Below are 57,671 nucleotides of genomic sequence, written 5' to 3'. Positions count from 1 at the left end.
GCTTTTTGTTTCGCGGATACGTTGTTGGCTACAACTTTTGCCTGATTATGGGGAGCGTTCAATAACGAATCGCTGGTATAAGGCACTCTGGCAGAAGGCACATGAAGCGAAGCCTCTTTCAAATGTGCGTCTTGGTCGTCGAAAAAGATATGGGCGCCAAAAGCTTTCAGGATTTTATCCTTAGAAATGCCACCCAAAAAATAAGCCTCATCTACATAAACGCCCCATTTGCGCAGGGTTTTGATTACCCGCATGTGCGATGGCGCATTACGTGCAGTTACAATAGCAATGCGCAGGGGAGAAAGCTCGATGCGGGTGGGCAGTTCCTCCTGGATTTTCGAAAGCTTGATCAATAGCTTGGCAAAAGGGCCTTCTTTGAGCGGGTCGTCTTCGTGTTCGGCCTCGTATTTATGAAAAGCGTCCATGCCTTCGGTTTTGTAACGATGTTCAGATTCTTCCGAAAACAGCACTGCATCGGCATCAAAGGCAATTTTGACACGGTTATCGTCAGAGTTAAAGGAATGTGGGGGCGCATAAATGTAAGCGGCGGCACATTCTTTCGAATCAATTACATATTGTACATCTTTGATATCCTTGCTAAGGAACAGGTCGATGTCGAAACCATCGATATACGGCGATAAAGGTTCGCCGCCACTAAAGGCCATGCGCGTAATATCCAGCTGATGGGCTTTGACCGAGTTCATGACCCTTACACCCGTTTCCGGACTGTTCCTCGACATGACCACCACTTCAACGATGCGTTTTTTGGCGCTTTCGTTCAGGTGTAGCAGCCTTTGCACTAAATGAAAGGCCGTGCCGGGCTCTAAAAGATCGTTTTCGTGTTCCAATTGGTATTGGCGGTAGCCTACAATGCCTTCTTTCTCGAATATTTCATTCTCTTCTTCAAGGTTGAACAACGAACGGCTCGAAACACCAATTACTAAAACGTCTGATAAATCTACTGGCATGGAAATGTGATGGATTAAGGTAAGGGCAATCTTTGCCTAGCCCAAAGATAAGGTTTTGTCTAATGTAATAGTTGCCGGTTTGCAGTTTTTGGTTTGTATTCGATAATTGAAGCCATGCGATGCGGTAGCTAACAATTTGACAATGGAAACAATTTCAGCTGTTGCCCACTTTACAACAATCGAACAATTGAGCAATAAAACAATCCAGCAATACCAACAATTTGTCAATAATAACCCATCAAGAAACTTGTGCAAGTGTTGATAATTAGCTGACACGTTTGCCCGTTAAAATTTCTTATTTTTGATGTCCACCATTTCCCCAGCTATGTACCTTATTTTTGATACCGAAACAACGGGTTTGCCACGTAATTACAATGCTCCGATTACCGATACCGATAATTGGCCGCGCTGTATACAGATTGCCTGGCAATTGCATGATGAAATGGGTCGCTTGATAGAGCATCAGGATTATTTGGTGAAGCCCGAAGGCTTTAACATTCCCTACGATGCCGAGCGGATCCACGGTATTTCTACAGAGCTGGCAACCGAACAGGGTATCGCTTTGACCGAGGTGCTAGAGAAATTCAACATCGCGCTAAGCAAGGCCAAGTTTGTGGTGGGCCAGAATATCGGCTTCGATATCAACATCATGGGCTGCGAGTTTTACCGCTTTGGGGTAGACAGTCCGATGGCTTCTTTGCCGGTGCTCGACACCTGTACCGAAGTTACCGCCGACCTATTGAAAATTCCGGGCGGAAGAGGTGGCAAGTTCAAGTTGCCAACCCTAACCGAACTGCACCAATACCTTTTCGGAGTGCCGTTTGCCGAGGCGCACAATGCTACTGCCGACGTGGAAGCCACCACCCGATGCTTTTTGGAGCTGATTAGGAAAGGCGTTTTTACCAAGGAAGAACTACTGGTTGATACCGATTATTACCTGCGTTTTAAGGAACTCAATCCAGGTATGGTTGAAACGGCCGGGTTAAAGCACATTAACCTCAAGGCGGCTTCAGACGAAATCAGGAAAAAGCAACAGACCAGTGGCGGTACGACCAAGGTTTCGGAAGAAGCCAAAGAAAAACTGGCCAATGCCACTTTTGTGCACCTGCATAACCATACGCAGTTTTCGGTGTTGCAAAGTACCATCAGCATTCCCGATTTGGTTAAAACAACAGCCGCGCAAAACATGCCAGCCGTAGCCTTAACCGATCATGCCAACATGATGGGCGCCTTTCACTTTGTAAACCAGGTACTGAACCACAACAAAGGCGCCGAAGCTAAAATTGCCGAAGCTTTAGAAAAAGGCGAAACCCCAACGGTAAGTATCATCAAGCCTATTGTAGGGGTCGAGTTTTTTGTATGCGATAACCATACCGACAAAACCCGCAAAGACGACGGCTACCAAGTGGTATTGTTGGCCAAGAACAAAAAAGGCTACCATAACCTGGCCAAAATGTCGTCAATTGCTTATACCAAAGGCTTCTATTATGTGCCAAGGATTGATAAGCAAGTGATACAGCAGTATAAAGACGATATTATGGTGCTGTCGGGAAACCTTTACGGAGAAGTGCCGAGCAAGCTCCTCAACTTGGGCGAAAAACAGGCCGAAGAAGCATTGATTTGGTGGAAAGAGCAGTTTGGCGACGATTTTTATATCGAGCTGATGCGCCACAACCAGGAAAACGAAGACCGCGTAAACGTAAACCTGATCGAGCTGGCCAAAAAACACAACGTCAAGCTCATCGCCACCAACAATACCTATTACATCAGTAAAAAAGATGCCAACGCCCACGATATTTTGCTTTGTGTAAAAGACGGCGAAAAACAGGCTACCCCAATTGGCCGTGGCCGTGGCTTTAGGTACGGCATGCCTAACCAGGAATATTATTTCAAATCGGCCGACGAAATGAAGGCCCTTTTTGCCGATATTCCCGAAGCCATCATCAATATCCAGGAAATTGTAGACAAAATCGAAATCTACAAGCTGGCCCGCGAGGTGCTTTTGCCTAAGTTCGACATTCCCGAAGAGTTTATGGTGGCCGAAGACGAACAGGACGGAGGCAAGCGTGGCGAGAACAAATACCTGAGTTATTTAACCTACCGCGGGGCAGAACGCCGCTACGAAGAAATAACGGATTCGATCCGCGAACGTTTGGATTTTGAGTTGCAGACCATTGAAAAAACCGGTTATCCAGGCTATTTCCTCATTGTACAGGATTTTATTGCCGAAGCCAGAAACCGCGATGTATCGGTAGGACCTGGCCGTGGATCGGCTGCGGGTTCGGCTGTAGCCTATTGTTTGGGCATTACCAATATCGATCCCATCAAATATGATCTCCTTTTTGAGCGTTTCCTAAACCCAGACCGTGTTTCCATGCCCGATATCGATATCGATTTCGACGACGAGGGCCGTGGACGCGTAATGGATTACGTAATCAACAAGTACGGCTCAAGCCAGGTGGCCCAAATCATCACCTATGGTACTATGGCGGCCAAATCATCTATCCGCGATACCGCCAGGGTGCTCGATTTGCCGTTATTTGAAGCCGATAAGATTGCCAAGCTCATTCCCAACATGAAGCTGGCCAAAATATTTAACCTCGAAGAAAAAGCCTTGAAATCGGCCTTAAGGCCTGACGAATTTGAAAAGGTAAACGAGCTGAAAACCATGGCTACGGCCAAGAACCTAAGCGCCGAAACCATCGAACAGGCTATTGTTTTAGAAGGCTCGTTGCGCAACACGGGCATCCACGCCTGTGGGGTAATCATTACCCCCGACGATATTACCAATTTCGTTCCGGTAGCGACGGCCAAAGATTCAGACCTCTACGTAACGCAGTTCGACAACTCGGTGGTAGAGAGTGCCGGTTTGCTCAAAATGGACTTTTTGGGGCTAAAAACCTTAACCCTCATCAAAGATACCGTTAAACTGGTTAAGAAAAGACATGGCATTACCCTCGATCCGGATGCATTTCCAATCGACGACCTGAAAACTTACGAGCTCTTCCAGCGTGGCGAAACGGTCGGCATTTTCCAGTACGAGAGTCCGGGTATGCAGAAATACATGAAAGAGCTGAAACCAACGGTTTTTGGCGACTTGATTGCGATGAACGCCCTGTACCGTCCGGGACCGATTGCCTACATTCCGAGCTTTGTGCGTCGTAAAAATGGCGACGAGGAAATCAAATACGATTTAGAGGCCTGCGAAGACCTGCTGAAAGAAACCTACGGTATTACCGTTTACCAAGAGCAGGTAATGCTTTTGTCGCAGAAACTGGCCGATTTTACCAAAGGCGAGGCCGACGTACTGCGTAAGGCCATGGGTAAGAAACAGCGCGACGTTTTGGATAAGATGAAGCCTAAGTTTATCAGTCAGGCGGCCGCCAAAGGCCATGATGCTCAGACTTTGGAAAAAATATGGAAAGACTGGGAAGCTTTTGCCGAATACGCCTTCAATAAATCGCACTCTACCTGCTACGCCTGGATTGCCTACCAAACGGCTTATTTAAAGGCCAATTATCCAGCCGAATACATGGCGGCGGTACTGTCCAACAACATGAGCGATATTAAGCAGGTGGCTTTCTTTATGGAAGAATGCCGGCAGATGGGCGTTACCGTTTTGGGGCCTGATGTAAACGAGTCGGAGCTTAAGTTCTCGGTAAATGCCAAGGGCGAGGTTCGTTTTGGGATGAATGCCGTAAAGGGAGTGGGCGAGAAAGCCGTAGAAAGCATTATCGAAGAAAGAGAAGCCAACGGGCCTTTTGTAAGTGTTTACGATTTTGCCAAACGTTCCAACACGCGTATCGTTAACAAAAAAGCCTACGAGAGTTTTGCCTATAGCGGTGCTTTCGATGCCTTTGGCCACCATAGGGCGCAGTATTTTTATGTGGGTGCCAACGATAAGTTGAACGGCATCGAGAAGCTGATTAAATATGCCAACGATTTTCAGAATAACCAGAACTCGTCGCAATCGTCGTTATTTGGCGGTTCAAAAGCCGATTTGATCCTCGAACCTACCTTTCCGGTTTCGCCAGAATGGGGGCTGATTGACCGATTGAAATACGAAAAAGATGCCATCGGGATTTTCTTGTCGGGACATCCTTTAGACGACTACCGCTTCGAGCTGAAGAACTTCTGCCAACATGCCGTAAAACACCTGAGTATAGTGAACAAAATACGCAGTGGCGACAGCAATGAGGAACTTTTGGCAGAGTTTGAAACCATCAAGAACCGCGATTTGGTAGTAGGTGGTTTGGTGGTAAGCGCCGCGCAACGGATTACCAAAACCGGAAAGCCTTTTGGAGTTTTCGTTTTCGAAGATTACGACGACAGTTGCGAGATTGCGCTCTTTGGCGACGACTTTATGAAGTTTAAGCAGTACCTAACCGAAGGCTATTTCTTGCAGATCAGAGGTAGGGTAGGCGAACGCTTCAAAAAAGAAGGCGATTGGGAATTTAAGGTTACGGCTATCGATTTATTGGCCGAATTGCGCGATAAACTGACCAAAAGCATCACTATTCAGGTTCCGATTGAAGAAATTAGCGAGGATTTTATGCAAAAGATCAATATGATTTTGCAGGAAAACCAGGAAAATAGCGAACGTCATAATTGCAAGTTGAATTTTGAGGTTTATGATCGGGAAGAAAACCTCAAGCTGGATCTGCCTTCCAAATCGTTGAGGATAAATCCCAATAATGTGTTTTTGGAACAGTTAAATAATTTAAATGTTGTAAATTACAGGCTCAATTAAGCGTAGGTGATAAGGCTAAATCTTTATAAAGAAAATGTCAAATTGACAGCACGCTATTGATGGCATCACAATTGATAATATATTTGTATATAAATTAAATTTTAAGTTATGGCTTTAGAAATAACAGATGCAAACTTCGAGGAAGTTGTATTAAAATCAGATAAACCAGTTTTGGTAGATTTTTGGGCTGAATGGTGCGGTCCATGTCGTATGGTAGGTCCAGTTGTAGACGAGATCTCTAAAGAATACGAAGGAAAAGCATTAGTAGGCAAAGTTAACGTAGATAACAACCCTCAAATTTCAACTCAATTTGGTATCCGCAACATCCCAGCTTTGTTGTATTTCAAAAATGGTGAAGTTGTTGACAAACAAGTGGGTGCAGTTCCAAAATCAATTTTGGCTGGCAAACTAGATAAACAATTGTAAGATTGAGGCCATTGCAAATGGCCATTCCATATAAGCAAATCCCCGAAATCGTCAAGATTTCGGGGATTTGTGTTTTAAAAGCTATCATATTTACCTAGCGTAATTTTCATAGTCACATAGGATTGTGAACCATCTGGTTAACCCCTGCAAATGCCATCCGTGGGTAGGTTTATCGGCATCCTTGCTTCTCTTTGGTTTGAACGCCTGCTGCAAAATCCTCTGCAGTTTGAAAAACCGGAGCTTATAAACGCTACCTAAACGAATGACATGCTGTTAACAGTTTGTTTGATTAATCAGTTAAAAAGACAGTGCAACATCGGTAAAGTTGCATGCAACAGGCATTGAACTGGTGTTTGTCGAAATGATTTTTTTAAACTATTGATAAACAAATAGATGTGTTTGCTGGCCAAATGGTAGTAACACCTTTGTGATAAAGCTTTTCAAAACTTATTATCGTTTTATTGTGTTTTTGATTACAGATATTTTTTCGTTTTTTTAAGCAAACAAAACAAATCTCATGAACCATCCCAATCGTAAAATGCGCTACCTGTTGTTGGCAGGTGTTTTAATCAATGGTGTAGGAAGCACCTCGCTTTTGGCACAAAATTCTGTAGAAACGCAAAAAACTTCGGCCGATTATAAGCCTGCTTTTGCCGGACAAACCCGTATCAATGCCGTCAAAACCACAACCCCGCTAAGTATTGCCGTAATCAACAGCAAGCTCGAAAACCCTTGGGGTATTTCAGTAATGCCCGATGGCCGGTTTTTGATTTCGCAAAAATATGGGAACATGGTTATTTTGCAGGCCAACGGAACCCTTTCAAAAACCATTACGGGTTTGCCCAAGGTAGATGCATCTGGCCAAGGCGGCTTGTTAGACGTAACCCTGGCTCCCGATTTCGCAAAAAGCAGAATGGTTTACTGGGCCTATGCAGAACCGCAAGAAAAAGGTGTTTTATTGGCTATTGCCAAAGGCAAACTGTCGGCCAACGAAACAGCCATAGAAAACCAGACGATCATTTACAGGGCTACACCGGCTTATGGCGGTAAACTGCAATACGGATCGAGAATTGTATTTGATAAGAACGGAAATCTTTTCGTAAGTACAGGCGAGCGCTCTGGAAACGACATCAGGATTCAGGCACAATACCTTAATTCTTCGCTGGGCAAAATCCTGCACCTTACACCGGCTGGAAAACCCGTGCCCAACGGGCCTTTTGCCAAACAGGCCGATGCGCGCCCAGAAATTTATGCCTATGGTTTGCGCAACCCTGATGGTTTGGCCATCAATCCGCAAACCGGAGAGCTTTGGGAGGCAGAATTTGGTCCCAAAGGTGGCGATGAAGTCAATATTATCAAACCCGGCAAAAATTATGGCTGGCCCATTATTACCTATGGAACCGAATACAGTGGCAAAAAAGTAGGCGATGGCATCCAGCAAAAAGAGGGGATGGAACAACCCATTTATTACTGGAACCCAAGTATTTCGCCAGGTAGCATTGCTTTTTACAACAGCAGCAAAATTGCCGAGTGGAAAGGCAATTTGTTTGTAGGCGCTTTAAGTGGTTCGCACATTATCCGTTTGGTGATTAAAAACAACAAAATTGTAGGCGAAGAAAGACTATTGGCTGATAAGGGCGAACGTTTCAGGGATTTGGTAGAAGGCAGGGACGGTGCACTCTATGCCATCACCGATGGGGGTAATCTCTATAAAATTGCCAAGAAATAAGCTTGACTTTAACAAAGCAAAGGCCCTAACTCCATCGAGTTAGGGCCTTTATATTTTTTGAGCAATGCTCTTTGGAGAGGCTTATCAAATCAATAAGGGTTAATACTTGCCAAACTTATAAGTCAGCCCCACACCAAGGGTTTCTTTGAGTTGCAATTTGCCAATCTGGTTGTCGTCGTAGAAAAGATCGGCGGTAATTTGGGTAGAGATGAACTTGTTTATTTTCATATCCAAAATGGCAGAATAAGCCAAAACCATGTTCTGCGGTTTTTTCAGGTAATTGCTAAAAATGCCAAAACGATTGTCGAGCAAGATATTTTCCATCAACTTTGTTTTATACCTGCCACCTACGTAAGCGCCAAATTGGTAAACAAAGTTCTCGCCCGGTTTGGCACCAAAAGCATCAGTTAAAATGCCGTCGTGGTCGGGATCAAAAACAGCCTTGTCGCCAATAAAGGTTAAGCGGGAAGTTAGCGGATGGATGCTGAGCTGAAAATTATCATTCGGAATATAGTCGACCCCCAGACCAATGGTTACGTAGCCCGGCGCCATGAAATTGGAAATATAGCCTTGTGCTGGCTTGCTGTAATCGTAACCTTTGCTAAACTGGGTTTTCAAGTTCAGCGCGGCAGCCGCGTACCAATTGCTTTGTTTAATCTGATGGCCGTATTTAGAGGTAAGGTCAATTACGTCTTCTACCTTGGTTACATCGCTTCCCTGTTCAGATCTTAGGCCATAGCCCATTAAAATGCGGTTTTCCCAAAGCGTACTGCCTTTCTTCAGGTTAAATTCGTAATCGCCACGCGCAGTTAGGGCAACCGAATTGATGCCCCCTGCAACCCAATTAGAAAAGGCCGCCTGGTTCAGTAAGAGTACATTGGTGCCACGAACCGTCCAGCCTTCCTTTTTCTTGGCCGTATCGAGCTTGTTCAGTATTTTGTTGCTTTCGGTGTTTACTTTGCCGCCTTGTACAGTTTGTGCATGGCCATAAAGACCCGTAAAGGCTAATGTTGCTAATAAAAAGTAGAATTTTTTCATAACGGAGATTTAGTTATAGACTAAAAATAATAAAAAATCTTTTGTTAGCTTTACCTTATGGCAACAATTAATCCGTACGAAAACCTGCAGCTTCATACCAATCTCGAGCTTTTGGCCCGTCAGGTGGTAGAAGGTTTCATTACTGGACTGCATAAAAGTCCCTTTCACGGATTTTCGGTCGAGTTTGCCGAACACCGCTTGTACAACAATGGCGATACGGTAAAAAACATCGACTGGAAGCTGTTTGCCAAAACCGATAAGCTGTTTAGCAAGCGCTACGAAGAAGAAACCAACCTGCGTTGCCAGTTTGTAATCGATACTTCTTCGTCAATGTATTTTCCCGACGAAAGCTACAACAAGCTCACTTTTGCCGTGCAGAGCACAGCCGTATTGATACAGTTGCTGAAACAGCAGCGCGATGCGTTTGGCCTGAGCTTGTTTACAGATCAACTTGGCTTAAATACCCAAGCCAAATCGACCAATACGCATCAAAAATACTTGTTTGCCCAACTGGAGCAGGTGTTAAAAGCGCCTAGAATGAATATCACCACCAATTTGGCTATGGCCTTGCACCAGGTGGCCGACTTGATCCATAAACGTTCTTTGGTTATTGTTTTTAGCGATATGCTGCAAACCGTGCACGACGAAGAAAAGGTAGCGGCCTTGTTTTCGGCCCTGCAGCACCTCAAGTTCAATAAGCATGAGGTTGTGCTTTTTAACGTAACCGATAAAAACAAAGAGGTGGCCTTTGATTTTGCCAACAGGCCTTACGAGTTTGTGGATATGGAAACGGGAGCCACCCTAAGGGCACATGCTTCGCGCGTAAGGGATGCTTATTTGGAGCAGATGGGCAGTTATCGGCAACAGTTGGCCCTGAAATGTGCCCAGTATAAGATTGATATGGTTGATGCAGACATCAAAGCCGGATTTGACCAAGTACTGGAAGCTTACCTGATCAAGCGCCAAAAAATGGGGTAATTTCCCTCCGCTGTTGTTGGTGTTCTTCACCAACAAACAATAATTTAAGTTCTCCTTGGTTTTCTTCGTTGCTTCTTGTGCGGTGTTCTTTACCAACAAGCTAAAAAGTTTATTGCTCTTGTTTGGTGCCCCTCGTTGCACTTGTTGGTGTTCTTCACCAGCAAGCTAAATAGAAACAATAATTTTTGAATTTCAATTTGCCGGGATGCACCACCTCGGCCTTAAATAGAATTGCTGGAAACAAAAAAACCTTCATGTATTTTGCAATACATAAAGGTTCAGATAAGGGTAACCGGAAAACTAAAAAACTATTGATGAGTTTTTAGATAACAAAACGGAAATCGCTTCTGGTGTTTTGTTATTCAAAGATGCTTTTCGATTATGAAGATTTTATGAAGAATACTTCAGCTTTTGCAAAACTGCCATTTGAAGCTAGGCAATAGGAAATTCGATGGTAAAAACCGATCCTTTGCCCTTTTCTGATTGGATATTGATTTCGAGCTGATGAAATTTGGCAATACTGTTTACAATGGCCAACCCGAGTCCAAAACCTTCCTCAGTGTCGTCGTTTTCCCTTTCAAAGCGTTTAAAGGCATTGTCTATTATTTTTTTGTCCATGCCAATTCCGGTATCGGCAATGCTCAGCAGGTACCGGTGGGCCTCCAAGTGGTCTTTAATGGTAATATGGCCACCGGTTACGTTGTATTTGATGGCATTATTGATGATGTTGACCAGCAAGGTATGAAACAGAGCCTGATTGCCTACCAACTTAAAGTCTTCGGTTACCTCGTTGGTGTAGCCTAGCTTTTTGTCCTGTATGCGGTCTTCCAGGTCTTCATAAATCTCTTCCAGCTCGTCTTTAACATGAATCTGGTCGGTTTTAAGGTATTGGTCGTTTTCTACCTTCGAAATGAGCAAGAGGCTGTTGATGATTGCCTTTAGGCGATTAAGGGTTTTGAGCGAAGCGAATAACTTGTTTTCGTGCTCTTCTGGCAGGTTTTCGGCGGCCAGGATGTTTTCCAGCCTTCCCGAAAGGATAGAAATAGGGGTTAGCAGTTCGTGCGATACATTGGCGATAAACTGTTTTTCGAGCGAAAACAGGGTCGATATTTTGCGCATCAGCGAATTGATGCTGTTGTCTAGGATCTTAAAATCGGTGGTATGCGTCGGAACGTTCTGGTAATTGTAAGAAGTGGGATCGTTTACCTTGTTCAGCTTTTGGTCTATGATCTGATAAAAAGGCTTCAAAATGAACTTGGTAAAGGCAAAATCGGTAATCAGCGTAACCAACAAGGCAATAACCAGTACAATGAGCATGTAAAACCTGATGGTTGTTTTTACGGCCTGCATGGCCGTCATGGTTTCGCCAAGCTCGAGTTTATAGCGCTTGTTGTCGTATTCGAACTGTTCGTTTAAAATGCGGTAAATTTCTATATCGCCTTCAATTTCGCGGCGCTCGGTGGTAAATGAAATGGTGGTGTCGAGCTTTGCGGTTTTGGGAACGGTGCTGAGCACCACGAACTCGTCTTTTAAGATGTTGTAATCGGTAAACGAATGCTGGATGTTTAACAAGCTGTCGATTTCGTTGCTGCTGAGGTTGGCAATTACCTTGAGCCTTTTTTTGGTTAAGCGGCCATCTAAATGGTGCGAAGAAATGGTTTCGAGCGAAAGCAAAATAATCAAGCCCAATACCAGGATTACGGCAATCTTGGTGATGGCATTGTAAAGGGCAAATTTTGCTTGCAGGTTCATCAGATTATGGGTTCATTAGTTCATCAGTTCACTGGTTCATTAGTTCATTGGTTCATTGGGCTGATTGGTCATTGGAGGATTGATAGACAGCTTAAAAGTAAACCGTATGCAATTATCCAATTCCATTTCCCTTTTTGTTTTATCTCAACAATTAATGCGGTACCCGATGCTCCTCACGGTTTCGAACCAGTCGGCTTTGGTGCATTGGCTCAGTTTTTTGCGCAGGTTTTTCACGTGTACATCTACAAAGTTCGAATCGGAGTTCACTTCCAAAATGTCGCCCCAAACATGCTCGGTAAGGCTCATGCGCGATACCACGCGGTTTTTGTTCAGTACGAGGTAGTTGAAAATCTCAAACTCTTTTTTGGTTAAAGGTACTCTTTCGTTTTGGTAGGAAACCGTACGGTTCTGGATGTCGAGCACAAAATCGTGGATGTTGAATTCGTTTTTTTCGAGCTTGTGCTTCCTGCGGATAATGGCGTGCATCCTGGCCAAGAGTTCGTTCAGCGAAAATGGCTTGGCCAAATAATCGTCGGCACCCCCATCAAGTCCTTTGATACGGTCGTCAACCGCGCTTCTTGCGGTTAAGATAATCACGGCATCGTCGCGGTCTTTGAGGTTTTTGAGCTGTTTAAGCACTTCAAAGCCGTCCCCATCGGGTAACCCCAAATCGAGCAGCACAAAATCGTATTGGTTTACAAAAATTTTCTCTTCTGCCGACGATTTTTTCCAGGCATGTTCTACAATGTAACCCTCGCGACTTAAAAACTCGTCCATTTCGAGAGCCAGGCCTTTTTCGTCTTCAACAATGAGTACGTTCATTTCGGTTAATAGTTTTCGGTTAACAGTCGCAGTTTGACAATTCTAGCAATTTAACAATTGATCAAATAGAAACCCTAGTTCACAACCAAGTTAATGTTTTTTAAGATAATTGCGCAAGCTTCAGCTATTTCGGCTTCGCTGATGACGAGTGGCGGGGCAATGCGCATGGAATTGCTGCAGTGAAGAAACCAGTCGGTAACCACGCCATCGGCAATGCATCCATCGATAATGGCTTTGTTGGTTTCGTAGCTGTCGAACTCTACGGCTAGCATCAGGCCTTTGCCCCTGATTTCCTTAATGGCCGGATGTTGCAACAGTTTTTTGAAAAGCTGACCCTTGGCTTCAACACCAGCCACCAGGTTTTCTTCTACAATGGTGTTTAAGGTGGCCAGGCCTGCGGCGCAGCTTACGGGATGTCCGCCAAAAGTTGTAATATGGCCCAAAATAGGATTGTTGGTAAACACCGACATGATGGCTTCTGAGGCTATAAAAGCACCAATTGGCATGCCTCCACCAATGCCTTTGGCCAATAATAAAATATCGGGCATTACGTCAAAATGCTCAAAGCCAAACAGTTTGCCGGTACGGCCAAAACCACATTGGATTTCGTCGAACACCAACAAAGTACCCGTTTGTGTACATTTTTCGCGGAGGGCTTTTAAATAGCTTGCTTCAGGTACCCTAATGCCGGCTTCGCCTTGTATGGTTTCTATAAAAACCGCGGCAGTTTGCTGGTCTATTTTTTCGAGGTCGGGTAACGAGTTGAACTCGATAAACTCGATGGCAGGAAGCAAGGGCCGGTAAGCCTGTTTAAATTCTTCGTTGCCCATTAAGCTCAATGCGCCCTGGGTACTGCCGTGGTAGCTGTTTTTGCAGGCGATGAGCTTGTTGCGTCCGGTAAATCTTTTAGCCAGCTTCATGGCGCCCTCTACGGCCTCGGCGCCCGAATTTACAAAATAGGTACAGCTCAGGTGAGGTGGAAGTGCCTTGGCCAGTGCTTCGGCAAAATTTACCTGCGGACTTTGCACATACTCTCCATAAACCATCAGGTGCATATAGGTTTCGGCTTGCTGCTGAATGGCCTTTACCACATTGGGATGGCAGTGGCCTACATTGCTCACACCAATGCCGGCAATAAGATCCATGTATTTTTTACCTGTGGCATCGTACATGTAAAGTCCATTGGCCTTTACAAACTCAAGCAGCAGGGGAGTGGGCGAAGTTTGGGCGTTATGTTTTAAAAAAAGCTCGCGTTGTGTTAACATGCGACAAAAATACGCAAAAAAGCTTTTCCAGTTTCCGAATAATATTTACTAAAAATTTAGTTACAAAGAGTTCTTTGTTACGGGTAATCAGTATTTTTACGGAAACTTAGTAGAGTAGCCGAAGTAGAGACCGGCGTTCTGAGTTCATTTAAGTTAAAAAAGAAATCCCATGGACCGGTGACCCATGGGATTCTTTTTAAATCGTTGAATTTTTATTGTTTAGGCTGCCCTCTGTAATTGTTCAGCAGTTCTTTTTTAAAGGCTTCCTGCGCCCTGTAAAACTTGCCTACGAGTTTGATCGGCAAGTTGGATTTGAACTTGTTGTAGTACTTGCGTTCGATGTTGAGGTCTCTTTGCCTAAAATCGAAATCGTTTAAAATCAGGCTTTGGATTTCGGTATCAGACAAATCGTCGATTTCCTTGATTTTCCTGAAGCTGATCATTTGTTGCATGCGCTCCTTTCTCAGCGTACTTTGCTCTCTGGTGTAATCGTTGTAGATTGGCCAGAAAATCTTGGCCTCGTCGGCCGAAAGATCGAGCTTGGTTGTTAGCCAGGTTACTTTGTAGGCTTCCATTTTCTCGTCCATTCTCGGGCCCTGTGCCAGGGCCAGTGTTGGAAAGAGCAATAAAGCGATAATTAAATTCCTCATCATTAATTTTTATAAGTTATTCGACAAATCACTCGATGAAAAATGATTTAGGATATAGTTTTCCATTTCTGTATCTGAAGCAGAAGCGTTGGCGGTTTGGCCTTCCTGTAAATGTTCGATGATCACGCTTTCGTCGATGTCATAAAGCATTTGTTCGTTGGCCAATTCGGCTTTACGGGTTTGTTTAAGCGTGTTTTGCTGGTTCAAATACAATCCAGATGCGGTTAACACAATAAAACAGGCCGCCGAAACGTATTTCATCAAATCAGACTGCCAAAGCCTGATTGTCTTCGGTTTCGGCCTGCTGGCTGCCGTTTGGCTTAAAATATTGGCCTGCAGCTTTTCAAAATAACCTTCTGGGGTTTTAAAGCCATCTGTTGCCGTCAGTGTTCGAAGCTGGTCTGTCGCAATACGGTCTTCGATCTGCAATGCCAAATCCTCAAAATAATTTTGCGGAACGGTAAAGCCCTGATCTTCTTTTTGCATCAAACCATCAACAAAAACCGATTGATTGATATGCAATTGCAAGTGGTCAAAATAATTATCCGGCACACGATATGGCGTAGTTCTTGGCAAGCTGGCTAAAAATGCCGCTTCCTTTTCCCATTCCATATTTTCATTATCTTTCATCTTCTTTTTCGGTTATGAAGCCCTCATGAGTAGCGGGTGATTTTTAATCGAAACTCATGCTGGTTCCATTATTTTTATTCATCACGTATTATTGATGGTTTTTATAGCAAAAGGTTTAATGCCTTAATCTTCATTTAATAAAATACTTTCTATTTTTTTGACGGCGATGTGAAAAGAAGCCTTTAAAGCGCCAACACTGGTACCCAAAACCTCCGATATTTCGTCGTATTTCATATCGTCGAAATACTTCATGTTAAAAATAATGCGCTGTTTCTCTGGTAGTTTCAGTACAGCTTCCTGTAGCTTGCGCTGGATTTTGTCGCCATCGAAATAAGTGGAAGAAGCCAGGCTTTCGGCCAGTTCGTTGCCCACATCGTCGAGCGAAACATTGTTTTTGAGCTTTTTCTTGTTCAGAAAGGTGATGCACTCGTTGGTGGCAATGCGGTAAATCCAGGTGTACAGCTGCGAATCGCTCCTGAAATTGCCCAGGTTTTTCCAAACTTTTACAAAGGATTCCTGCACCAGGTCATCGGCATCATCATGGTCTATGACCAGTCTGCGGATGTGCCAATATATTTTTTGCTGGTATTTTTGAAGGAGCAGGTTGAATGCCTCGTTGCGTGTTCTTTCAACACCAAACTTTTGCAGTATTTCCGAGTCTTCAACTTGTTTCATTCAGTTAGGTAGTTGATGGTTTGGCTTTTAAACGCTTTTAACGGGCTTAATATACAACAAAGGCACAAAGTTCACAAAGCTTATTTTCTTTATGCACCTTGTGCCTTCGCCAGGTTTTGATCGCTAGGCTTTTCTTTTGATCACTTTTTGAGCAGCGGCTACGATATCAGCTGGATCCAATTTGTATTTGGTCATGAGCTGGTCTGGCGTAGCACTCTCGCCAAAGCTGTCGTTTACGGCAACAAATTCTTGTGGCGTAGGCAGCTCGGTAGTAAGCAGGCGGGCCACGCTCTCGCCCAAGCCTCCGTATTTGTTATGTTCTTCGCAGGTTACCACGCAACCTGTTTTCTTGACCGATTTAAGGATGGCTTCTTCGTCTAGAGGCTTAATGGTGTGGATGTTGATGATTTCGGCATCGATGCCCAATTCGGCCAGTTTCTCGCCGGCTTCTATGGCTCTCCAAACCATGTGGCCAGTGGCGATGATGGTTACATCGGTTCCTTCGTTGACCATCCAGGCCTTGCCGATTTCGAATTTTTGGTCGGCAGGGGTGAATACGGGAATAACCGGACGACCAAAACGCAGGTAAACCGGTCCTTCATGCTCCATAATGGCTAAGGTAGCGGCCTTGGTTTGGTTGTAGTCGCAAGGGTTGATTACGGTCATGCCCGGCAACATCTTCATCAGGCCGATATCTTCCAGAATTTGGTGGGTTGCACCGTCTTCGCCCAAGGTTAAGCCAGCGTGCGAAGCACATATTTTTACGTTTTTACCCGAATAGGCAATAGATTGGCGAATTTGGTCGTAAACCCTGCCGGTAGAGAAGTTAGCAAAAGTACCCGTGAAAGGAATTTTGCCACCAATGGTCATGCCGGCGGCGATGCCCATCATATTGGCTTCGGCGATACCTACTTGTACAAATCGCTCAGGAAAATCGTTGGCGAAATCGTCCATTTTCAAAGAGCCTTTCAAATCGGCGCAAAGAGCAACTACGTTTTCGTTGCGTTTGCCGGCTTCATGCAGGCCCGCTCCAAAACCTGAACGTGTATCTTTTTTTTCGGTGTATGTGTATTTTTTCATTATAATAAGTATAGGGTACAGCGTATGGCATATTGCGTTTAATCTCTATACGCACGGCCCGATACGCTCTACAAATTAATAATCTCCAAGGGTTTCTTTAAGTTGCGATAAAGCTACTGCCAATTGGGCATCGCTTGGGGCAGAACCGTGCCATTTGTGGGTGCCTACCATAAAATCAACGCCGTAGCCCATTTGGGTACTCATCAGGTTTAAGATCGGCTTGCCTTTTCCGGTGAGGGATTTGGCATAGTGCAGGGCTTTTACAATCTGCTCCATATCGTTGCCATCGGAGGTAATGACATGCCAGCCAAAAGCTTCGAATTTGGCTTGGAGATTTTCTAATGAAAGTACTTTCTCGGTTGGTCCGTCAATCTGCTGGCCGTTATAGTCGATGCTGGCAATCAGGTTGTCAACCTTGTGGAAAGGCGCAAACATAAAGGCTTCCCAGTTTTGTCCTTCCTGCAACTCGCCATCGCCCTGAAGGGTATAGATCAGGCTTTTGTCGTTGTTCAGTTTTTTGGTAAGGGCAGCGCCGATGGCTACAGAAAGACCCTGGCCCAACGAGCCAGAGGCCACGCGAACGCCTGGAAGGCCTTCGTGGGTGGTAGGGTGACCTTGTAACCTAGAATCAAGTTTTCTGAAGGTAGCCAATTCGCTCACCTCAAAATAACCAGATCTTGCCAACACGCTATACCAAACCGGCGAAATATGTCCGTTTGAAAGGAAAAATAAATCTTCGCCAACACCGTCCATGGTAAATTTTGGCGAATGGTTCAGTACCTCGTAATATAACGCGGTAAAGAAATCGGCGCAGCCTAACGAGGCGCCCGGGTGGCCAGATTGAACGGCATGTACCATTCTCAGCACATCTCTTCTTACTTGCGAGGCAATGTCTTCTAGTTCACTAATTGTATGTTTCATTAAAGTAAAATTGTTATGGTAACAAAGGTAATCTTATTATGGTTGCTAAGGTAGAAAGTTGAATTTAAAAACCCTAGCTAATTGGTAGAATTTATTATTTGCCTAACAGCTCAAGTACTTGGGCCGTTGGACTTTTGGTGTCTACCTTGGCAATGATGTGTTCAATTTTGCCAGCTTCGTCAATCACGAAGGTGGTACGGTGGGTGCCCATGTACTTTTTGCCGTACATGTTTTTTTCGCCCCAAACACCATAAGCTTCTACAATGGCCTTGTCGGTATCAGCCAGCAACGTAAACGGCAGGCTGTGCTTGTTGATGAATTTCTGGTGCGATTTCTCATCGTCTACACTCACGCCAAGTACTTCTATGCCCTTAGCCTTCAAGCCCTGGTAATTATCCCTGAAATCGCAGGCCTCGGCGGTACAGCCCGGGGTATCGTCTTTCGGATAAAAATAAAGCACTACTTTTTGTCCTTTAAACTGGTTGAGCGAAACAGTGTTTCCGTTTTGGTCTTTCGAAGTAAATGCCGGAGCTTGATCTCCGATTTGAAGTGTTGCCATTTTGAGTATTTTTAGGGGTTTAGTCGATAGTTAATAGTCCACAGTTGATAGTTTTCAGTCGGCAGTTTACAGTTGGCGGTTTACAGTTAGCCATTGAACAATGAGCCAATGGGGCTATCTGGTAAATTCGATGGCGTAACGTTTGGTATTGCCTTTCATATCTTCAACAAGCAACTCGAAACTATGTTTGCCCGGGGTTGTTCTTTCGTCGAAAGTGTGCCAAAGGCTTGCTGTTTTGGTATCAAATTCCATCAATATCCATTTGCCGTCAATATAGCCATTAAAACTTTTAATTCCCGAAAGGTTGTCGCTAATCCTGAAGCTCATTTTACTTAACTCAGACATATTCTTGCCAGGCGCAATATTTACCGGAACAATGCTAGGGGCAACGGTATCGATGGCGATAAAGAAACTGCCAAAGCTGCGCGGCGTAGCCTTCACGTAGCCGTTTTCAAAATAGCCGCCTTGCGACGAGCGGTTGGTGTTTACAATCAGCGCCTTGTTTTGATATTTGCTCAGGCTGCTGTCGGCCTTGATCCAGATTTCGAAGCCGGTGTGTAGCGGCGTTTGGCTGTTTTGCACCTGATGGATGGCCGAAAACGCATTGCTTGTTGGCTTAGGCAGTTTTTTGTAAATGAAATTGAGGTCGTTGTACAGCGTGCCTTTGGGTAAGATGATCTTGACCTCGTCGCTGTTGTATTCGTTGGTTTTGTTGTACGGAAACTGGATGCCTTCGGGCGAGGCAGGTGTATTGATCACCGCTTTGGGGTCGGCCAGTACCTTAAACTGCAGGGTGCTTTTGTTGCCCTTCGAGTCGGTAACGATGTACTTGATTTCGTGCAATTTGCCATCGTTGAAGGTGATGCGCCCATTGTTGACCAAATTGCTGTAAATCTGCAAGGGGTTGCCCGGATCTACAAAACTCTTTTGGATGCTTTTCTTGAGGTTTAAAAAAGCCGGATAGTCAATGTGCGAATTGATGGCCTTGCTGTTTTCGAAACTGAATCTTTCTAATGCCGAGGTGTAAACCAGGGCGCCATCTAATTCTAATTGGATAGAATATACGCCGTTAAGGCCCGAGAGGCCGTTGTGCTTATCGGTGGTAATGATGCCGAAACCTACTTCGCCACTTAAATGGATGGTAGTTACTTTATTGAGGTCGTATTTTCCGTTGGCACCTACTACCTGAAAATATTGTTTGGGCGTAAATTCGTTGAAGGGTTTTCCGTTTAAGCGATATACGTACATCGAGTAGATAACCGGCGGAATATTATCGGGAATTTCGATGCCTAACAGCTGCGGGTTAATGGTGGCTTCGGTTTTGCTGTCGCGAAGCTCGAAGTGCAGGTGCGGTCCGCCAGAACTTCCGGTATTGCCCGAATAGGCAATGATTTCGCCTTTGCGCACCGGGAGCAGGTCGGCATTAGGGAATTCGTCTATTTCGTACGATTTGTTTTTATACTGGATGGCTTTTACCTGTTGCGCAATTTTTGGACTGAAACGTGACAAATGCCCGTAAACCGAAGTAAAACCGTTGGGATGAACGATGTACAGTGCCAGTCCGAAACCGCTGTTTTGTACACGCAACCTCGAAATATAGCCGTCGGCGGTGGCGTAAACCGGATAGCCGATGCGCTGGTTGGTGCGAAAATCGATGCCCGAATGGAAGTGGTTGGCCCTCAATTCGCCGAATGATCCGGCCAAGGCTGGGGGCACAATATCCAATGGTTGCCTGAAGTCGGTAAGGGGGTAAACGTTGCCGCTAAAAACCTGCTGAGCCTTGGTTGGTAGGCACAATAGCAAGAACAGCGCAGTTAAATAAGCAAGTAGGGACTTTGGCAAGTCCAAAATATTTTTCAAAGGAAGCATCGGTATTATTTAATGTGGAAATTGAGTAAAGGTTTGCCTTGTAGCCAGGCCTCTAAATGGTCGCCTTGTTTTACCTGGCCAACACCTTCGGGCGTACCCGTAAAAATGAGGTCGCCTTTTTTAAGGGTGATGTATTGGGAAACAAAGGCAATGATCTTTTCGAAAGAGAAGAGCAAATTGCTGGTATGCCCGTTTTGTCGTGTTTCTTGGTTCACCTGCAGCTCGAACTGCAACTGGTAGGGGTCGCCAAATTCGGCTTTTGGGCTAAAGGTGCTAATGGCAGCCGAGTTGTCGAAAGCTTTGGCCAATTCCCAGGGCAGGCCTTTTTCCTTGAGTTCGCCTTGGATGTCGCGTGCGGTAAAATCGATGCCCAAGCCAATTTCGTCGTAATAGTTGGCGGCAAATTTTTCGGCAATGTGTTTGCCTTCCTTGCAGATTTTAAGGACCACTTCCAGCTCGTAGTGAATGTCTGTCGAAAAATCGGGGATATAGAAAGGCTTGTTGTCTTTTAAAACAGCCGTTTCAGGCTTTAGGAATATAACGGGTTTTGTGGGAATGGCATTGTTCAATTCCTTGGCATGCGCAGCATAGTTGCGGCCGATGGCAATAATCTTCATGAAACAAAAATAAGAAACAAATAGGGAATTACAGTACCGAAATCCGTTTAATCACCTGTTCTCCACCGGCAACAATCCTCAAAAAATAGATGCCTGCGTTCAGTTTGTTGGGTATGGTGTAGGTTTTGGTCTGTTCGCCTGCAGGCGTGCGCTCATTGGCCAGTACCAGTACGTCGTTGCCCAAGAGGTCGGTAATTTTAATGGATAAGGTGCTTTCGCGGTCTAGGCGCAAGCTGATGTTGAGCTGTTCGTTTACCGGATTGGGATAAAGTTTGAGCACGGTCAATATTTTGTTCGATTTTACCGTTAAACCGGTATTCGTGTTTGCGCTCGAAAGGTTAAAAGCAGGCTTATAGGGCTGTATATTGGCTTTGATTACCGGTACGCGGCTTACCGTTTTTGGCTTGGGTTTTAGCGTAATGGCCGTGGTGTCTATTTTTTGGGCAAAAGCAGCATTGTTCAAAAAAGCTACCATGCAAAATATGCATAGTACGCTCAGGGAGAACGCTATTTTTGACTTTAAATTCATGTTGACTGCTGGCAAAAATATAAATAATTAAACAAAGAAATCAAACATTTTGTTGATTAAATCAATATTTAACAATATTTAACACCCCTGCTATTTTTAATTTTTTTGACTTTTTTTTGAGCGAAATATGGACGAAAAATATTATGGGCTTAATCACAATTATTTGATTAATTTTGCAACTCAATTTTTAGCAAATTCAAGTCATAAAAATTTAGCACGTGTCAAGTCATAAAAATGTGAATGCCCTTACTGCAGGTGGCGTTTTGATTAGTTTGGGAATTGTTTTTGGCGATATCGGTACTTCACCCTTATATACCCTCAATGCCATTTTTACAACTGTTTTGGGAATAAAAGATGGAGAGGTAACTAATCCAAACGGCATTACACCCGGTATTGTTTTGGGCGTGTTGTCGTGTATCATCTGGACGTTGACTTTGCAAACCACCATCAAGTATGTAATTATTACCCTCAGGGCCGATAACAAGGGCGAGGGCGGTATTTTTTCGCTGTTTTCTTTGGTGCGCAAAAAGGCAAAGTGGCTGGTTATACCGGCCATTGTGGGGGGCTGTGCCTTGCTTGCCGACGGTATCATTACCCCGAGTATTACGGTAACTTCGGCCATTGAGGGCCTCACCAATAAATTTGAGCACATTCAGGTTATGCCTATCGTGATTGCCATTTTAACCGTGCTTTTCGTGATTCAACAGTTCGGTACCAATTTGGTAGGCAAGCTGTTTGGTCCGGTTATGTTTGTGTGGTTTGCCGTATTGGGCATTTTGGGCATGTCGTTTATTGTGAAAGACCTGAGCATTTTCGCAGCCTTGAACCCATATCATGCCATTCATTTGTTGGTTAGCCATCCGAAAGCTTTTGTAATTCTGGGCGGTGTTTTCCTCTGTACAACTGGAGCCGAGGCTTTGTATTCGGATTTGGGCCATTGTGGTCGAAACAATATCCGTATCAGCTGGATTTTTGTAAAGCTCATGCTTATTCTCAACTATTTGGGTCAGGGTGTTTGGATTATCCACAACATGCGCAGCTATGTGCCCAGCTCAAAAGTGAATGCCTTTTTTCAAATCGTTCCGAGCCAGTTTCAGATCCCGATGGTGGTATTGGCTACCATGGCGGCCGTTATTGCCAGCCAGGCCCTGATTAGTGGTTCGTTTACGCTGATCTCGGAAGCCGTGAGGCTCAACTTATGGCCAAAAATACGTATTGTTTATCCTTCGGTTAGCAAGGGCCAACTGTATGTGCCGTCTATCAACTGGATGCTTTGGATAGGTTGTTGTGGCATTGTATTTTTCTTCGAGCGTTCTGAAAGAATGGATGCGGCCTATGGTCTTTCCATTACCATTGCCATGCTCATGACCACCATATTGGTAACTTATTACCTCAGAAGCAGGCGCTTTCCGCGGTATTTGGTCATTATTTTTATTGCAACCTACGTGTTGATCGAAGGAACGTTTTTGGTAAGTAACCTGCACAAGTTTTTAGAAGGTGGCTGGCTGACTGTATTATTGGGTTCGGCCTTGTTTACGGTGATGTGGGGCTGGTATGTGGCCCGCAAAATCAAGAACCGCTTTGTAAAATATGTGGATATCGAGGATTATTACCAGATTGTGAAAGAGCTGAGCGAAGACATTTCGGTGCCTAAATATTCGTCGCAATTGGTGTACCTCACCAGTGCCAACTTTAAAACGGAAATCGAATCGAAGATCATCTATTCGATTATCCAGAAAGAGCCCAAAAGGGCCGATGTGTACTGGTTGGTGCACGTAGATGTAATGGACGAGCCTTATACCATGGATTATAAGGTAGAATTCCTTATTCCGGGCAAGCTGATCAGAATCGATTTCAAATTGGGCTTTAGGGTAGAGCAACGCGTAAACCTCTTGTACCGTAAAGTGGTTGAAGAACTGGTTAAAAATGGCGAAGTTGACATTACCAGCCAATACACTTCATTAAACCGTCATAAGATTGCCGGCGATTTCCGCTTTGTGCTTTTAGAAAAACACTTGTCTAAGTTTACCAAACTCAGCTTCTACGAACGCAGCATTATGAACTACTACTTCCTGCTGAAACATTTTGCGTTATCGGAAGAAAGTAGTTTTGGCCTCGATTCGAGTTATGTTGACGTAGAAAAGGTACCGTTGATTTTTGTAACGCCAGATGATATTGAGCTGAACCGATTGGCGGTTTAAAGATAATATGAAAGCCTCGATTGAAACCATCGGGGCTTTTTTTAGCTCTTGTTTCTTAAGTATTTACTAAAAACATTGATATAGTTGTTATCGAATGTAATAGAGGTAATGTTTTTGAACTTGATTTTGCTAGGCTCATTATCCAAATAACCTTCTGGGTCGAAATCTATATGCCATAGGCTTTTCTTTTTTACTTCTATCACAGGGCCAATGGAAAAGAAGAAATTTTTATCACTTTCGTTTTCGATGATGCAATTCAAGTCATTTTCTTTAAGTGAAGTAAAGATAGATTGCCAGTTGCTTAGGTCGATTTTGAAGGTAATTTTTATACCTTCTTTCAGTCCCTCGCTTTCTAGCATATAATCCATGTATTTGTCGTATTTGTTATTTCTTATTTTGACGATATCGATAATCGGGATGATACGAAATCCATCTGGATGAATCTCTGCTATCTCCTTGACGAGAACGAAATCGTCAGAATAATCCAAAATATAGCAGTAAGTAAACTTGTGAGTACTTTTCTCTACCAGCCTCTTGATTCTGCAACAGGTCTTTTCTTTTTTATAAAGGGCAAGTTTTTCGAATATGGTCATTCTTAATTAGTTGGTGCTTGTCCCAATTTACTATGCTTAAAGCCATACAAAAAGTAAATCACTAAGCCCACAACCAGCCAAATGCCAAAGCCGATCCAGTTGGAAATACCCAGCTCGCACATCATGTACAAACAGCAGATCAGGCCCAATACCGGAATTAACGAAAGGTTTTTGGTGATACAGAAATAGGCGATGATGACACAGATGAACAAGAAAATCCACATCGGAATTTTATGCTTGAACAGCGACCAGCCACTCTCGTATTTCTTGGCGTAGGAGATCGATGATTTGGTCATGAAGTTGTCGTACTGCGCTGGCGTTAGGCTATTGAGGTAGGCCTCGGCATCAATCTGCTTGCCTTGCAAAACCACGGGGTTTGTGCTGATTTCCCTTTTAACCGTTTCCAACTCTTTTTCGTTTAGTGAAGTAATAAAGGCCACTGGTCCGTTTATCTTGGTTTCGTTGGTGATGAAAGCCATGGTTTCGGGCTTAAACTTGGTAAAGGCCACAGCCAAAACCGCAATGAAAGCTATCGGGATAATAAACTTCGAATTCACATAAGGAATCCTGAATTTGCCACGCTGTACATCGGGTTTGTTCTGCAATACCAAAACGCCCGCACAAACCAATACAAAGGCAAATAGGGTGCCGATAGAGCAGAGGTCGGTTACGATGGTAAGGTTCATGAACAACGACGGTACGGCTACCACAAAGCCTACTACAATGGTAGCAAACGAAGGTGTTTTGTATTTGGGGTGGATTTTAGAAAACGATTTGGGCAATAAACCATCGCGGCTCATGCTCATCCAGATGCGTGGCTGGCCCATTTGGAATACCAATAGCACACTCGCCATGGCAAAAACAGCACTTACGGCAATAATGCCACTCATCAGCTTCAGGTCTATCTGGTCGAAAACAAAGGCCAAAGGATCGCCAACGGCTAAGCTGTCAGACCTTACAATGCCGGTTAATACCAAGGCAATGGCGATATAAAGTACGGTACAAATGATAATGGCCCACATCATGCCTCGGGGCAAATCGCGTTGCGGATTTTTGCATTCTTCGGCCGTTGTAGAAATGGCATCGAAGCCAATGTAGGCAAAGAATACCGCCGAAACACCTTTTAAAATGCCCGAAACACCGTTTGGCGCGAAGGGATTCCAATTTTTGGTATCGATATAAAAAACGCCCACAGCCAGCACCAATAAAATTACGGCCAGTTTGACCACGACCATGGCGTTGCTGGCATTTCTCGATTCTTTCATGCCTCGGTAAATTAACCAGGTAATGAAAATGATAATGGCCAAAGCAGGCAGGTCGGCCACCAAATGGAAGCCCCCAATTTGTGGTGCGGTTGTCCAGGCATGGCTGGCAATACGTGTAACTTCGTCGAGGTTGGCTACGCTCTTGCCTGCACTTAAAAGTGCTTCGGCATGTTTATGTCCGTTTAAGGCCGAAAGGTAATCCATGGTGGCCCAATCAGGAATATTGATGCCGTTATCTATGCCCAGGGCAGGTATTCGTATGGAGGAGAGCAGGCCCGTAAAGTAATCGGACCAGGAAATGGCTACGGTAATGTTGCCAATGGCATATTCCATAATGAGCGACCAGCCGATGATCCAGGCTACCAATTCGCCAAAAGCAACGTACGAATAGGTGTAGGCACTGCCCGAAACCGGTACCATCGAAGCGAATTCGGCATAGGCAAAGGCGGCAAAACTACAGGCTACTGCGGTAAAAATGAACAGAAAGATTACGGCGGGACCGCCATCGGCGCTGGCTTTGCCAATGGTGCTGAAAATACCGGCACCAATAATGGCGGCAATACCAAAGGCGGTTAAATCTCTTACGCCTAGGGTTTTGTGCAGCGCGTCGCCATGGTCGCCATAGCCTTTTGCCGCATCTTCTAGAATTTTACTGATAGACTTCTTCCTGAATAGTTTTTCGAACATTTGTTGCTTGGTTGTTTTCCCAAACATAAAAAAAATATGCTTTAAATAAGAAGGCTTGTACAAGAAGGTTACACTAAATCTTCTTCTGTAGGGCTAAAGCAATCTTTTCGGAAAATCATTAAGCCTATAATGGGGGCGAAGTAGTTTTAAACATTCGAGCCAACGAGTTGGATCGTCTTCTTACAGTTTACAATGCCGCTGGAGCAGGGATGGATTTGGCTATAAATTATTTGGTAATTTAAAGGATTGTTTTAACTTTATAAGAACAAAAATTATCTGATAATTAAGTTTTTACAACAAAGCGGGTACATGGCTTCAATAACCAATAAGAAATTATAGCACATCAATGGCTTAGCAAACCGATGGTAACATAATTGTCTATTGTTTATAACCTAAAACTTAAAAAGATGAGAAAATCAGTGCTAAAAAGCGATGCCTTGAAGCAAGGCGAGTTGCTTACCCGCAATCAAATGAAAGATGTATTAGGCGGTGCCAATCAATCCGAATCGATAATTTGCCAGATCGCGCTATGCTCGGCCACCGACCAACACGGCAATTATTTCGATGGCCTTTGCGATAGGAATTGCTATTGCGTTTCTCCCGATGGCATGTCTTCGTCTGAAGGATGTGGCCGATGGTAAACCCACAACATAGAAAAGCCCCAAAATAAGTTTTGGGGCTTTTTTTATCTTTTCTGGCTGATTGGCCTATTTGACAAACTGATAAAGCTGATGACGCAACAGGTAACTGGCCGACTGATAATAAGAAATGGCTTCGTTAGTTATTAACGGCGAAGATTTGATGGGCGTGGTAGCGAAACTGTTGGTGTCGACCTTAAAGGCTTCTATTTTTTGCTGAGGCGATAAAATAACCAGCTGGTCGCCTTTTAAATAGCCCAGGTTCTGGTAGGTGCTGATGAAAGCCCTGCGTTGGCTGGCTGGCGTATGGAACACGTCGAAACCAAAAAACTTCGACGTATAGCTCACATTCAGAAGCCCAAGCAAGGTGGGCGGAATATCGATTTGCGAAGTAAGGCCACTAAAGGTTTGAGGCTTGATGATGCCCGGCGCATAAACAATCATCGGGATGCGGTAGTTTTTGATAGGCAGTTCGGTTTTTCCGGCACTCGAGGCGCAGTGGTCGGCCACAATCACAAATATGGTATATTTGAACCAGGGCTTGCTCCGGCTATCGTTGATGAATTTGCCAATGGCGTAGTCGGTGTATTTTACAGCGCCTTGTCGGCCGGTGTGCGACGGAATATCGATACGGCCATCAGGATAGGTGAATGGCCTGTGGTTAGAGGTTGTCATCACTTGGCTAAAAAAAGGCTTGCCCAGCTTGTAGTTGGCATCGAAAGTTTTGCCTGCCAGTGTAAAAAGATCTTCATCGGCCACGCCCCAAATGTTTTCGTAATGGATGTCTTTTTTGTCGGTAATGGCCGACCGGTCGATAACCTGATAACCATTGTTGCCAAAGAAATAATTCATGTTGTCGAAGTAGCCATAGCCACCATAAATGTACTGCGTGGTATAGCCTTTGCTTTGGAGTACGCTGCCCAGCGAAAACTTGTTTTCGTTCTTGGGTCTTTTTACCACCGACTGGCCTGGTGTAGGCGGCAGGCTGATGGATAAAGCTTCGAGGCCACGCACGGTTCGGGTACCGGTAGCAAAGAGATGGTCGAAAAACAAACCTTGGTTGGCCAAACTATCCAAGTTTGGCGTAATGTGTTCGGTGTTGCCAAATCTCGACAAGAAATCGCCACTGAGGCTTTCTACGCTGATCATCACTAAATTGTAGTTGTGTTGGGCGCCTGGATAATCGATTTTTCGGGTAATAGAAGTGAGGCTATCGCTTAAAAAGGTGCTGTTGTTGCTGGTTACAGCCTTTCTTACCGCGGTAAAAATGTCGTGAGTAGAGGCCTTGGCGTAAAACTGGTCGTAATCGAGTTCGTTATGGATAAAGGCCGAGCCAAAATCGTAGATGCCGTTTCCCGAAAGTTCGGAAGCATATTGGTTATTGCTGAATTTTTTGGCGCCATTGCTGCCCAACAAAAATACCAGCACGGGCAACAGTAGCAAGGCCAAAGTAATCAAGCTCCGCTGGCCGAACCGGAAACGCTGGGTTTCGTCGTTTTTAAGGCGCTTTTTGCTAAACACGAGCACCAATATGCTGCAAACCAGAATGCCAATAAGCAAGGGAACAATAGGGTACGATTGCCAAATATTGCCGATTACTTCGGTGGTATAAATGAGGTAATCTACAGCAATGAAATTATAGCGGGTCGAAAATTCGTCCCAAAACAGCCACTCCGAAACCGCATTGAAAAGCAACAAAGTTGTAGCCACAAAACACAGTCCGTAGGTGATAAAACGGAACCATTTTTTGTAGTAAAGCCTGTTCGGAATGAGCCAAAGGTAAAGCACAAAAGGGATGAGAAAGAAAGTGCTCATCAAGGTGTCGCTAAACCAGCCGATTAGAAAAATACCCAGGAACTGGAAGGGGTTGGGGTCTAATTGACGAAACGATGCAATTAATAAGGCCACCCGGGTAGCGAACGAAACGCCAATAATCAACAAATACAGAAAAGCCAATAGTCGGTAACGACTGGCCAGCAGTTTCTTAAGCATGAAATTACAATGTTTGAAAATTGATATTACAAATATATCTTCTAATTCTGAATACAAAAAAAGCGGGATTAAATTGAACCCCGCTTTTACTTGATTTAAAAGGGATTACCCTAATTTGTTTAACTCTTCCTTGACAAAATTGGCCAGTTCCTTGATATAGCTGGCGCTAAAATCGAATTTGATGCCGGCAGTTTCGTAAATTTCGTTCATGGGTTTGGTATAACCCAGCGCCAGCGCCTCTAAATACTGATTCAAGGCTTTTTCAGGATTTTCCTTATAATTTTTCCAAACGGCAATGGCGCCCAACTGGGCAATGGCATATTCGATGTAGTAAAATGGCACCTCGAACAAATGCAACTGCTTTTGCCAAAGGTTGCCCAATTGCTGGTCAAAGTCCGTCCAATCGGCAAAGCCTGCGCCAAAACGGGTATAAATTTGTTTAAAGGCAGTTTCCCTATCGGCCGCGTTATGGTTCGGATTGGTATAAATCCAGTGCTGAAACTGATCGATTACGGCTACCCAAGGCAGGGTTTTCAGCACATCGGTCAATTGCTCTTTTTTGGCACGGATCAGGTCTTCCTCCTTGTCGAAATAAACATCCCAGTTGTCCATCGAAATCAATTCCATACTCATCGATGCCAGTTCGGCCACTTCTGAAGGGCAGTGCTTAAAATCGTTCAGTTCTAAATTAGCCGTTAAAAACGTGTGGATGGCATGGCCACCTTCGTGTACCATGGTGGTCAAATCCCTTAAAGAGTTGGCCGAGTTCATGAAAATAAACGGCGCACCGGTTTCGGCCAATGGGTAATTGTAGCCTCCTGGAGCTTTGCCCATCCTGCTTTCTACGTCAAATAGTTGGTTGGCTTTCATGATGGCCAATTTCTCGCCCAATTCAGGATTAATGGCCGCAAAGCACTCGATGCTTTTGTCGATGAGTTCCTGACCATTGTTAAAAGGTTTCAATGCCGGTTTTCCGCTGGTGCTCACCTCCATATCCCAAGGTTTAAGCTCGGTTAGGCCCAAAGCCTCGCGTCTTTTTTCGGCCTGCTCCCTCAATACCGGAACCACTTCTTTTTCAATGGCCTCGGCAAAGTCGTAGCAGTCTTTTGGGGTATAGTCGAAACGGCCTAGGGCTTGGAACATGTAGTCGCGGTAATTTTCAAAACCCGCATTGAGCGCTACTTTGTGGCGCATGGCAACCAATTCGTCAAACAAGATGTTTAGCTCGTCTTTGGCTACCAACCGGCGTTGCTGTATGGTTTCCCAGGCGTTTTGCCTCACCTCGCGGTTGGTGTCTTTTAAGAAGTTGGCCGCTTGTTCCAAAGTATACTCCTGACCATTTAATTCGACGCTCATGGCGCCTGTAATGCCTTGGTATTTTTGCTGGGTTACCTGTAGCTGCGTAAACAGCTCGATGTTTTCTTCGCGGTAAAGTTCCAAAGCCTTTTTGATGGCACGGATGTATACAAAATACTTGTCTTTGTCTAATTGCGCTAGCCAAGGACTTTCGCTAAATTTCTTGTTCAGTTCGTTGGCAATCGGCGAAATTTTAGGCTCTATGTCCGTAGCGAAATATTGGAAATCCTTTACCAAAGCCTCATTTGCCGTATCGCAGCTCATTTTGATATAGCGCCAGGCAAAATCCTCTTCCAAGGCTGCTTCCAGCTCGCTTTTGTCGCGCAGCCACTGTTCCAGTTCGGTTACGTTGTCGATTTCCCTTTTTAAAAGTTCGTCGAATATCGGAGCAAGGTTGTCCCACTCAATTTTTAAATCCTGTGGAATATATGTTCTGGGTTTCTTGTGTATCGTTAAATCTTTCATGTCTGTTTTTTGATGAGGTACAGTTTATTTCAGGCCAAAAACATCTTCATAGCTTATGTAATCTTTTCGACCGATGGCATAAATCAGTTTGCCGTTTTCGTCTTTGATAATGCCTTGGCTTTCGTCGTTTGCTTTCGGAAAATTAAGCTCGTATTTCCTGCCATCTTCAAGCACAATGCCGTAGGTTTCTACGCCGTTTTCGGTTTTGATCGAATTTTGGGTGTAGTTGAACTTTTTGCTTTTTCCAGTACTGTCGGTAAACACAAAACTTTTGGCCTCAAAGGTTATTTTGGATTTTTCTCCTTTAGTGTCGGTGGCTTTCCATTCGCCCCTATAGGTATCAGAGCCGCTGCAGGCGATCAAAATACTCACCAAAAACACTATTGATAAGAGAACAGTTTTTTTCATGGTTTAGTATGGGGATTTACGATTTACGATTGATGATTTGGGATTTACGAATTACGATTTGGTTTATGATCTCGTTCTTAAAAAGGTGTCCAACAAAAAGCAAAGGGCAAAAATGACCGATGCAAAGCCATTGGTGGTGGCAAAGGCACGATCTACCTTGCTAATGTCTGTTGGCTTAACCAGCAGGTGCTGATAAATGAGCATGGCGCAGAAAAACACGATGCCGATATCGTAAACCCAGCTCAGCTCGGCATAGAACAAAGGCATAATCACGCAGGCCGCCGATAAAATATGCAACACCACCGATAAGTTCAGCGCATTTTTGATGCCCAAGGCCGCGGGAATAGAATGCAGTTTTTGCTCGCGGTCAAAATCTTCGTCCTGCAAGGCGTAAATGATGTCGAAACCGCTTACCCAAAACAATACGGCAAACGAATAGAACAAAGGCACGATGTTAAACTGTCCGGTTACCGCAATGTAGGCGCCAATAGGGGCGAGCGATAAGCCAAGGCCCAGCACCAAGTGGCAAAGCGCGGTAAAACGTTTGGTATAGCTATAAAAAAGCACGACAAACAAAGCCACAGGCGATAAATAGAAGCAGAGCTTATTGATAAAGAACGTGGCGGCAATAAAAAGCACGCAGTTGATGATTACAAAGAGCAGTGCCTCGTTGGCCGAAACCCGTCCGGCTGGAATATCGCGCATTTGCGTACGCGGGTTTTGGGCATCGATATTCCGGTCTAGATAACGGTTAAAGGCCATGGCTGCGTTGCGCGCAAATACCATACACAAGATCACCAGCACCAACAAATACCAATGAAATGGATTTTGCGTAGTGGTTACGCCCAAAAAGAAGCCGATCATGGCAAAGGGCATGGCAAAAATGGAATGCGCAAATAAAACAAGCGAAAAGTATTTTTTCATTATGTTGGGGTGGTATTGGGTATTGAAATGAAGTTAGAATTGGAAACTGCCAACTGTTAACTGAAAACTGTCAACTGAAAATTGCCAACTGAAAATTGCCAACCGACTAGCTTCCGTTATAAAACTGAGGATCGAACGTAGGCATTACAAAATCCTGGTTTACCTCGTCAATAAATCCCAGAACCATTTCCTTGCCTTGTTTTTTCTCTGATGAAGTAATGAAAAAAGAGGGCAATTCTTCAAACCACTGCTTAAGTGCTTTATTGAACTTGGCAACGTTTTGGTCAGTTTTTGGTCCCGATTGCTTGTCGGCTTTGGTGTAGACCAAGGCAAAGGGAATGCCGCACTCGCCCAGCCAGCAGCAAAACTCGAGGTCTATCTGCTGAGGTTCAAGTCTGCTGTCTATCAGCACAAAAACACACTGAAGATTCTCTCTTTTGGTGAGGTAATTACGGATAAACTTTTCCCATTTCTCGCGGCTGGTTTTCGAAACCCTGGCATAGCCATAGCCTGGCAAATCGACAATATACCAGCTTTCGTTAATCAAAAAGTGGTTGATCAGCTGCGTTTTTCCGGGTCTTTGTGAGGTTTTGGCCAATCCGGGCTGACTTACCAGCATATTGATCAGCGACGATTTGCCCACGTTAGAACGTCCGATAAAGGCATACTCGGGCCTGTCTGGAGCCGGCAAGGCCGAAACCTTGGTATTGCTCACTACAAATGTGGCAGATTTTATAATCATAATACAAAGGTAGGAATTAAAGATTGGAGTTGGTGCGTCTGGCGCCAAGCGTTTTGCACTGGGCGTTTGGTTTAGGGTTTCGCATTTGGCGAGGGGCGTTTGGTTTAGTAGGGTTTCGCGTTTTGCGCTGGGCGTTTGTATTTAACGCAATACCCAATACGCCACACGCTCTACGCACTACGCTATTCTTCATACGCTAATCCCTTAATCTGTGGCTAGCTTGGAGATAAGCGATAGGCGTTTAGCGTTTGGCGTTTTGGGCTAAGCGTTTGTATTTAACGATACACTATCCGCTTTACGCAATACGCCACACGCCACACGCAATACTCAATTAAACAATCAAACAATTCACCATTTTCTCTATCTTTGGGGCAATGACAAATCAAGAAGTTACTCCCTATGCAGGTACGGCTACCAAAAAAGAACAGGTAGCTACCATGTTCAACAATATTTCGCATACCTACGATTTTCTAAACCATTTTTTGTCGTTGGGTATCGATATCATTTGGAGACGCAAGGCGATTAGGGAGCTATCGAGCATACAGCCCCGTAAAATTTTGGATGTGGCTACCGGAACAGGAGATTTTGCCTTCGAATCCATCAAAATACTTCATCCCGATAAAATTGTTGGGGTCGATATTTCGGAAGGCATGCTGGAAGTGGCGCGCAAAAAGATTGCCGAACGCAACCTGGGCCATGTATTTTCGGTACAGCTGGGCGATTCGGAAGGACTGCATTTCGACGATGATACTTTTGATGCCATTACCGTAGCCTTTGGCGTAAGAAATTACGAAAACCTGGAAAAAGGTTTGGCCGACATGCTTCGCGTGCTCAAGCCCGAAGGCAAAATCGTCATCCTCGAGTTTTCTAAACCAAGGACTTTCCCTATCAAGCAGGGCTATAATTTTTACTTCAAATACATTACGCCGTTCTTCGGTCGCCTTTTTTCGAAAGACAAAAGGGCGTACACCTATTTGCCTGAGTCGGTAGCGGCTTTTCCAGATGGCCAAGCTTTTACTCAACTAATGGAAAAAGTGGGCTACAAAAATACCAAACACCGTTCTTTAACGTTTGGAATAAGTGCAATTTATACCGGGACTAAATGAGCAGAAAATTAACCCTCTTTGTCATGTTATTTCTTTTCGCTTCTGGTTGGGCAAAGGCCCAAAACTGGGGTGGCGGCATTGATCAGGAACGTTTCAATTGGGGTTTTAGCTTTCAGTACATTTCTTCTGAATTGAAGCTTTGGAAAAATAAGGATTGGCGTGCGCCGTATTCCGATCCGACGCTTCCGCCACCGGGTTACGTCACAGACCAGCTGGCTTCCATTTCGTCGCCACCCTCGGTGGGTTTTGGCATTGGTTTCGTAGTCAACAGTCAGCTGACCAGTAATCTAGATGCGCGTTTTACGCCAACCTTGGTTTTTAACGACCGTGTAATCCAATACAATTATGTGCAGCCCGCCGTGTACAACGTGGGCACTTCCATGATCGAAAAAAAGGTGCAGGCTACCGTAATCGACCTTCCCATCGGACTAAAAATCAAATCAGACCGCCTGATGAACTTTAGGGCCTATATGATCGGCGGTCTTAAATACTCGATGGATTTGGCTTCGGGCAAAAAGACCAACGATGAAGCGGCGGCTCCGATTGACAAATTGATCAAAAACAAGAAGAGCTTCCTTTCTTACGAGGCTGGCATTGGTTTCGATATTTACTTCGAATATTTTAAAATGTCGCCAGAATTTAAGCTATCTTATTCATTTAAAGATATTATGAAACATGAGAGTAATCCTTTCATGGACCCGATACAAAAGGCAAAACTCAGACATTTTACTTTCAGCTTATTTTTTGAATAGCGCGGGGCGTAAAAAAATAATACCTTTGTTTATCATCATTATTTCATACACATGGCTAAAATCGCATTAATTACAGGTGCAAGTTCAGGTATTGGCGAAGCTTGTGCACATCTCTTTGCCCAACAGGGCTATCACCTGATCCTGATCGGGCGACGAGAAAATCTACTGGAAAAAATTGCCCACCATTTGGCCGATAAATATGCCATAGAGGTGAAAAAGATACAGGCCGATGTACGCGATAAGGAAAACATCAGCTATGTGCTCGAAACCCTGCCCGGCCATTGGAAAAATGTAGATGTGCTGGTTAACAATGCCGGATTGAGTCAGGGTCTGGATCCGATAGACAAAGGCGATACCGACGATTGGGATACCATGATCGATACCAATGTAAAAGGACTGCTCTATGTTTCGAAAATCGTTTCGGGCTGGATGGTGAGCCAAAAGAAAGGCCATATCATCAATATCGGTTCTATTGCAGGCAAGGAAGTTTACGCCAACGGAAATGTATATTGTGCCACCAAGCATGCGGTCGATGCCCTGAACAAAGGCATGCGTATCGACCTGTTGCCACACGGCATTAAGGTAACCGCCATTAATCCGGGCATGGTAGAAACCGAGTTTTCGGTGGTCCGCTTTAAAGGCGACGAAGCCCGGGCAAAAAAGGTGTACGACGGGTTGGAGCCTTTGGTTGCGCAAGACATTGCCGAAGCCATTTGGTTTGCGGTAAGCCGTCCGCCACACGTAAACATTAACGATATGCTGATTATGCCAACGGCGCAGGCCACGGCAACAACGGTGGTGAGGAAGTAGCTGGAGATAGTTGATAGTCGATAGTCTATAGTCCACAGTCCATAGGCTTGTAGTCTATAGGCCAAAGTTCATAGCCCTAGCTTTTAAACTATAGGCAACAATTAACCCAACCCGCCTGTAAATGGCCTGCCACTTAAACAATGTAACAATTCAACAATTGAGCAATTGAAACAATTTAACAATTGCACAATTCAACACATAAAAAGCAATGATAGCAAATACGATAGATCAGGAAATCAAGCAAGCCATGTTGGCTAAAGATCAGGCCAAGTTAAGGGGCTTGAGGGCCATTAAAGCCGCTTTGTTGTTGGCGAAAACCGAAAAGGGCCATGCCGAAGAAATCAATGAAGAAGCGGAAATCAAAATTCTGCAGAAACTGGTTAAGCAACGTAAAGAATCCGCTACAATTTATAAAGAACAGGGGCGCGAAGATCTTTATGCGGTAGAACAGGAAGAAATCGACGTAATCAGCCAATTTTTGCCCAAACAGCTAGACCGGGCCGATATAGAATTGATCGTTTCGCGCATTATCTCCGAATCGGGGGCAAGCTCGATCAAAGAGATGGGCAAGGTCATGGGATTGGCCAATAAAGAACTGGCGGGCAAAGCCGATGGCAAGCTGATCGGCGAGATCGTTAAAGCGCAATTGGGCCAATAAAAAATAGGCCTGCTTTACACTATCCCCGAAAAAATATTGATATTATTACGGTAAATTAATTTTACTCTATTAACTTAGTAGCACATACCAAACAGTACATACTATACTATATGAAATACGAAGTAATTGAAGAAGATGGGTTTAAATACATTGAGGCGGGTGAAGGCGAACCGTTGGTATTACTTCATGGGCTAATGGGCGAATTGAGCAACTGGGAGCCCACACTGGATCATTTTAAGGCAAACTACAAGGTAATCGTACCTATTTTGCCTATTTATGACCTACCGTTGCTAACCTTGGGCGTAAAAAGCTTGTCAAAGTACATTTTGCGTTTCCTTAAATTTAAAAAACTAAATCAGGTGGTGCTGGTTGGTAACTCGTTGGGCGGACACGTAGGGCTAGTATTTACCGTGGCACACCAAGAATATGTAAAGGCCTTGGTGCTTACCGGCAGCTCTGGCCTCTACGAAAATGCATTTGGCGGTTCTTTTCCGCGAAGAGAAAGCTACGACTATGTGCGCGAGAAGGTAGAGTTTACTTTTTACGATCCGGCTACGGCTACCAAAGAACTGGTCGACGAAGTATTCAAGTCGATTAACGACCGATCGAAAGTAATCCGTATCCTGGCCTTGGCCAAATCGGCCATTCGCCACAACATGGCTAAAGAATTGCCGAAGATCACTATTCCGGTTTCGCTCATTTGGGGCAAGCAAGATAAGATTACGCCACCTGATGTAGCCGAAGAGTTCCATCAGCTGTTGCCCAATTCAGAATTAAATTGGGTTGACGAATGTGGCCATGCACCAATGATGGAAAGACCGATTATTTTTAACGAATTGCTGAATACCTTTTTAAGTAGGATTTTATTAAAATAATGTTTGCTTCAGAACTCATATCGAATGTCATTCCGCCTCTAAAAACTTCCGACACTGCGCAGAAGGCTTTAGAGCGTATGGCCGAGTTCAAGCTTTACCATTTGCCCATCGTAAACGAAACCCAGTTTCTGGGCCTCATTTCGGAAGACGAACTGATTGAAGTGCGAGATCAGCAAACGCCGATAGGCAGCCTCTCGTTAACCATCTTAAATCCTTTTGTTTTCGAGAATGCCCACATTTACGATGTAATCCGTCTGTTTAACCTTTTGCAGCTGTCGCTGGTACCGGTGCTCGATGCCAATAAAAACTACCTAGGCGTAGTTTCCATCAACAACCTGTTGCAGTATGCGGCCGAAACCTATGCCGTTAAAGAGCCGGGCGGCATTATCGTCTTGTCCATCAGCAACCGCAACAACTCTTTGGCGCACATGGCCCAGATTGTTGAGGCCGACAATGCGCAGATCCTTTCCTCTTACGTGAGTTCTTTTCCCGATTCTACCAGGTTGGAAGTAACCTTGAAAATTAACAAGACAGAGCTTTCAAGTATCATATCGTCGTTTGAACGCTATGACTACGAAGTAAAAGCTGTTTTTAACAATACACAGGACGATAACGGTACAGAAGATAGATTCAATTCTTTTATGAACTATTTAAACGTGTAAAAAACCTGCATGAAAATAGCAATTTACGGCAGAGATTTTAATGACAGCGTATTGCCTTTTGTACAAGAGGTATTCGATGTGCTGGCCCAGCATCCGATAGAGATACTGGTGTTTTTGAAGTTCAACAACTTTATCAAGAACAAAATCAGCCTGCCTGCCCATATCAAAACCTTTAGTACGCATGCCGAACTGGTTGACCAGGCCGATGTGCTGCTGAGTTTAGGGGGCGATGGCACCCTGCTCGATACGCTTTCGCTGGTGCGCGATTCGCAGATCCCGGTTATCGGTATCAACTTTGGCCGTTTGGGCTTTTTGGCCAGTATCAACAAAAACGAAATCAAAACGGCTATCGAAGCTCTGGTTAATGGCGATTACTCGCTCGATAAAAGGGGAGTGCTTAACCTGGAATCGCAGAACAACCTGTTTGGCGAAGAGAATTTTGCGCTGAACGATATGACGATCCACCGGAGAGACAATTCGGCCATGATGATTATCCATGCCTACCTTAATGGCGAGTTCCTCAACTCTTATTGGGCCGACGGATTGATCATTGCCACGCCAACCGGTTCTACGGCCTATTCGCTGAGTTGCGGCGGACCGATTATTTCGCCCAATGCACAGAACTTTGTCATTACGCCGGTGGCGCCGCACAACCTCAACGTAAGGCCCATTATTGTGCCCGACGACGTGGCGCTCACTTTCGAAGTAGAAGCCAGGAGCACCAAGTTTTTGCTCACCTGCGATTCGAGGACGGAAACCGTAGACCGCTCGGTAAAGATTACCATCAACAAAGCCAAATTCAATATTAACCTGATCCGCCTTAACAATGAAAGCTATCTTACTACGTTAAGGAATAAACTGCTCTGGGGCATAGATACACGGAACTACTAACATGAGCTATAAAAAGGCATTCCTAACGCTTGTTGGTCTATTATCTTTTGGCATGGCCTCTTTTGCCCAGCGCTTTGAGGTGGGCGCACATGCGGGAGGCTCGTCTTATATGGGCGACTTGAACCAGTATAATCCGATAAAAATAAGCGGTATAGAAGCAGGGGCTTTTGTCAAACTCAATTTTAATCCGCATTTGGCCCTAGGCCTGCACTATAATTATGGCAAGGTACAAGGCAACGATGCCAGTTCAAACAACGAACAGTTCCGCCAGCGCAACCTGAGCTTTTTTACTCCGCTCAACGAATTTAGCCTTTTGCTCGACTTTAATTTCTTCGATATGTTTGCCTACAATGGCCGAAGGCGTTTTACCCCCTTTTTGTTTGGCGGAGTAGGTACGGTATTGTTCGAACCTAAGGCCCAATATGAGGGAGAAACCTATAAGCTGAGGCTGTACAATACTGAAGGACAGCCTAAAAGCTACAAAAGTTATGCGCTCACCTTTCCGATCGGTGCAGGTACCAAATATAAGCTCAACGACAGCTGGACGCTTTTTACGCAGGTCGGTTTCAGGATCCCGTTAACCGATTATATCGACGACGTTAGCGGCCTCTATCCCGATCCAACCGTTTGGACCCGTAACCAGGGGCTAAGTCGTGCGCTTTCAGACCGTTCGGGAGAAAAAACAGGCATCTACATTGGCGATCCAGGTACTCAAAGAGGCGATTTTAGAAAAAGGGATAGCTACATGTTTGTAGGTATTGGGATATCTTATACCTTTGTGAGCCAAAAATGTTTTACTTTTTAGGGCGCTGACAAAGCAGAAATGGGATTTAAAGAACAAATTGATATCAATCGCTTGCCGCAACACATCGCTATTATTATGGATGGCAATGGCCGTTGGGCAAAAAACCAAGGCAAATTTCGTGTTTTTGGTCACGAAAGCGGCGTACTTTCTGTAAAGGATATTGTAGAAGGCTGTGTAGATATTGGTATTAAGTACCTTACCGTTTACGCCTTCTCTACCGAAAACTGGAACCGCCCCATTGAAGAGGTCAACGCCCTGATGGAGCTGCTCATTGCAACCATTAACCAGGAGGCCGAAACCCTGAACAAAAACAATGTCAGGCTAAATGCCATCGGCGATCTGAAATCGTTGCCCCAAAAATGCATCGACGATTTGGCCAGTGCCATGGAAACCACCGGCAAAAATGATAAATGTACCCTTACCCTGGCTTTGAGCTACAGTGCCAAATGGGAAATTGTAGAAGCTGCCAGAAAAATTGCCGAGCAGGCCAAGGAAGGAAAAATAAACATCGATGAAATTGACGAAAGCACTTTTGCTGCGCAACTGACAACCACCAATATTCCTGATCCGGAACTGATGATACGCACCAGTGGCGAACATCGGATCAGCAATTTCCTGCTTTGGCAGATGGCTTATACCGAATTGTATTTTACCGAAACCCTATGGCCAGACTTTAGAAGAGAAGATCTTTTTGAGGCCATTGTCGACTACCAAAAACGCGAACGTCGCTTCGGAAAAATTAGTGAACAATTGAACTAATTTTACTTTTAACACTTTTTAACATGTGTTTAAATTAACTTAGCAACGTTTTTTAGATTGTAAATGAAAAGAATATACCAACTTATTTTCTTGCTGTTGATCGGCTTGCCAACCATGGCGCAGATCCGTACCCAACCTTCGCAAGCTGCACCTTCCTTAAAAGTTAACGGTTCGAGTTTAGACTATTTTAACCCAAAAGAATATGTAATTGGCGGCACAACTTTGTCGGGTGCCAAATACCTGATCGAAGATGTAATCATCACCCTGTCTAAGCTAACCAAAGGCGAGCGTATCGTATTGCCGGGCGAGGCTACTTCAAATGCAATCAAAAACCTATGGGCACAAGGCCTTTTCGACGATGTGCAGCTGAACATTACCAAGATCGATGTAGACACGGTTTACTTCGATATCCAAGTGGTAGAGCGTCCGCGCCTGAGCGCCTTCGAAATTTTGGGGGTAAGCAAATCGCAAAAGACAGACCTTAACGAAAAACTGGCCGATAAAGCTGGTAGGACCATCATCAACGATAACCTTTACAATACCACCAAGTCTATCATCAAAAAATACATGTACGACAAGGGGTTCTTTTATACCACCATCGACTTCAAGTCTAAGCCAGATCCCAACCAGGAGAACAGCGTAATCCTGCAGGTCGATATCAATAGAGGAAAGCGTGTAAAAGTGCATGAAATCAAGTTTACGGGTAACAAGGAATTCTCTTCGGCCAAGCTCAGAAAGTATCTGAAAAAGACCAAGCAACAGGCTTTCTACAAGATTTTCGGCAGTGGCAAGTTCAACAAGGAAAAATACGAGGAAGACAAACTGAAGCTGGTTGCCAAAATGCAGGAAAAAGGCTACAGGGATGCAACCATCCTAAAAGACAGCATTTACAGGTATAGCGATAAGGCCATCGGCATTAAATTGGATGTTTACGAAGGCCCTAAATACTACTTTGGCAATATTACCTGGATCGGCAACGCCAGATACCCAACAAATTACCTTGAGAAAGTGTTCGGAATTGAAAAGGGCGAGGTATTTAGCGAAGAAAAACTAGAAAAGAAATTAAGAGGCAGTGCCAGTGGCGACGACGTTTCGAGCGTTTACCTGAACGATGGCTACCTGACCTTTAACATCGATCCGGTACAAACCAAAATCCACAACGATACGGTTGACGTAGAAATGCGTATTTACGAAGGACCGCAGTATACCAACAACAAAATCACTGTAGTGGGCAATACCATTACCAACGATAGGGTAGTATTGCGCGAGATCCGCACCAAGCCGGGCGATAAGTTCTCTAAAGAGCTTTTGGTACGAAGCGTACGTGAAATCGGTGCCTTGGGCAACTTCGACGAGTCGAAAACCAATCCAATTCCTAAGCCAAACCCATCTGATGGTACGGTTGATATCGAATACCACGTAGAAGAAAAACCTTCAGACCAGATTGAGCTTTCGGGCGGTTTTGGTGGTGGCCGTGTAATCGGTACCTTGGGTTTAACCTTTAACAACTTCTCGTTAAAGAATTTGTTTAATGGCGAAGCCTACAGACCATTGCCAAAAGGCGATGGCCAAAAACTGAGCTTGCGCGGACAAACCAACGGTAAGTATTACCAATCATACAGCTTCTCTTTCTCTGAGCCTTGGTTCGGTGGCAAGAAACCGGTAAGCTTTGGTTTGAGCGCTTTTACCTCGTTGCAATCTAACGGCTTGTCGGCTACCGATGGTGGCTACCAAAAAATCCGTTTGAATGGGGTTTCGGTAAGCTTGGGAAGAAAACTGAACTGGCCAGATAACTGGTTCTCTTTGGTACATACCATTAACTTGAACCAATACATCCTCAATAACTATCCGGGCTACTTGTTCAGCACAGGTACTTCTTACAACTTGAACTTAACCCAAGAGATTGCCCGCGATTCGAGGAACAACAATATTTTCCCTACGGGTGGTTCGTACATCAGGTTTACCATCCAGGCAACACCGCCTTACTCGTTGCTAAACAAGATTAACTACGCAACGGCTTCAGATAAGCAACGCTATAAATTTACCGAGTACCACAAATGGAAATTTGAGGCACAATGGTTCGAAAGCATCGTAGGCAAACTGGTATTCAAAGGCCAGGCGCAATTTGGTTTCTTGGGCCAGTACAACAAGGCTGTTGGCCAATCGGCGTTCGAGCGCTTTAAATTGGGTGGCGACGGTATGCAGGGCTTCGACTTCTTGCAGGGCTCTGAGCTGATTGCCATGCGTGGCTACTCCAACAACTCGGTTGTTCCGGTAGGCGCCAATGTAAATATTGCCCAAAGCTCGGGTAGTCCGATCTTTACCAAATACGTAATGGAGCTGAGGTACCCGGTTATTGCCAAGCAGGAAGCCACTGCCTTTGTAACGGCATTTGCCGAAGGTGGTAACACTTGGAATAAGTTTAGCGATTATAATCCGTTTAATATTAGACGGTCTGTGGGTGTTGGAGCTAAGATATTTTTACCGATATTTGGTTTGTTGGGAATTGACTATGGTTATGGATTTGATAAAATTCCAGGTCTGCCTGATGCCAATAAAGGTCAGTTCCACTTTAGTATTGCCCAACAACTTGGCGGATTTAATTAATTTAGCAACACACAAAGCAATGAAAAAGTATTTATTAATCAGCTTTTTGCTCTTGGCGGGTCTGGGAGCATCAGCACAGCGGTTTGCCTATGTAGACACGGAGTATATTCTGAAGCACTTGCCGGAATATAAATCGGCACTGAGCCAGATCGATGGTTTGTCTAAGCAATACCAGTCGCAAATTGACGAGAGCTTTAACGAGATCGACAAAATGTACAAGGCCTATCAGGCCGATCAGGTTTTGCTAACCGACGACATGCGCAAGCGTAGGGAGAACGACATCATCGAGAAAGAGAAAAAGGCAAAAGAACTGCAAAGACAGAAATTTGGCCCAGACGGAGAGCTTTTCCAAATGCGCACCAAGCTATTGAAGCCTATCCAAGAAAAAGTGGCTACTGTAGTAGGAGAAACGGCCAAAAACAAAACCATCGATTTCGTTTTTGATAAAAGCAGCGAATCGACCATGATGATTTATGCCAGCGCCAGCTACGATATCAGCAACGATGTGATTGTAAGGCTGGGCTATAAACCAGGAACGCTAGTTAAATAAAAAACACCATAGATTTTAAAACAATTATTAAGTAAAATAGAAAAATGAGAAAGTTAATTAACGTATTTTTTGTTGCAGCCGGATTAGTGTTTACTGCCAATGTTGCGAACGCCCAGCAAAAGTTCGGTCACCTGAACTCTGATGAGATTTTTGCTAGCCTGCCTGAAGCAAAAACTGTTTCGGCTACCGTAGAGAATTTGGCAAAGACAAAACAAGCCGAAATCGACAAAATGATTGCAGAGTACCAAACCAAATACAAAGCTGCTGAAGACAAGCAAAAAACCTTGAGCGAAGCCAACAAAGATGTAGTAGGTAAAGAATTGCAGGCTGCTGGTCAGGAAATCCAAGATTTGGGCAAAAGAATTGAAGATGCACGTACCAAAGCAACCAAAGACGTAACCGATAAACAAAACGAGCTTTTCCCTCCGTTGCAACAAAAAGTAGGCAATGCAATTGCTGCTGTTGCTAAAGAAAAAGGATTGGCTTATGTATTCGATACCTCTATTTCTCAAGGTTTCAACAGCCTTGTTTATTCTGACGGTGGCGAAGATATCACTGCTGCGGTTAAAGCCAAATTAGGCGCTACTGCTACAGCTGCTCCAGCGGCTACTAAACCTGCAGGCGCAAAACCTAAACAATAATTTAAAGATATATCATTATCTTGTGCGGAATTGGAAAACAACCAATTCCGCTTTTTTTTGCCATGAATAATCAATCGCCCATCGGTATTTTCGACTCTGGCTACGGTGGATTAACCGTATTCAAATCGATTGCGAAACAGCTGCCCCAGTACGACTATATTTACCTCGGCGACAATGCCCGCTCGCCCTATGGCGACCATTCGTTCGAAACGGTTTACCAATATACCTTAGAATGTGTGGAATGGCTGTTTGCCCAAGGTTGCCAGCTGGTTATCTTGGCCTGCAATACGGCGTCGGCTAAGGCCTTGCGCAGCATACAGCAGCTCGATTTGCCTCAAAAATATCCAGGGAGGAGGGTATTAGGCGTGATCAGGCCAACGGCAGAAGTGGTGGGCCATTACTCGAAAAGTGGCAACATTGGCGTGATGGGCACGCGTGGAACTGTTAATTCGAAGTCGTACCTCATGGAAATTGGCCATTTCTTTCCGGCAGTAAAGGTATACCAGCAAAGCTGCCCCATGTGGGTGCCTTTGATCGAAAATGGCGAACATTTAGATGCCGGTGCCGATTACTTTGTAGACAAATACCTGTCGCAACTATTGGCGCAAGCCCCCGATATCGATTGTATCTTGCTGGCCTGTACCCACTATCCCCTGCTGGTTCCTAAAATAGCCCAACGACTCGAGGGCAATGTGCAACTATTGTCGCAAGGCGAGATCGTAGCCAATAGCCTGGCCGATTACCTCAAAAGACATCCCGAAATGGAAAGCCGTTTGGCCAAGAACAATTCAAGAGCCTATTACACTTCGGGTGATACCCAATCGTTTGATGAACATGCCTCTTTGTTTTTGGGCGAAGAAGTCCGCTCCGAACGTTTGGTTAATCGGTAGGCAGTTGACAGTTTGCAGTTTGCAGTTTGCAGTTGGCAGTTGGTAGTTGGCAGTTTACAGTTCCCAAATGAACCAATGACTAATGAGCCAATGAACAGTTGCCTGTTTTCAGTTTCCAGTTCGCCATGCAATCAACCAATCCCCAATCAGCTAATTAGCGAATCAGGCAATTGACCAATGAACCAATGAACCAATGAACCGATGAACCGATGAATTGGTTCATCACTTTTATATTACGATTTTCTGTCAATTCATCATATTTCTTTCTAGGTTTTGAAACTTTAAAAGGGTAAATTTGCGGCTCAATCACAATCAATGAGCGATCAGATTAAGCACGAATGCGGGATAGCCTTTATCCGCCTGTTAAAACCTCTCTCATACTACCAAGAAAAATACGGTACTGCACTCTACGGCCTCAACAAATTATACCTGTTGATGGAAAAGCAGCACAATCGCGGTCAGGATGGAGCTGGTATTGCAACCATTAAACTCGACATGAAACCAGGTAGCCGTTACATTAGCCGCTACCGTTCTATGGCACAAAATGCAGTGGCGGATATCTTCGGATATGTCCAAAACAAGTTTGTCGACATTCAGAACGAAACGCCCGAGTTGATGAAAGACACGGAGTTCCTTAAACAGAATGTAAGTTTTATCGGCGAGGTTTTGTTAGGGCATTTGCGCTACGGTACGCACGGCAAGAACAGCATCGAAAACTGCCACCCGTTTCTGCGCCAGAACAACTGGATGACCAGAAACCTGGTTATAGCCGGTAACTTCAACATGACCAACGTTGACGAGCTGTTGGAGCAATTGTACGAATTGGGCCAGCATCCCAAAGAAAAAGCCGATACGGTAACCGTACTCGAAAAAATAGGCCACTTCTTAGACGACGAGAACCAAGAGTTGTTCGATACCTACAAGAAAGAAGGCTTAACCAACGTAGAAATCACCCAAAAAATTTCAAAGAACCTCAATATTGCCAATATCCTGCGTCGCTCGGCTAAAAACTGGGACGGCGGCTATGCCATTTCGGGTATTGTGGGCAACGGCGATGCTTTTGTATTGCGCGATCCTTCGGGCATCCGTCCGGCATTTTACTATGCCGATGACGAGATTGTGGTAGCCGCTTCAGAAAGACCGGCTATCCAAACTGCATTTAACGTACAAATCAAGCAGGTAAAGGAAATTGAGCCTGGCCATGCCCTCATTGTTAAAAAAGACGGCACAGTAACCCAGGAAATGTTCCGCGAACCAGCCGAAAAAAGGGCCTGCTCATTCGAACGCATTTATTTTTCGAGAGGCAGCGATGCCGATATTTACAGAGAACGCAAAAAACTAGGTCATTTGTTGATTCCGCAAGTGTTGGATTCGGTAAAAAAAGACCTGAAAAATACTGTGTTTTCATTTATTCCGAATACCGCCGAAGTTTCTTTTTACGGCATGGTAGAAGGCTTGCACGATTACATCAGGGAGGTACAGAAAGACACCTTGCTTAACCGTAAGGAGCAGCTGAGCGATGCCGAACTGGACGAGTTGTTGTCTATGGCTCCCCGTGTAGAAAAACTGGCCATCAAGGATGTGAAGTTGCGTACTTTTATTACGCAGGATGCTGACCGGGGAGAAATGGTAGCCCACGTTTACGATACTACTTATGGGGTAATCAAAAATCATACAGACACCCTCATTGCCGTAGATGATTCTATCGTTCGCGGTACCACGTTAAAACAAAGCATCATCAAAATCATCGACAGGTTGCACCCTAAAAAGATTGTCATCGTGTCGTCGGCGCCACAAATCCGCTATCCTGATTGCTATGGTATCGATATGTCGAAAATGGGCCAGTTTGTGGCTTTCGATGCGGCCATTCAGTTGTTAAAGGAGCGTGGCATGGAGCATATCATCGAAGAAGTGTACCAAAAGTGCAAAGCTTCGCTGCTATTGCCCAAAGAGGAAATCGTTAACCATGTTAAAGAAATCTACAGGCCGTTTAAACAGCAGGAGATTTCTGATCAGATTGCCAAAATCATTACGCCGAAAGGAACGGTAGCAGAGGTAGAGGTTATTTACCAAACACTAGACAACCTGCATTTGGCCTGTCCTAACCATACCGGCGATTGGTATTTCTCAGGAAACTATCCAACGCCAGGAGGCAACAAAGTAGTAAACAAAGCTTTCGTTAACTGGAAAGAAGGAAATAACCAAAGGGCTTACTAGCAATAGTAGGCCTTTTGGCTTTTTAAGGCCCTGTTGGTCGGGATGTGCCATCTCGACCGTAGCAGGAGTTATGTGCCATTGACGAGCTTTCTCCAATAGCTTCATTAAACCGGATTGCAAATCCGTAGTTAGTAAAGTCGGGAAAACATTTCCCGACTAGCAAATACCGTTGGTCGGGATGCACTATCTCGCTTCTAACAGAATTTATGCGGTATGACTTGAGTTCGTTGTAAAATAAGGCTCGATGATTAATCCACCGCTACCTATCGCTCGCTATTCGCAATACTCACTACCCACTACGCTATTCGCCCTACGCCAAACTAATAAAACTTAATATAGGTCTTCGTTACCAGCCAAATGGCGAAAAGGATGATGATGACGCCGGCTATTTTATTGAGCATCATGAGCGAGCTTTCTTTGATGCGGTAACGCAACTTGCTCGAATAATAGCTTTTCAGTCCGTCGATGGTTAGTTGGGTAGCCATGGCGATAAAGAAGCACAACAGTTTTTCGTAAAACATGTTGTTGAGCTTGATGGAAATGATGTTGGTTACAATAATCCAGAACATGAGGGTAGATGGCGTTAAAATGCACATCAGAAAGCCCTTGAGCAGGTAGCCCCGCTTGCTTACCTTTACAATTTTGTTTTCTTCGTAACTGATGGATACGGTAGAAAAGAGGTAGTAAATGCCTACCGCAAACAGAAAAATACCGCCAATAATGCCTACATATTTGTCGAAACTGGCTTGATATTCTAGAAACTGGCTGCCAAAAAGCACCAGTCCGATTAAGATGATGTCGCTAAAAATTACACCTACCGCTAATGAAAACCCGGCTTTAAATCCACGCTCGATACTGGTCTTGATCATTGCAAAAAAAACGGGACCAGTTAAGAATGAGGAAATTAGCCCGGCACCCATGCCCAATAAAATCGCTTCAAACATTAGCCTATCATATATTTTACGCTAATATGCGATTTTTATAGTTAAATCCTCATCATTTTTAGCTTAGTTTTTCGGTATTCGGCAGCGGTGTTTTAGAGAAGGGAAATCGTATTTCTGGTGTGTAAAAATTACACTTTAGTAAGCCACAAATTTTAATTATGTTTATCAAACTAAATTTAAATTTGAACTAACCTAAATCTTAAGATCCACACATGGAACAACAAACGCAAAAAAACTACGGAACTGCGCTGTACACAATTATTACAGTGTTCTTTTTCTGGGGTTTCGTAGCTGCGTCGAATGGTATTTTTATTCCATTCTGCAAAACGCACTTTAACCTGACGCAATTCGAATCCCAATTGGTCGATTTCACCTTTTATGGTGGTTACTTTATCGGCTCGCTCATCTTGTATTTTATGTCCCAGGCAAGCAAGGTCGATATCCTGAATAAAATCGGCTATAAAAAGGGCATCATTGCAGGTTTGGTGATTTCGGCGGCTGGTGCCTTGCTGATGATTCCAGCAGTACACTCTGGCTCATTTGGCTTTATCTTATTGGTGTTTTTTGTCATTGCTATTGGCTTCTCCCTGCAGCAAACTGCGGCGCAACCATTTGTAGTGGCTTTGGGTGCACCAGAAAGTGGCGCCCACCGTTTGAACTTAGCTGGTGGTATCAATAACTTTGGTGGCCTGATGGGCCCGGTAATCGTAAGCGTGCTTTTGTTTGGTACGGCTAGCGGTGCTGGTCAATCGGCAGTTGAGATTACTTCTATCAATAACTTGTATTATATCCTTGCAGGCTTGTTCTTGGCTGTAGCCATCTTCTTTGCCGTTTCTAAATTGCCAGATGTAACCAGCAACGAACAAATCGAATCGAGCTCTAAATCGAATGGTCCGTTGATTATTATGATCATTGGTTTCTTGATGATTTTGGCTGCGCCTTCATTAACCAAATGGACAGGTGCTTCTGAAGAGATTTTCGTGTACTCTTCTTTGGCCATTATCCTAATCGCCTTGATTTACGCCTATTCTGCCAAAAAAGAAGTGCCAGCCAAATGGGGTGCCATGCAATACCCGCAATTGATCTTGGGAATGCTGGCCATCTTCGTGTATGTAGGTACAGAGGTAACTATTCAAAGTAATTTAGGCGCCTTGTTAAAACTGCCTGCTTTTGGCGGCTTTGAAGAGTCGGCCATTAAACAGTATATCTCGCTCTATTGGGGAAGTATGATGATTGGCCGATGGACAGGTGCAGTAAGTGCTTTTAACCTGTCGAAAATGGCACGAAATATCTTAACTGTTGTGGTTCCTTTTGTTGCATTTGCCATTGTGTTGCTAGTTAACCATGCAACAGGTACAGATGTTGGCAATTTATATGTTTATGCCATTAGTATTGCGGTAATGATTGTCGCATTTTATATCGGTCAGGAGAAGCCGGCAAAAACATTAGCCGTATTTGGTACGCTGGGGGTAATTGCCATGTTGGTAGGCCTTTTCACTACTGGTGACGTAGCCATATTTGCTTTCGTGAGTGGTGGTTTATGCTGTTCGATCATGTGGCCATCAATTTTTGCGCTGTCTATCACAGGTTTGGGCAAATATACCAGCCAAGGTTCTTCATTCTTGATCATGATGATTTTGGGTGGTGCTATTATTCCTCCAATTCAGGGCAAATTGGCCGATAGCCAAGGCATCCACATGTCATACATTGTACCGGTGCTAGGTTTTGCTTATTTGATTTTCTTTGCGTGGAGAGTAAGCGGTATCTTAAAAAGCCAAGGCATTGATGTAGAAAATATAGAAGCCGAAGGCGGACACTAATCAATCCGAAAATATAGCAGAAGCTCCTCAACAAACGTAGAGGAGCTTTTTCTTTTGTCGGCGGTTTTGTCGAGCAAAATTTTACTCGAATTAGGTGCCGTTTCGTTGGCAGAGCGATTTATTTATTGCATATTAGGACCTCAAAACTAAACCTACCTAAACCAATGACAAACAACAACCAACAAGGCAGCAATGTCAAGGCCATTGCTATTATCGGGGCACTCTTCTTTATTTTTGGCTTCGTAACCTGGGCAAACAGTACGCTAATTCCTTTCCTTAAATTGGCTTGTGGCCTAAAAACCGATCTCGAAGCGTTCTTCGTTACTTTTGCGTCTTACATTGCTTATTTCTTCTTGGCCTTGCCATCCTCATGGTTGCTGAAAAAAATGGGCTTTAAAAACGGCATTGTAGTAGGCCTATTCATATTAGGTATTGGCTCCCTGATTTTTATTCCGGCGGCCAGTAGCCGAAGCTTCGGCCTGTTTTTAACGGGTATTTTTATTCAGGGTGCGGCTTTATCGTTGTTGCAGACCGCTTCAAATCCTTATATCAGTATTATCGGTCCGATAGAAAGCGCGGCTAAGCGTATCAGCATTATGGGGCTTTGCAATAAGTTTGCGGGTATCATTGTGCCGATTATCATGGGGTCCATCTTCCTGAAAAACGCATCGGCTATCGAGGCCAAGATCAGTAACGCCGCCACTACGCTGGCCGAAAAAGAGGCGTTGCTTGGCGAAGTATTGAGCCGTGTATATACGCCTTATATCGTTTTGGCTATTGTATTCTCATTGTTTGCCCTGTTTATCAGGTTCTCTAACCTGCCAGAAATCGATGTAGATAAAGAAGAAGTGGTAGAAGATGAAAGCACACATGTGGCTAAAACCAGCATTTTTCAATTTCCACACCTATTCTTGGGCGCTTTTTGTATCTTTTTATATGTGGCTGCCGAAGTAATGGCAGGAGATATTATTGGCACCTACGGCAAGCAGCTGGGCATTAGTGCCGATGTAAGCAGGTATTTAACCACGCTTACCTTAAGCGGCATGTTGGTGGGTTATGTAATCGGGATTATTACCATACCAAAGTATTTAACCCAACAGGCTGCTTTAAAGATTTGCGCCCTTTTAGGTCTGCTGTTTACCGCCGCTGCTTATTTGACCAGCGGTTATACTTCGGTTATCTTTGTAGCTTTGTTGGGATTGGCAAATTCGCTGATGTGGCCGGCTATATTTCCGTTGGGCATTAAAGGCTTGGGCAAGTTTACCAAAACCGGTTCGGCCATTATGATTATGGGTATTGCCGGAGGGGCAATCTGGCCTCTACTTTATGGCTATTTGAAAGATGTGCAACATGTACATTTTCAATTGGCATTTTTCATTAGCATGATCCCATGTTATTTATATATCCTATATTTTGCTGTTTACGGACACAAAGTAGGCCAAAGAAAATAATTTTAAGCTATCGTATTTCAATATGGATAAACCGTCATTCAATCAGATCTTTATGAATTTAGCCTCAGACCTGGCCGCCCGCTCACATTGTGTGCGGGCCCATGTGGGGGCAGTGCTCACTAAAGATACGCGGATTATCTCCATTGGCTATAACGGCCCGCCTTCGGGCACCCATAACTGCGATGAGGAATGGCCAACAACAGGTTGTGCCCGCGACAGCAAGGGCTCTTGCTCATTGGCCTTGCATGCCGAAGAAAATGCCATTCTCTACGCCATCAAAAACGGCTCAAAACTAGAAGGAGCTACGCTGTATACCACCTTGTCGCCGTGTATTGCCTGTGCCCGTCTTATTCTTTCGTCGGGTATCAAAAGGGTTTATTTTAAAGATTCGTACGCAGCCTACAAAGGTTTGGTCAGCGATGAGGGCGTTGATTTTTTAAACAGGTTTGGCGTAAAGACGGAAGTTTTGCCGCAAGATTCTAAATCGGCTTAATTGTTGGCTTATAATTTCCTGTTTTTCTGGCCTCATGATGCCCAAATCTTAAATCCGAATTTTAAATTAAGGTTCGATTTTTCGCTGTGAAAATCAACTAAAAAGCCTATCTTTGCCCATGCTAGAAAAAATCATCATACTCGATTTTGGTTCGCAGTTTACCCAGCTCATTGCACGTCGTGTTCGCGAACTTAATGTTTACTGTGAAATCCACCCTTTCAACCACATTCCAGAATTAGACTCTACCGTAAAAGGTATTATCCTTTCGGGCAGTCCTTACTCGGTTCGCCAGGAAGATGCGCCTTTTGTAGACCTTAACTTGTTTAAAAACTACCCTTTATTGGCGGTTTGTTATGGCGCACAGTTTATTGCGCAACAAAGCGGTGGCGATGTTCAGGCATCATCAACCAGAGAGTATGGCAGAGCTAATTTGAGCTTTGTAAACCAAGAGAACAAATTGTTCAAAGGCATCAATATCGATTCGCAGGTATGGATGAGCCATGGCGATACCATTACCAAAGTACCCGACAATTTTGAAATCATTGCCAGCACCGCCGAAGTAAAAGTGGCCGGCTACCATGTAAAAGATACCCAAACCTATGCCATCCAGTTCCATCCGGAAGTGACGCACAGCACAGATGGAAAAATCCTGCTTGGGAATTTCTTGGTCGATATTTGTGGCTGTGCCCAAGATTGGACTGCAGATGCTTTTGTAGAAACCACCATCGAATCGCTGAAAAAACAATTGGGCAATGACAAAGTGGTTTTAGGCCTATCGGGAGGCGTTGATTCTAGCGTGGCCGCCATTCTGTTGCACAAAGCCATCGGCACCAACCTGCACTGTATTTTTGTTGATAATGGTTTGTTGCGCAAAGGCGAGTTTGAAAGCGTTTTGGAGCAATACCAGCACATGGGCCTCAACATTAAAGGCATCGATGCCAAAGAGCGCTTTTTGAGCCAATTGGCAGGCGTTAAAGACCCTGAGCAAAAACGTAAAATTATAGGTCGTGTATTTATCGAGGTGTTTGACGATGCGGCCCACGAGGTGAAAGATGTAACCTGGCTAGCGCAGGGTACCATTTATCCCGATGTAATCGAGTCGGTATCGGTAAAAGGACCTTCGGCAACCATTAAATCGCACCATAACGTAGGCGGTTTGCCCGATTTTATGAAACTGAAAGTGGTAGAGCCACTCAACACCTTGTTTAAAGACGAAGTAAGAAGAGTGGGCAAAACCCTAGGCATAGAAGGCTTTATCTTGGGTCGCCACCCTTTCCCTGGTCCAGGTTTGGCCATTAGGATCTTGGGCGATGTAACCGCAGAAAAAGTAGCTATTTTGCAAGAGGCTGATGCCATTTACATCAACAACCTGAAAGAAGCCGGACTGTACGACAACGTATGGCAAGCTGGCGCTATTTTCTTGCCGGTACAATCGGTAGGGGTAATGGGCGACGAGCGTACCTACGAAAACGTGATCTGCCTTCGCGCAGTTGAATCGGTTGATGGCATGACGGCCGACTGGTGCCACTTGCCTTATCCGGTATTGGCTAAAATCTCTAATGAAATCATCAATAAAGTAAAAGGAATAAACCGCGTTGTTTACGATATCAGTTCTAAACCACCGGCAACCATTGAATGGGAGTAAGCTAGGTTAACAGTTCTCAGTTGGCAGTTTTCAGTCTCCGTATCGGCTTTAGGTGCGGAACATTACATCATCAAATATGACCAAATACTTCAAACTGATTGGGGCATTGTTGATTTTGGTTGCGGCAGCCTGTTCGCCCAAAGTAAACAATACTGTTAAAAAGCCTGGTACCGAAACCAATGTGACTAAGGCAGAGAAGCCCGTAAAGAAATTTACCCAGGCCGATATTGCCTTGCTCATTCCGTTTAAGCTGAACGAAATCAACCTTAAAACGGCAACAAAGGCACAGCTTGACCGAGCCAATATGGCCATTGATTTTTATCAGGGGGTAAAGTTGGGTATCGATTCGGCTACAGCGCTTGGGCTCAATTTTAAGCTCGATGTTTTTGATACCCGCGACGATAATAGCCAATTGGCTGCTTTGCTGAAAAAGGGCAGCCTCAAAAACAGCAACTTGATTATCGGGCCGGTTTTTCCAGAAGGCCTGAAATACTTGTCGACCTATTCGGTTACCAACGATGTGGCCATGGTATCGCCCCTGGCCGCCTCCAAGCCTAGCGAGTTTAATAACCCGAAGCTGATTTCTATAGTGAACAATATTGATCAGCATGCCGTTAAAATAGCCGATTATATTGCCGGGCACTATCAGGCCAACAACAGCATCGTGGTGTTGATCAACCCGAAAAAAACGGCTGATGAGCAATTTGCAGCGCCTTTGCGCGAACGGTTTAAGCAGCAATATCCAAATTACGTAGTACAGGAGTTTACGTCGGCATACGCTTTCGAAACGCGGATGATCAAGGGCAAGAAATATGCGGTGGTTATCTGTTCGTCGGAACTGGCTTTTGTGGCCCCTAGTATCGATAAATTGGCCAAGCTTAAAAACCTAAAAAGCGGTGGTTACGATCTCAATCTCTTTGGCCATCCCAATTGGGCAAGGCAGAGCTACAACATTGAGCAGTTGCAAAACCTCAATACCATTATCAGTTCCTCTTATCGTATCGATTATAAAAGCGCAGCGGTCATTAACTTTGTCAAAAAGTACCGTGCCGAATTCAGTTTTGAGCCCAGCGAGTATTCGTTTAAAGGTTTCGACATTGGTTTTTATTTCGGAAAACTGTTGGCCAAACATGGCGAAAGCTACCTCGATTACCTGATCAAAGAGAAATATAAAGGGTTGCACAACAATTTCGAATTCGAATACAATCCGCAATATGGCTATGTGAATAAAGATTTGATGTTGCTGCAATTCAAAAACCTTAACTTAATTGTGGTAGATTAATCCGCAAACATGAAAGTAGAACATCAAATCAGGGCCTTTGAGCAGCTGTTAGGCAGCTACGATGGCGTATTGCCCTTGCACCGTTACTTATTTGCCTATTTTAAGCAAAACAAGCAGATGGGCTCGTCAGACCGCAGATGGGCTACACGCTATCTATACAGTTATTTTAGGCTAGGCAAGGCCTTGGGCAAATTAAAGACCATGGAAAGGCTGGCTATTGCCGATTTTTTGTGCAATGAAACACCTAGCCTCATGGTGGCCAGCCAATTGCCCGAGCTTGAAGCTTCCTTTGCGCTTCCGGTAGCCGATAAAATTGCCATCATCCAAAAGAAATATCCGGCATTTAAGCTCACCGATGTTTTTACGTTCAAACCCGAACTGTCAGCGGGCATTGATGCAGCTGCTTTTTATACCTCTTTCTTTGTACAGCCCGATTTGTTTATCCGGGTAAAGGAAACGCATATCCAAGCCATTATTAACCAACTGACGGCCCAAGGTGTAACGCCTCAAGAAGTGGGGCCTGCTACGCTGGCTTTGCCCAACGGAACCAAATTGGAACAACTGATCAGCGATGAGCGCCTCTATCAGGTGCAGGATTTTTCGTCGCAGCTAACGGGCAATTATTTTGAGCCCCAAGCTGGCGATTACTGGTGGGACTGTTGTGCCGCATCTGGCGGAAAATCGCTATTGCTACATAGTCTGGAACCACAAATCGAACTGTTGGTAAGCGATGTACGGGCAACCAGCTTAGGCAACCTGCAGGAGCGCTTTCAGCTGGCCGGAATCAAGCAGTACCACCAAAAGGTAATCGACCTGTTGCAGAACAACGACCAGGTATTGCACCATTACGAGTTTGATGGCATTTTGGTGGATGCGCCTTGTTCGGGCTCGGGCACTTGGGGGCGTACGCCAGAAATGCTCTGCTTTTTCGAAAACTACAAAGTAGAAAACTACAATAAACTACAAAAGGCCATTGCCGGAAGCGTAGTTAAATACCTCAAAAAAGGCAAACCACTCATTTACATGACCTGTTCGGTGTTTAAGGCCGAGAATGAAGACATGGTTGATTACTTAACCAAAAACTTCGATCTCAAATTCGAAAAAATGGAACTGATTAAAGGATATGCGCATAAGGCCGACAGCATGTTTGTAGCCAGGCTCATCAAACAGTAGCCTTAGTGGCTATGCTTTCGGCCAAAGAGTTTCTCCTTCAAATGCCTAATGCCTTCGAAGATAACGGCGAGAACGCCGATGATAACCGTAAATTGTTCAAAGTTGTTCATTTCGGTGATCTGATTTACTGTTTGACTAAGCGAATCAAAAAAGGTTACATTTGCTAGGCTTATATTTTAACTGTTTAGGATATTGTATGGTTAAATTGCTCGTATTGTTTGATTGTTGAGTTGTAAACCATTAAGAAATTAAGGTCTTGTTTCTAAGGTAAATCGAAAACCATAAACTAGCCATCCCGCCCTTTGGGCACTTCTCCAGAGAGGAATGGATTTTTTTCTATATTAAGAATTAGCCACAAACTTCAGACCTCGGACTCCTGACTTCCGACTTCCAACTAAAGTCCCGTATTCGTCCTGAACAGCTTAATCGCGATAGCCAAAAGGATAATCCCAAAAGCCTTCCTTAAAATATTCAAGCCTGTTTTGCCGAATAGTTTCTCTAAGCGGTTGGTGTTTTTCAGTACAAAATAAACGAAGAGCATGTTGAGGATAATGCCCACAATAATGTTCTGCGTGGCATATTCGGTTTTGAGCGATAGGAGGGTGGTCATGGTTCCCGCACCAGCAATGAGCGGAAAGGCAAGTGGCACGATGGAAACCGTATCGGGTGATTCTTCTTTAAACAGGGTAAGGCCCAAAACCATTTCCATAGCCAAGGCAAAGATGACGAAAGAGCCCGCAATGGCAAACGATTCGACATCGACTCCGATTACGCCTAATAGGGTTTTGCCAGCAAATAAAAAGATAATCATTAAAGCGGTGGCTACAATGGCTGCCTTTTCCGATTGGATGTGGCCGGCCTTCTTTCGCAGTTCGATAATGATGGGAATAGAGCCCAAAATATCGATGATGGCAAAAAGAACCATGGTGGTAGAAAGAATTTGGCTGAAGTCGAATTGCATAGCGGTAATGATTTTGTGACAAAGTTAAGGCTTTATATGAAAATATAAGGTAAACTTTACAACAACAAGTGAGTTCATGAGCTTATTGGTTGATCAAGTCATTAGTGGCTTCATTTAGACGATTAATTCCATCCCAAGAAAGATTCTGAAACAGTGTCAAGTTTGATGCTTGGAATAGGAGAACTATGAATTTATTCGCCATAAAAGATATTTAGGCCATATAAGAACAAAACTTAAATAAACTGATATGCCTTAGATGGTAAAATAGTCAAGTGCGCCTATGGGATTAAAACAAAAAAGCCCCGATAAATTACCGGGGCTTTCTTATGATGTTTTGTAAAACTATCTAGGTTCTACATTATTTACGGTAGCTATTCTGTAGCCATAAATAATGACGTGCAGGATGGCAAAGCCCAATGAGAAGTAGTATAAACCCACATCTGCAGTGGCAGTGGCGTCAACTTGCATCGCTTCTAGCGAGAGGTGGTGGTGTAAAATGGCTACCACAATAAGTAGCGCGGCCAATATCAAACCTACATAAGAAACGGTTTTGCTGCTCTTGATCATGGTGGCTTTCAGGTTATCTGAAAGGGCACTGTGCTTAATACCATAGAACAAATAAACGTTGATACCGATAATCATCCATACCAATAAACGTACCCAAGTATCCAATGGCAAGAACACCATCATACCTAAACATACCAATACGCCTAAAATAGGCACCAAAGGCACCAATGGCACTTTGAATGCTCTTGGCAAATCTGGCATGCGTTTTCTTAAGATCATGATGCCGATACACACCAAGATAAAGGCAAACAATGTTCCGATACTGGTCATTTCGCCTACCACACGTGCAGGAACGAAAGCCGCAAACAAGCTCACAAACACCATAAACAACAAGTTGCTTTTGGCAGGTGTGCTGAATTTAGGATGTACGCTTGAGAATACCTTTGGCAACAAGCCGTCTTTACTCATCGAGAAGAATACCCTCGATTGGCCCATCAACATCACCAGGATTACCGAAGCGTAACCGCCCAAGATAGCCAGGATGATCGCTTTGTTTAACCAAGGATAAGCAGGAGCAACAACGCCAGCCGCATTTTTAACACCCATGTTGTCGATCGCTACAGCTACCGGAGCAATACCGTCT

General features: G+C 44.4%; 50 protein-coding genes (2 of these 50 cut by a window edge). 26 read left to right on the top strand and 24 right to left on the bottom strand.

Translation table 11 applies throughout. From position 1 onward, the window contains the following. Positions 1-968, bottom strand: the 5' portion of a protein-coding gene (locus tag VRU48_RS10260) for a 5'-nucleotidase (protein WP_330107849.1). 10 nt of this gene lie to the left of the window's left edge; only the first 968 of its 978 coding nucleotides appear in the window; the start codon lies at positions 966-968; the stop codon falls past the left edge of the window. A gap of 325 nt (positions 969-1,293) precedes the next feature. Between VRU48_RS10260 and dnaE the strand changes: the two genes are divergently transcribed. The 3 genes from dnaE (at position 1,294) to VRU48_RS10245 (ending at position 7,873) form a co-directional block, all read left to right on the top strand. Then, positions 1,294-5,718 carry a DNA polymerase III subunit alpha gene (gene dnaE / locus VRU48_RS10255; protein ID WP_330107848.1) on the top strand — a complete coding sequence of 1,475 codons (4,425 nt, stop codon included), beginning with the start codon at positions 1,294-1,296 and terminating at the stop codon, positions 5,716-5,718. Positions 5,719-5,826: 108 nt separating this feature from the next. Next, positions 5,827-6,144, top strand: coding sequence for a thioredoxin (gene trxA / locus VRU48_RS10250; protein WP_330107847.1), 318 nt, complete (start codon positions 5,827-5,829; stop codon positions 6,142-6,144). A 517-nt stretch (positions 6,145-6,661) separates the two neighbouring features. Continuing rightward, complete coding sequence (locus VRU48_RS10245) at positions 6,662-7,873, top strand: PQQ-dependent sugar dehydrogenase (protein ID WP_330107846.1); 1,212 nt, start codon at positions 6,662-6,664, stop codon at positions 7,871-7,873. Positions 7,874-7,972: 99 nt separating this feature from the next. On the opposite strand, the gene VRU48_RS10240 is transcribed toward VRU48_RS10245, so the two are convergent. Further along, positions 7,973-8,911: a DUF3078 domain-containing protein gene (locus VRU48_RS10240; RefSeq protein WP_330107845.1), complete on the bottom strand. Its 939-nt coding sequence runs from the start codon at positions 8,909-8,911 to the stop codon at positions 7,973-7,975. A 57-nt stretch (positions 8,912-8,968) separates the two neighbouring features. Here VRU48_RS10240 and VRU48_RS10235 point away from each other — a divergent pair, with 57 nt between their 5' ends. Further along, positions 8,969-9,889, top strand: a complete 921-nt coding sequence (locus tag VRU48_RS10235; RefSeq protein ID WP_330107844.1) for a DUF58 domain-containing protein — start codon at positions 8,969-8,971, stop codon at positions 9,887-9,889. 432 nt (positions 9,890-10,321) lie between these two features. Here VRU48_RS10235 and VRU48_RS10230 read toward each other — a convergent pair whose 3' ends face one another. From VRU48_RS10230 to VRU48_RS10175, 12 genes are all read right to left on the bottom strand, one after another. Next, positions 10,322-11,641: a sensor histidine kinase gene (locus tag VRU48_RS10230; protein ID WP_330107843.1), complete on the bottom strand. Its 1,320-nt coding sequence runs from the start codon at positions 11,639-11,641 to the stop codon at positions 10,322-10,324. A 144-nt stretch (positions 11,642-11,785) separates the two neighbouring features. Further along, entirely contained in the window at positions 11,786-12,463 is a 678-nt protein-coding gene (locus VRU48_RS10225) for a response regulator transcription factor (RefSeq protein WP_330107842.1), read from the bottom strand. Between the two features lie 74 nt (positions 12,464-12,537). After that, complete coding sequence (locus tag VRU48_RS10220) at positions 12,538-13,728, bottom strand: aspartate aminotransferase family protein (protein WP_330107841.1); 1,191 nt, start codon at positions 13,726-13,728, stop codon at positions 12,538-12,540. A gap of 212 nt (positions 13,729-13,940) precedes the next feature. Beyond that, the gene (locus tag VRU48_RS10215) at positions 13,941-14,381 is read right to left on the bottom strand and encodes a hypothetical protein (RefSeq protein ID WP_330107840.1); all 441 of its coding nucleotides are present in this window, start codon (positions 14,379-14,381) and stop codon (positions 13,941-13,943) included. Between the two features lie 6 nt (positions 14,382-14,387). After that, complete coding sequence (locus tag VRU48_RS10210; protein WP_330107839.1) at positions 14,388-15,008, bottom strand: hypothetical protein; 621 nt, start codon at positions 15,006-15,008, stop codon at positions 14,388-14,390. Positions 15,009-15,131: 123 nt separating this feature from the next. Beyond that, on the bottom strand, positions 15,132-15,683 hold the full coding sequence (locus tag VRU48_RS10205) for an RNA polymerase sigma factor (protein ID WP_330107838.1): 552 nt from the start codon (positions 15,681-15,683) through the stop codon (positions 15,132-15,134). A gap of 123 nt (positions 15,684-15,806) precedes the next feature. Beyond that, positions 15,807-16,763, bottom strand: coding sequence for a transketolase family protein (locus VRU48_RS10200; RefSeq protein ID WP_199141344.1), 957 nt, complete (start codon positions 16,761-16,763; stop codon positions 15,807-15,809). A 75-nt stretch (positions 16,764-16,838) separates the two neighbouring features. Next, positions 16,839-17,684, bottom strand: coding sequence for a transketolase (locus VRU48_RS10195; RefSeq protein ID WP_330107837.1), 846 nt, complete (start codon positions 17,682-17,684; stop codon positions 16,839-16,841). 94 nt (positions 17,685-17,778) lie between these two features. Further along, the gene (gene bcp / locus VRU48_RS10190; RefSeq protein ID WP_330107836.1) at positions 17,779-18,243 is read right to left on the bottom strand and encodes a thioredoxin-dependent thiol peroxidase; all 465 of its coding nucleotides are present in this window, start codon (positions 18,241-18,243) and stop codon (positions 17,779-17,781) included. 114 nt (positions 18,244-18,357) lie between these two features. After that, positions 18,358-20,112 carry a M23 family metallopeptidase gene (locus VRU48_RS10185; protein WP_330107835.1) on the bottom strand — a complete coding sequence of 585 codons (1,755 nt, stop codon included), beginning with the start codon at positions 20,110-20,112 and terminating at the stop codon, positions 18,358-18,360. 5 nt (positions 20,113-20,117) lie between these two features. Further along, a complete protein-coding gene (locus tag VRU48_RS10180; protein WP_330107834.1) occupies positions 20,118-20,729 on the bottom strand; it encodes a fumarylacetoacetate hydrolase family protein in 612 nt (203 codons plus the stop codon). A 28-nt stretch (positions 20,730-20,757) separates the two neighbouring features. Further along, positions 20,758-21,204: a T9SS type A sorting domain-containing protein gene (locus VRU48_RS10175; RefSeq protein WP_330107833.1), complete on the bottom strand. Its 447-nt coding sequence runs from the start codon at positions 21,202-21,204 to the stop codon at positions 20,758-20,760. A 272-nt stretch (positions 21,205-21,476) separates the two neighbouring features. On the opposite strand from VRU48_RS10175, the gene VRU48_RS10170 reads away from it, so the two are divergent. Beyond that, entirely contained in the window at positions 21,477-23,459 is a 1,983-nt protein-coding gene (locus tag VRU48_RS10170; RefSeq protein WP_330107832.1) for a KUP/HAK/KT family potassium transporter, read from the top strand. A gap of 41 nt (positions 23,460-23,500) precedes the next feature. Here the strand turns inward: VRU48_RS10170 and VRU48_RS10165 are convergent, their stop codons facing one another. Together VRU48_RS10165 and VRU48_RS10160 are read right to left on the bottom strand one after the other, a co-directional pair. Further along, complete coding sequence (locus VRU48_RS10165) at positions 23,501-24,052, bottom strand: hypothetical protein (protein WP_330107831.1); 552 nt, start codon at positions 24,050-24,052, stop codon at positions 23,501-23,503. A gap of 2 nt (positions 24,053-24,054) precedes the next feature. Beyond that, positions 24,055-26,004, bottom strand: coding sequence for an amino acid permease (locus tag VRU48_RS10160; protein ID WP_431311638.1), 1,950 nt, complete (start codon positions 26,002-26,004; stop codon positions 24,055-24,057). A 407-nt stretch (positions 26,005-26,411) separates the two neighbouring features. On the opposite strand from VRU48_RS10160, the gene VRU48_RS10155 reads away from it, so the two are divergent. After that, positions 26,412-26,645 carry a hypothetical protein gene (locus tag VRU48_RS10155; protein ID WP_330107829.1) on the top strand — a complete coding sequence of 78 codons (234 nt, stop codon included), beginning with the start codon at positions 26,412-26,414 and terminating at the stop codon, positions 26,643-26,645. 66 nt (positions 26,646-26,711) lie between these two features. On the opposite strand, the gene VRU48_RS10150 is transcribed toward VRU48_RS10155, so the two are convergent. From VRU48_RS10150 to yihA, 5 genes are all read right to left on the bottom strand, one after another. Beyond that, positions 26,712-28,634: an LTA synthase family protein gene (locus VRU48_RS10150; RefSeq protein WP_330107828.1), complete on the bottom strand. Its 1,923-nt coding sequence runs from the start codon at positions 28,632-28,634 to the stop codon at positions 26,712-26,714. Between the two features lie 105 nt (positions 28,635-28,739). Then, on the bottom strand, positions 28,740-30,455 hold the full coding sequence (locus VRU48_RS10145; RefSeq protein WP_330107827.1) for a M3 family oligoendopeptidase: 1,716 nt from the start codon (positions 30,453-30,455) through the stop codon (positions 28,740-28,742). Positions 30,456-30,479: 24 nt separating this feature from the next. Continuing rightward, a complete protein-coding gene (locus VRU48_RS10140; protein WP_330107826.1) occupies positions 30,480-30,863 on the bottom strand; it encodes a hypothetical protein in 384 nt (127 codons plus the stop codon). Between the two features lie 63 nt (positions 30,864-30,926). Beyond that, positions 30,927-31,787: a UbiA-like polyprenyltransferase gene (locus VRU48_RS10135; protein WP_330107825.1), complete on the bottom strand. Its 861-nt coding sequence runs from the start codon at positions 31,785-31,787 to the stop codon at positions 30,927-30,929. Between the two features lie 106 nt (positions 31,788-31,893). Then, positions 31,894-32,529: a ribosome biogenesis GTP-binding protein YihA/YsxC gene (gene yihA, locus VRU48_RS10130; protein WP_330107824.1), complete on the bottom strand. Its 636-nt coding sequence runs from the start codon at positions 32,527-32,529 to the stop codon at positions 31,894-31,896. A 374-nt stretch (positions 32,530-32,903) separates the two neighbouring features. Here yihA and ubiE point away from each other — a divergent pair, with 374 nt between their 5' ends. The 14 genes from ubiE (at position 32,904) to VRU48_RS10060 (ending at position 46,752) form a co-directional block, all read left to right on the top strand. After that, positions 32,904-33,635 (top strand): bifunctional demethylmenaquinone methyltransferase/2-methoxy-6-polyprenyl-1,4-benzoquinol methylase UbiE, encoded by a 732-nt coding sequence (ubiE, locus tag VRU48_RS10125; protein WP_330107823.1) that lies wholly within the window; start codon positions 32,904-32,906, stop codon positions 33,633-33,635. After that, entirely contained in the window at positions 33,632-34,387 is a 756-nt protein-coding gene (gene porT / locus VRU48_RS10120) for a type IX secretion/gliding motility protein PorT/SprT (RefSeq protein WP_330107822.1), read from the top strand. The genes ubiE and porT overlap by 4 nt, the downstream gene beginning before the upstream one ends. Positions 34,388-34,438: 51 nt before the next feature. Beyond that, entirely contained in the window at positions 34,439-35,197 is a 759-nt protein-coding gene (locus tag VRU48_RS10115; RefSeq protein WP_330107821.1) for an SDR family NAD(P)-dependent oxidoreductase, read from the top strand. A gap of 208 nt (positions 35,198-35,405) precedes the next feature. After that, on the top strand, positions 35,406-35,855 hold the full coding sequence (locus tag VRU48_RS10110) for a GatB/YqeY domain-containing protein (RefSeq protein ID WP_330107820.1): 450 nt from the start codon (positions 35,406-35,408) through the stop codon (positions 35,853-35,855). A 110-nt stretch (positions 35,856-35,965) separates the two neighbouring features. Continuing rightward, entirely contained in the window at positions 35,966-36,730 is a 765-nt protein-coding gene (locus VRU48_RS10105) for an alpha/beta fold hydrolase (protein WP_330107819.1), read from the top strand. Next, on the top strand, positions 36,730-37,392 hold the full coding sequence (locus VRU48_RS10100; RefSeq protein ID WP_330107818.1) for a CBS domain-containing protein: 663 nt from the start codon (positions 36,730-36,732) through the stop codon (positions 37,390-37,392). The genes VRU48_RS10105 and VRU48_RS10100 overlap by 1 nt, the downstream gene beginning before the upstream one ends. A 9-nt stretch (positions 37,393-37,401) precedes the next feature. After that, positions 37,402-38,283, top strand: coding sequence for an NAD kinase (locus VRU48_RS10095; RefSeq protein ID WP_330107817.1), 882 nt, complete (start codon positions 37,402-37,404; stop codon positions 38,281-38,283). A 1-nt stretch (position 38,284) separates the two neighbouring features. Next, positions 38,285-39,088 (top strand): type IX secretion system protein PorG, encoded by an 804-nt coding sequence (gene porG, locus VRU48_RS10090; protein ID WP_330107816.1) that lies wholly within the window; start codon positions 38,285-38,287, stop codon positions 39,086-39,088. An 18-nt stretch (positions 39,089-39,106) separates the two neighbouring features. Further along, a complete protein-coding gene (gene uppS, locus VRU48_RS10085; protein ID WP_330107815.1) occupies positions 39,107-39,847 on the top strand; it encodes an undecaprenyl pyrophosphate synthase in 741 nt (246 codons plus the stop codon). 63 nt (positions 39,848-39,910) lie between these two features. Further along, on the top strand, positions 39,911-42,454 hold the full coding sequence (gene bamA / locus VRU48_RS10080; RefSeq protein ID WP_330107814.1) for an outer membrane protein assembly factor BamA: 2,544 nt from the start codon (positions 39,911-39,913) through the stop codon (positions 42,452-42,454). Positions 42,455-42,473: 19 nt separating this feature from the next. Beyond that, entirely contained in the window at positions 42,474-43,004 is a 531-nt protein-coding gene (locus tag VRU48_RS10075) for an OmpH/Skp family outer membrane protein (RefSeq protein ID WP_330107813.1), read from the top strand. A gap of 44 nt (positions 43,005-43,048) precedes the next feature. After that, positions 43,049-43,645 (top strand): OmpH/Skp family outer membrane protein, encoded by a 597-nt coding sequence (locus VRU48_RS10070; protein WP_330107812.1) that lies wholly within the window; start codon positions 43,049-43,051, stop codon positions 43,643-43,645. A 62-nt stretch (positions 43,646-43,707) separates the two neighbouring features. Next, entirely contained in the window at positions 43,708-44,535 is an 828-nt protein-coding gene (gene murI / locus VRU48_RS10065) for a glutamate racemase (protein WP_330107811.1), read from the top strand. A 315-nt stretch (positions 44,536-44,850) separates the two neighbouring features. Then, a complete protein-coding gene (locus tag VRU48_RS10060; protein WP_330107810.1) occupies positions 44,851-46,752 on the top strand; it encodes an amidophosphoribosyltransferase in 1,902 nt (633 codons plus the stop codon). Between the two features lie 320 nt (positions 46,753-47,072). Here VRU48_RS10060 and VRU48_RS10055 read toward each other — a convergent pair whose 3' ends face one another. Beyond that, positions 47,073-47,696, bottom strand: coding sequence for a LysE family translocator (locus tag VRU48_RS10055; protein ID WP_330107809.1), 624 nt, complete (start codon positions 47,694-47,696; stop codon positions 47,073-47,075). Positions 47,697-47,908: 212 nt separating this feature from the next. On the opposite strand from VRU48_RS10055, the gene VRU48_RS10050 reads away from it, so the two are divergent. The 6 genes from VRU48_RS10050 (at position 47,909) to VRU48_RS10025 (ending at position 55,560) form a co-directional block, all read left to right on the top strand. Continuing rightward, complete coding sequence (locus tag VRU48_RS10050) at positions 47,909-49,516, top strand: MFS transporter (protein ID WP_330107808.1); 1,608 nt, start codon at positions 47,909-47,911, stop codon at positions 49,514-49,516. A gap of 164 nt (positions 49,517-49,680) precedes the next feature. Further along, positions 49,681-50,967, top strand: a complete 1,287-nt coding sequence (locus VRU48_RS10045) for a sugar MFS transporter (protein ID WP_330107807.1) — start codon at positions 49,681-49,683, stop codon at positions 50,965-50,967. 52 nt (positions 50,968-51,019) lie between these two features. Then, positions 51,020-51,460 (top strand): deoxycytidylate deaminase, encoded by a 441-nt coding sequence (locus tag VRU48_RS10040; RefSeq protein ID WP_431311633.1) that lies wholly within the window; start codon positions 51,020-51,022, stop codon positions 51,458-51,460. A 118-nt stretch (positions 51,461-51,578) separates the two neighbouring features. Continuing rightward, positions 51,579-53,105 carry a glutamine-hydrolyzing GMP synthase gene (guaA, locus tag VRU48_RS10035; RefSeq protein ID WP_330107805.1) on the top strand — a complete coding sequence of 509 codons (1,527 nt, stop codon included), beginning with the start codon at positions 51,579-51,581 and terminating at the stop codon, positions 53,103-53,105. Positions 53,106-53,181: 76 nt separating this feature from the next. Beyond that, entirely contained in the window at positions 53,182-54,387 is a 1,206-nt protein-coding gene (locus VRU48_RS10030; RefSeq protein WP_330107804.1) for a type 1 periplasmic-binding domain-containing protein, read from the top strand. Between the two features lie 9 nt (positions 54,388-54,396). Then, positions 54,397-55,560 (top strand): RsmB/NOP family class I SAM-dependent RNA methyltransferase, encoded by a 1,164-nt coding sequence (locus VRU48_RS10025; RefSeq protein WP_330107803.1) that lies wholly within the window; start codon positions 54,397-54,399, stop codon positions 55,558-55,560. A gap of 394 nt (positions 55,561-55,954) precedes the next feature. Here the strand turns inward: VRU48_RS10025 and VRU48_RS10020 are convergent, their stop codons facing one another. Then, positions 55,955-56,521: a MarC family protein gene (locus VRU48_RS10020; RefSeq protein ID WP_330107802.1), complete on the bottom strand. Its 567-nt coding sequence runs from the start codon at positions 56,519-56,521 to the stop codon at positions 55,955-55,957. Between the two features lie 342 nt (positions 56,522-56,863). Beyond that, on the bottom strand, positions 56,864-57,671 hold the final stretch of the coding sequence (locus tag VRU48_RS10015) for an amino acid permease (RefSeq protein ID WP_330107801.1). The gene runs 905 nt beyond the window's last position; the window shows 808 of its 1,713 coding nt (coding positions 906-1,713); its start codon lies beyond the right edge, outside the window; it ends in the stop codon at positions 56,864-56,866.

Source organism: Pedobacter albus, assembly GCF_036324255.1.
Classification (GTDB): Bacteria; Bacteroidota; Bacteroidia; order Sphingobacteriales; family Sphingobacteriaceae; genus Pedobacter; species Pedobacter albus.
The sequence above is the reverse complement of the archived record's forward strand: the minus strand, read 5'-3'. Positions and strand labels throughout refer to the sequence as shown.

What these genes read in the sequence shown, in the direction of transcription:
- VRU48_RS10225 (WP_330107842.1), bottom strand. Translation starts at nt 12,463, where the DNA reads ATGAACGTACTCATTGTTGAAGACGAAAAAGGCCTGGCTCTCGAAATG.
- VRU48_RS10205 (WP_330107838.1), bottom strand. Translation starts at nt 15,683, where the DNA reads ATGAAACAAGTTGAAGACTCGGAAATACTGCAAAAGTTTGGTGTTGAA.
- VRU48_RS10185 (WP_330107835.1), bottom strand. Translation starts at nt 20,112, where the DNA reads ATGCTTCCTTTGAAAAATATTTTGGACTTGCCAAAGTCCCTACTTGCT.
- VRU48_RS10045 (WP_330107807.1), top strand. Translation starts at nt 49,681, where the DNA reads ATGACAAACAACAACCAACAAGGCAGCAATGTCAAGGCCATTGCTATT.
- uppS (WP_330107815.1), top strand. Translation starts at nt 39,107, where the DNA reads ATGGGATTTAAAGAACAAATTGATATCAATCGCTTGCCGCAACACATC.
- VRU48_RS10135 (WP_330107825.1), bottom strand. Translation starts at nt 31,787, where the DNA reads ATGAAAAAATACTTTTCGCTTGTTTTATTTGCGCATTCCATTTTTGCC.
- VRU48_RS10195 (WP_330107837.1), bottom strand. Translation starts at nt 17,684, where the DNA reads ATGAAACATACAATTAGTGAACTAGAAGACATTGCCTCGCAAGTAAGA.
- porG (WP_330107816.1), top strand. Translation starts at nt 38,285, where the DNA reads ATGAGCTATAAAAAGGCATTCCTAACGCTTGTTGGTCTATTATCTTTT.
- VRU48_RS10060 (WP_330107810.1), top strand. Translation starts at nt 44,851, where the DNA reads ATGAGCGATCAGATTAAGCACGAATGCGGGATAGCCTTTATCCGCCTG.
- VRU48_RS10025 (WP_330107803.1), top strand. Translation starts at nt 54,397, where the DNA reads ATGAAAGTAGAACATCAAATCAGGGCCTTTGAGCAGCTGTTAGGCAGC.
- VRU48_RS10240 (WP_330107845.1), bottom strand. Translation starts at nt 8,911, where the DNA reads ATGAAAAAATTCTACTTTTTATTAGCAACATTAGCCTTTACGGGTCTT.
- VRU48_RS10100 (WP_330107818.1), top strand. Translation starts at nt 36,730, where the DNA reads ATGTTTGCTTCAGAACTCATATCGAATGTCATTCCGCCTCTAAAAACT.
- VRU48_RS10200 (WP_199141344.1), bottom strand. Translation starts at nt 16,763, where the DNA reads ATGAAAAAATACACATACACCGAAAAAAAAGATACACGTTCAGGTTTT.
- VRU48_RS10050 (WP_330107808.1), top strand. Translation starts at nt 47,909, where the DNA reads ATGGAACAACAAACGCAAAAAAACTACGGAACTGCGCTGTACACAATT.
- VRU48_RS10235 (WP_330107844.1), top strand. Translation starts at nt 8,969, where the DNA reads ATGGCAACAATTAATCCGTACGAAAACCTGCAGCTTCATACCAATCTC.
- VRU48_RS10180 (WP_330107834.1), bottom strand. Translation starts at nt 20,729, where the DNA reads ATGAAGATTATTGCCATCGGCCGCAACTATGCTGCGCATGCCAAGGAA.
- VRU48_RS10110 (WP_330107820.1), top strand. Translation starts at nt 35,406, where the DNA reads ATGATAGCAAATACGATAGATCAGGAAATCAAGCAAGCCATGTTGGCT.
- bamA (WP_330107814.1), top strand. Translation starts at nt 39,911, where the DNA reads ATGAAAAGAATATACCAACTTATTTTCTTGCTGTTGATCGGCTTGCCA.
- ubiE (WP_330107823.1), top strand. Translation starts at nt 32,904, where the DNA reads ATGACAAATCAAGAAGTTACTCCCTATGCAGGTACGGCTACCAAAAAA.
- VRU48_RS10105 (WP_330107819.1), top strand. Translation starts at nt 35,966, where the DNA reads ATGAAATACGAAGTAATTGAAGAAGATGGGTTTAAATACATTGAGGCG.
- trxA (WP_330107847.1), top strand. Translation starts at nt 5,827, where the DNA reads ATGGCTTTAGAAATAACAGATGCAAACTTCGAGGAAGTTGTATTAAAA.
- murI (WP_330107811.1), top strand. Translation starts at nt 43,708, where the DNA reads ATGAATAATCAATCGCCCATCGGTATTTTCGACTCTGGCTACGGTGGA.
- VRU48_RS10220 (WP_330107841.1), bottom strand. Translation starts at nt 13,728, where the DNA reads ATGTTAACACAACGCGAGCTTTTTTTAAAACATAACGCCCAAACTTCG.
- VRU48_RS10075 (WP_330107813.1), top strand. Translation starts at nt 42,474, where the DNA reads ATGAAAAAGTATTTATTAATCAGCTTTTTGCTCTTGGCGGGTCTGGGA.
- VRU48_RS10245 (WP_330107846.1), top strand. Translation starts at nt 6,662, where the DNA reads ATGAACCATCCCAATCGTAAAATGCGCTACCTGTTGTTGGCAGGTGTT.
- VRU48_RS10210 (WP_330107839.1), bottom strand. Translation starts at nt 15,008, where the DNA reads ATGAAAGATAATGAAAATATGGAATGGGAAAAGGAAGCGGCATTTTTA.
- porT (WP_330107822.1), top strand. Translation starts at nt 33,632, where the DNA reads ATGAGCAGAAAATTAACCCTCTTTGTCATGTTATTTCTTTTCGCTTCT.
- VRU48_RS10175 (WP_330107833.1), bottom strand. Translation starts at nt 21,204, where the DNA reads ATGGTAGCTTTTTTGAACAATGCTGCTTTTGCCCAAAAAATAGACACC.
- guaA (WP_330107805.1), top strand. Translation starts at nt 51,579, where the DNA reads ATGCTAGAAAAAATCATCATACTCGATTTTGGTTCGCAGTTTACCCAG.
- VRU48_RS10145 (WP_330107827.1), bottom strand. Translation starts at nt 30,455, where the DNA reads ATGAAAGATTTAACGATACACAAGAAACCCAGAACATATATTCCACAG.
- VRU48_RS10165 (WP_330107831.1), bottom strand. Translation starts at nt 24,052, where the DNA reads ATGACCATATTCGAAAAACTTGCCCTTTATAAAAAAGAAAAGACCTGT.
- VRU48_RS10030 (WP_330107804.1), top strand. Translation starts at nt 53,182, where the DNA reads ATGACCAAATACTTCAAACTGATTGGGGCATTGTTGATTTTGGTTGCG.
- VRU48_RS10020 (WP_330107802.1), bottom strand. Translation starts at nt 56,521, where the DNA reads ATGCAATTCGACTTCAGCCAAATTCTTTCTACCACCATGGTTCTTTTT.
- VRU48_RS10095 (WP_330107817.1), top strand. Translation starts at nt 37,402, where the DNA reads ATGAAAATAGCAATTTACGGCAGAGATTTTAATGACAGCGTATTGCCT.
- VRU48_RS10155 (WP_330107829.1), top strand. Translation starts at nt 26,412, where the DNA reads ATGAGAAAATCAGTGCTAAAAAGCGATGCCTTGAAGCAAGGCGAGTTG.
- dnaE (WP_330107848.1), top strand. Translation starts at nt 1,294, where the DNA reads ATGTACCTTATTTTTGATACCGAAACAACGGGTTTGCCACGTAATTAC.
- VRU48_RS10150 (WP_330107828.1), bottom strand. Translation starts at nt 28,634, where the DNA reads ATGCTTAAGAAACTGCTGGCCAGTCGTTACCGACTATTGGCTTTTCTG.
- VRU48_RS10040 (WP_431311633.1), top strand. Translation starts at nt 51,020, where the DNA reads ATGAATTTAGCCTCAGACCTGGCCGCCCGCTCACATTGTGTGCGGGCC.
- yihA (WP_330107824.1), bottom strand. Translation starts at nt 32,529, where the DNA reads ATGATTATAAAATCTGCCACATTTGTAGTGAGCAATACCAAGGTTTCG.
- VRU48_RS10055 (WP_330107809.1), bottom strand. Translation starts at nt 47,696, where the DNA reads ATGTTTGAAGCGATTTTATTGGGCATGGGTGCCGGGCTAATTTCCTCA.
- VRU48_RS10140 (WP_330107826.1), bottom strand. Translation starts at nt 30,863, where the DNA reads ATGAAAAAAACTGTTCTCTTATCAATAGTGTTTTTGGTGAGTATTTTG.
- VRU48_RS10070 (WP_330107812.1), top strand. Translation starts at nt 43,049, where the DNA reads ATGAGAAAGTTAATTAACGTATTTTTTGTTGCAGCCGGATTAGTGTTT.
- VRU48_RS10160 (WP_431311638.1), bottom strand. Translation starts at nt 26,004, where the DNA reads ATGTTCGAAAAACTATTCAGGAAGAAGTCTATCAGTAAAATTCTAGAA.
- bcp (WP_330107836.1), bottom strand. Translation starts at nt 18,243, where the DNA reads ATGGCAACACTTCAAATCGGAGATCAAGCTCCGGCATTTACTTCGAAA.
- VRU48_RS10115 (WP_330107821.1), top strand. Translation starts at nt 34,439, where the DNA reads ATGGCTAAAATCGCATTAATTACAGGTGCAAGTTCAGGTATTGGCGAA.
- VRU48_RS10230 (WP_330107843.1), bottom strand. Translation starts at nt 11,641, where the DNA reads ATGAACCTGCAAGCAAAATTTGCCCTTTACAATGCCATCACCAAGATT.
- VRU48_RS10215 (WP_330107840.1), bottom strand. Translation starts at nt 14,381, where the DNA reads ATGATGAGGAATTTAATTATCGCTTTATTGCTCTTTCCAACACTGGCC.